This is a genomic window from Paenibacillus etheri (assembly GCF_001012825.1).
GTDB classification, from domain to species: domain Bacteria; phylum Bacillota; class Bacilli; order Paenibacillales; family Paenibacillaceae; genus Paenibacillus_AQ; species Paenibacillus_AQ etheri.
The window spans coordinates 567,427-625,097 of record NZ_LCZJ02000019.1 but is presented as its reverse complement, the minus strand read 5'-3'; the positions used below and the strand labels follow the sequence as shown (position 1 = coordinate 625,097).

34 protein-coding genes and 1 pseudogene (1 of these 35 running past the window's edge) are annotated in these 57,671 nt (G+C 42.2%); 28 read left to right on the top strand and 7 right to left on the bottom strand.

Annotated elements, in window-relative coordinates:
• The 3 genes from nhaC to UQ64_RS12210 all read left to right on the top strand — a co-directional run.
• A protein-coding gene (gene nhaC, locus UQ64_RS12220; RefSeq protein ID WP_060623720.1) for a Na+/H+ antiporter NhaC crosses the window boundary here: on the top strand, window positions 1-448 show its 3' end. It extends 926 nt beyond the left edge of the window; 448 of the gene's 1,374 nt are visible here — the last part of the coding sequence; its start codon lies beyond the left edge, outside the window; its stop codon occupies window positions 446-448.
• Window positions 449-576: 128 nt separating this feature from the next.
• Window positions 577-1,797 (top strand): GNAT family N-acetyltransferase, encoded by a 1,221-nt coding sequence (locus UQ64_RS12215; protein WP_060623719.1) that lies wholly within the window; start codon window positions 577-579, stop codon window positions 1,795-1,797.
• Between the two features lie 100 nt (window positions 1,798-1,897).
• The gene (locus UQ64_RS12210) at window positions 1,898-2,221 is read left to right on the top strand and encodes a coiled-coil domain-containing protein (protein ID WP_060623718.1); all 324 of its coding nucleotides are present in this window, start codon (window positions 1,898-1,900) and stop codon (window positions 2,219-2,221) included.
• A 113-nt stretch (window positions 2,222-2,334) separates the two neighbouring features.
• On the opposite strand, the gene UQ64_RS12205 is transcribed toward UQ64_RS12210, so the two are convergent.
• Window positions 2,335-3,252, bottom strand: coding sequence for a M23 family metallopeptidase (locus UQ64_RS12205; protein WP_156417525.1), 918 nt, complete (start codon window positions 3,250-3,252; stop codon window positions 2,335-2,337).
• A 308-nt stretch (window positions 3,253-3,560) separates the two neighbouring features.
• Between UQ64_RS12205 and UQ64_RS12200 the strand changes: the two genes are divergently transcribed.
• The 7 genes from UQ64_RS12200 to UQ64_RS31265 all read left to right on the top strand — a co-directional run bounded on the left by UQ64_RS12200 (window position 3,561) and on the right by UQ64_RS31265 (window position 10,873).
• Entirely contained in the window at window positions 3,561-4,316 is a 756-nt protein-coding gene (locus UQ64_RS12200; protein ID WP_060623717.1) for a response regulator transcription factor, read from the top strand.
• Window positions 4,313-6,064 (top strand): sensor histidine kinase, encoded by a 1,752-nt coding sequence (locus UQ64_RS12195; RefSeq protein WP_060623716.1) that lies wholly within the window; start codon window positions 4,313-4,315, stop codon window positions 6,062-6,064. The genes UQ64_RS12200 and UQ64_RS12195 overlap by 4 nt, the downstream gene beginning before the upstream one ends.
• A 178-nt stretch (window positions 6,065-6,242) precedes the next feature.
• Window positions 6,243-7,109, top strand: a complete 867-nt coding sequence (locus UQ64_RS12190; protein ID WP_060623715.1) for an SDR family oxidoreductase — start codon at window positions 6,243-6,245, stop codon at window positions 7,107-7,109.
• Window positions 7,110-7,367: 258 nt separating this feature from the next.
• Window positions 7,368-7,916 (top strand): CueP family metal-binding protein, encoded by a 549-nt coding sequence (locus UQ64_RS12185; RefSeq protein ID WP_060623714.1) that lies wholly within the window; start codon window positions 7,368-7,370, stop codon window positions 7,914-7,916.
• A 434-nt stretch (window positions 7,917-8,350) separates the two neighbouring features.
• On the top strand, window positions 8,351-9,829 hold the full coding sequence (locus UQ64_RS12180) for an Lsa family ABC-F type ribosomal protection protein (RefSeq protein WP_060623713.1): 1,479 nt from the start codon (window positions 8,351-8,353) through the stop codon (window positions 9,827-9,829).
• Window positions 9,830-10,067: 238 nt separating this feature from the next.
• Window positions 10,068-10,616 carry a family 43 glycosylhydrolase gene (locus tag UQ64_RS12175; protein WP_209445771.1) on the top strand — a complete coding sequence of 183 codons (549 nt, stop codon included), beginning with the start codon at window positions 10,068-10,070 and terminating at the stop codon, window positions 10,614-10,616.
• Between the two features lie 65 nt (window positions 10,617-10,681).
• On the top strand, window positions 10,682-10,873 hold the full coding sequence (locus UQ64_RS31265) for a hypothetical protein (RefSeq protein WP_060623711.1): 192 nt from the start codon (window positions 10,682-10,684) through the stop codon (window positions 10,871-10,873).
• Between the two features lie 83 nt (window positions 10,874-10,956).
• On the opposite strand, the gene UQ64_RS12165 is transcribed toward UQ64_RS31265, so the two are convergent.
• Entirely contained in the window at window positions 10,957-12,249 is a 1,293-nt protein-coding gene (locus UQ64_RS12165; RefSeq protein WP_060623710.1) for an MFS transporter, read from the bottom strand.
• A 138-nt stretch (window positions 12,250-12,387) separates the two neighbouring features.
• A complete protein-coding gene (locus UQ64_RS12160) occupies window positions 12,388-12,603 on the bottom strand; it encodes a hypothetical protein (protein ID WP_060623709.1) in 216 nt (71 codons plus the stop codon).
• A gap of 198 nt (window positions 12,604-12,801) precedes the next feature.
• Here UQ64_RS12160 and UQ64_RS12155 point away from each other — a divergent pair, with 198 nt between their 5' ends.
• Together UQ64_RS12155 and spoVB are read left to right on the top strand one after the other, a co-directional pair.
• Window positions 12,802-15,591, top strand: a complete 2,790-nt coding sequence (locus tag UQ64_RS12155; RefSeq protein WP_060623708.1) for a glycoside hydrolase family 3 C-terminal domain-containing protein — start codon at window positions 12,802-12,804, stop codon at window positions 15,589-15,591.
• 219 nt (window positions 15,592-15,810) lie between these two features.
• Window positions 15,811-17,367 carry a stage V sporulation protein B gene (gene spoVB, locus UQ64_RS12150; RefSeq protein ID WP_060623707.1) on the top strand — a complete coding sequence of 519 codons (1,557 nt, stop codon included), beginning with the start codon at window positions 15,811-15,813 and terminating at the stop codon, window positions 17,365-17,367.
• A gap of 280 nt (window positions 17,368-17,647) precedes the next feature.
• On the opposite strand, the gene shc is transcribed toward spoVB, so the two are convergent.
• Both shc and UQ64_RS12140 read right to left on the bottom strand, forming a co-directional pair.
• On the bottom strand, window positions 17,648-19,540 hold the full coding sequence (gene shc, locus UQ64_RS12145) for a squalene--hopene cyclase (protein WP_060623706.1): 1,893 nt from the start codon (window positions 19,538-19,540) through the stop codon (window positions 17,648-17,650).
• 126 nt (window positions 19,541-19,666) lie between these two features.
• On the bottom strand, window positions 19,667-20,113 hold the full coding sequence (locus tag UQ64_RS12140) for an OsmC family protein (RefSeq protein WP_060623705.1): 447 nt from the start codon (window positions 20,111-20,113) through the stop codon (window positions 19,667-19,669).
• 257 nt (window positions 20,114-20,370) lie between these two features.
• On the opposite strand from UQ64_RS12140, the gene yfmT reads away from it, so the two are divergent.
• The 7 genes from yfmT to UQ64_RS30045 all read left to right on the top strand — a co-directional run bounded on the left by yfmT (window position 20,371) and on the right by UQ64_RS30045 (window position 25,400).
• Window positions 20,371-21,828, top strand: a complete 1,458-nt coding sequence (gene yfmT, locus UQ64_RS12135; RefSeq protein WP_209445784.1) for a benzaldehyde dehydrogenase — start codon at window positions 20,371-20,373, stop codon at window positions 21,826-21,828.
• Window positions 21,829-21,846: 18 nt separating this feature from the next.
• A complete protein-coding gene (locus UQ64_RS12130) occupies window positions 21,847-22,716 on the top strand; it encodes a methyl-accepting chemotaxis protein (protein ID WP_060623703.1) in 870 nt (289 codons plus the stop codon).
• A gap of 321 nt (window positions 22,717-23,037) precedes the next feature.
• Entirely contained in the window at window positions 23,038-23,421 is a 384-nt protein-coding gene (locus UQ64_RS12125) for a hypothetical protein (RefSeq protein ID WP_060623702.1), read from the top strand.
• On the top strand, window positions 23,408-23,893 hold the full coding sequence (locus tag UQ64_RS12120) for a nitroreductase family protein (protein ID WP_060623701.1): 486 nt from the start codon (window positions 23,408-23,410) through the stop codon (window positions 23,891-23,893). The genes UQ64_RS12125 and UQ64_RS12120 overlap by 14 nt, the downstream gene beginning before the upstream one ends.
• Before the next feature lie 11 nt (window positions 23,894-23,904).
• The gene (locus UQ64_RS30815; protein ID WP_156417524.1) at window positions 23,905-24,060 is read left to right on the top strand and encodes a hypothetical protein; all 156 of its coding nucleotides are present in this window, start codon (window positions 23,905-23,907) and stop codon (window positions 24,058-24,060) included.
• Window positions 24,061-24,254: 194 nt separating this feature from the next.
• Window positions 24,255-25,235 (top strand): aldo/keto reductase, encoded by a 981-nt coding sequence (locus UQ64_RS12115; protein ID WP_060623700.1) that lies wholly within the window; start codon window positions 24,255-24,257, stop codon window positions 25,233-25,235.
• 27 nt (window positions 25,236-25,262) lie between these two features.
• Entirely contained in the window at window positions 25,263-25,400 is a 138-nt protein-coding gene (locus UQ64_RS30045; RefSeq protein ID WP_082651098.1) for a MerR family DNA-binding transcriptional regulator, read from the top strand.
• Window positions 25,401-25,651: 251 nt separating this feature from the next.
• Here the strand turns inward: UQ64_RS30045 and UQ64_RS32870 are convergent.
• Window positions 25,652-26,059 (bottom strand): annotated as a pseudogene (locus tag UQ64_RS32870) (RICIN domain-containing protein).
• 243 nt (window positions 26,060-26,302) lie between these two features.
• Here UQ64_RS32870 and UQ64_RS12110 point away from each other — a divergent pair.
• The gene (locus UQ64_RS12110; protein WP_060623699.1) at window positions 26,303-27,193 is read left to right on the top strand and encodes a hypothetical protein; all 891 of its coding nucleotides are present in this window, start codon (window positions 26,303-26,305) and stop codon (window positions 27,191-27,193) included.
• Window positions 27,194-27,296: 103 nt separating this feature from the next.
• Here UQ64_RS12110 and UQ64_RS12105 read toward each other — a convergent pair whose 3' ends face one another.
• Window positions 27,297-27,518: a DUF3955 domain-containing protein gene (locus UQ64_RS12105; RefSeq protein ID WP_060623698.1), complete on the bottom strand. Its 222-nt coding sequence runs from the start codon at window positions 27,516-27,518 to the stop codon at window positions 27,297-27,299.
• Window positions 27,519-27,943: 425 nt separating this feature from the next.
• On the opposite strand from UQ64_RS12105, the gene UQ64_RS12100 reads away from it, so the two are divergent.
• The 8 genes from UQ64_RS12100 to UQ64_RS12065 all read left to right on the top strand — a co-directional run.
• On the top strand, window positions 27,944-29,503 hold the full coding sequence (locus UQ64_RS12100; RefSeq protein ID WP_060623697.1) for a response regulator transcription factor: 1,560 nt from the start codon (window positions 27,944-27,946) through the stop codon (window positions 29,501-29,503).
• On the top strand, window positions 29,500-31,278 hold the full coding sequence (locus tag UQ64_RS12095; protein WP_060623696.1) for a sensor histidine kinase: 1,779 nt from the start codon (window positions 29,500-29,502) through the stop codon (window positions 31,276-31,278). The genes UQ64_RS12100 and UQ64_RS12095 overlap by 4 nt, the downstream gene beginning before the upstream one ends.
• Window positions 31,279-31,463: 185 nt before the next feature.
• The gene (locus UQ64_RS12090) at window positions 31,464-32,774 is read left to right on the top strand and encodes an ABC transporter substrate-binding protein (protein WP_060623811.1); all 1,311 of its coding nucleotides are present in this window, start codon (window positions 31,464-31,466) and stop codon (window positions 32,772-32,774) included.
• 228 nt (window positions 32,775-33,002) lie between these two features.
• Window positions 33,003-33,815 carry a carbohydrate ABC transporter permease gene (locus UQ64_RS12085; protein WP_245237945.1) on the top strand — a complete coding sequence of 271 codons (813 nt, stop codon included), beginning with the start codon at window positions 33,003-33,005 and terminating at the stop codon, window positions 33,813-33,815.
• Entirely contained in the window at window positions 33,815-34,636 is an 822-nt protein-coding gene (locus UQ64_RS12080) for a carbohydrate ABC transporter permease (protein WP_060623695.1), read from the top strand. The genes UQ64_RS12085 and UQ64_RS12080 overlap by 1 nt, the downstream gene beginning before the upstream one ends.
• 38 nt (window positions 34,637-34,674) lie before the next feature.
• Window positions 34,675-37,746, top strand: coding sequence for a beta-galactosidase, LacZ type (gene lacZ / locus UQ64_RS12075; protein WP_060623694.1), 3,072 nt, complete (start codon window positions 34,675-34,677; stop codon window positions 37,744-37,746).
• 216 nt (window positions 37,747-37,962) lie between these two features.
• Window positions 37,963-44,991 (top strand): discoidin domain-containing protein, encoded by a 7,029-nt coding sequence (locus UQ64_RS12070; RefSeq protein ID WP_060623693.1) that lies wholly within the window; start codon window positions 37,963-37,965, stop codon window positions 44,989-44,991.
• 90 nt (window positions 44,992-45,081) lie between these two features.
• On the top strand, window positions 45,082-57,671 hold a 12,590-nt coding region (locus tag UQ64_RS12065), incomplete at its 3' end, for a glycosyl hydrolase family 95 catalytic domain-containing protein (RefSeq protein WP_209445770.1).

Below are 57,671 nucleotides of genomic sequence, written 5' to 3'. Positions count from 1 at the left end.
GTGGTCTGTATCTCTAATCTTAATAGCATTATCCTTAGGTGGTTTGATTCAGCATTGTGGTGTCATTGAGGCCTTTTTCCGTAAACTCATTCAACCACTCAAGTGTAAAAGCAGCATTGTTCTTATGAGCGGAGCGTCATCCATTGCGGTAAATGGCATGACTGGTGAACAGTATCTTTCGATTCTTTTACCAGGTCAAATGTTCAAAGATGAGTATAATCGCCGAGGCATTCCAGCGAAGACACTATCCCGTACACTAGAAGATTGCGGAACGCTAGTTAATCCATTGATTCCATGGGGCGTCAGTGGGGCCTTCTTCGCGGTGACTCTTGGTGTACCCGTTATAGAATATGCACCTTATGCAACCTTCTTATGGTTAAGTCCATTTATTACATTTGCTTATGCGTTGATCCCTAGATTGCAAAGGAATTCACTAGGGAAGGATTAAGAAATCTCAAGATAATGGACACCTTATGCATTGATTCAACGTATATAAAGAATACTATGCGTTGAGTCAATGTGAACAAGCTAGTATTCTAAGCTGAAAAAGTGGACAATTTATCGGAGGTAATATCAGTGAGTCGCAGTAAGTTACAGGATCGAATCAGATTAGCCAATGTCGAAACCAAGCACGCAGAGCAATTTAATAATCTACTACGTTATGTATTTCAAGTGACCAATCGTGATCTGCAAATCTTTGGCTGGGAAAATCGTGAAATCACTCAGGCTAAGTTGCCAGTCCTGAAGTACGCTGATGTTGTAGGTTGGTTTGATGGAGACAAGCTCATCTCTCAGTTAGCTGTATACCCATTTCAGGTTAATATTTTTGGACATATCTATGAGATGGGTGGACTAACGGGTGTTGGAACCTATCCCGAATATGCCAATTTGGGCCTAATGAATAAGCTGATGCTTCATGCTTTAACTAAAATGCGGGATCGTAAACAATCGATATCTTATCTTTATCCGTATTCAATCCCTTATTATAGAAGAAAAGGCTGGGAAATCATCACCGATAAAATATCATTTGAAGTACCGGATACCCAGTTGCCAAAAATGAGAAATGTACCGGGAAATGTAGAACGCGTATCCATTGAACATCCAGACATCAAGGTGATTTATGATCAGTTTGCCGTACAGCATCACGGGGCGATGATTCGTAATGAGCTAGCTTGGGAAGAATATTTGCGGTGGGATTTGGATGATATGACGGTCGGTATTTACTACAATAACAACGATGAACCCATGGGGTACTTGTTATATTGGGTCGCCGAAGAAATATTTTATATCAAAGAGATGGTTTACATTGTTGAAGAGGCTCGAACGGGTTTATGGAATTTTATTAGTGCGCACTTTTCAATGATTAAGCTGGTTAAAGGGGATATTTATAAAGGGGAACCATTGTCGTTCATATTAGATGATGGGGATATCAAGGAAACGATCGCTCCATATTTTATGGCAAGGATTGTAGATGTCCGTTTATTTATCGAACAGTATCCTTTTAAGCGACAGGATAAGGACTGTGAGCTTATTTTTAACTTGAGCGATCCAATGCTGGAATGGAACCGTGGGACATTTACGTTAACCGTAGATAAAGAAGGAAAGGGGACCCTACAAGAAGGGGGCGTAAATCCTACACTTACGATTGATATTCCTACCCTAACAACCATGTTAATGGGCTATAAGCGGCCAACTTACTTGGCTCGAATTGGCCGTATTCAGACGGATGAAGCCACAATTCATTTGCTTGAAGGACTGATAAGACCAGAGCATCCTTATTTCTCTGATTATTTTTAAAATGTGTGAACCTTTGAAGCACACTCTAATGAGTGTGCTTTTTTGCTCTTTTTATAGTAGAATAATCTCTCAGCAATACAATATGATATGAGGTGTAAGAATGGCCATTAATTTTACTAAACCAATGATCACAAAATTACAACAAGAAATTACGGAGCTCGAAAACAAAATCAAGAGCACGCAGAACAAAAAAGAAAAATCTAAATTCAAAATTAATCAATTAGAACAGGATATGAAATTTAGCAAGTCTCACACGGATTTGAGTAGTAAGATGTCGCGAATCAAAAAGCTAAACGATGAAATAAAGACCTTAAATCGTATGCAGGCTGATCTTTCAAAAGAGTTAACCGCAAAGAAAAACTCGCTAAAGAAACTCCAAGTGAACGAAACCGCATCTGTTAAGAATGATCCTGCAAAAGGATAACTTGAGTATAGCTTACACAGATAGAAGCCGCATGGTTTGCGGTTTTTATTTTTATCAGCTCATCAGTTTCTCCTCGTAACAAGAAATCTCATGCTTATAGGGTGCGTTAATCGCTATTCAGTAGCGGTAATCGTCTCGCCTTGGATCGGCTTCAATCCATTCTCCCACCTAACAGGGATCGAACGAGAGTTGAACAAATCCACTCCATCAGAGATCTGGAAATGTAAATGGGGCTCACTAGTGTTGCCTGAATTACCTGTCAGTCCAATGATATCGCCCTTTTTGACTTTATCACCGGGCTTAACGGTAATGGAACCTTTTTTGAGATGTGCTAGATGGCTATATTCACCACCGTGATCAATAACAACGTTATTACCGGTTGCCTGGTTTGGATTCATAACACCGACAGGTTCATTATCTTTAATATCGTTCACAACCGATACGATTGTACCATCTGCAGGTGCGAGAATATTTTTCCCAAAGGCATAATAGCTTTTGTTTTTCAGCTGATCGCCTTTATAAGAATAGTTCTCCTTGGCTTGGATGAAATCATAAGCGTAACGCTGGATCTCTACTTCATAATGATAATTTACGAGAACATTCTCTCCGCCCCAAAATACAAACCAGTCACCTTCGAAAGGCAATGCGTATTCATGCTTGCTAAGTTTCGTGTCAGTTTCAGGGGAAGATGTCAGTTCTTGAATCTGGATTAATGAAATGGTTCCATCCGGATCAAACATTCCGATAAGCCCTTTATTACCTGCATCACTCACCCAAGTACGTCGATCAAATCCATTAAGCTGCATATCAGAAGCTTTGTTCAGTGTCCGGATATCCTTAGTGAATTCCTTAGCGGTCTCAGCTAATTCAGTTTCACTAACCTCATCTTTCAAAGGCTGACTAAAGTGGGCGTACATTTCTTTATAGTTCCCTTTAAGCAGGAAATTTGGCAGATCATCAGGCAAGAACATTGTTTCGTTTGATTCTACGGCTGAACTGGAAGTTTGTTCCACTTTCTCATTATTTTTCATATCCGCTTTTCCTCCTCCACAAGCAGTTAATAGCAAGGTAAGTGATCCTATTGCCAAAACTGTTTTTGCTGACATCTCCGATTTGTTGATAATTTTTGTAGAGCTTTTTTTCAAGAATATCGCCTCCCAATAGTCAAATTATAGCAAACAAGTCTTAGCTCTTCTGAAACACAGTATTAATACGATCTTAACTTTTTGAGTAGAAGATGAATACGAATTAAGCTTCTGTTAAGGTAACTGCGATTGATAGCGTCAAGAATCATGCTATGATGATAAAAACAAGGGCTATTTGGAAAGGGAATTTCATAATGGATGAAGCATCGATTTTACTTGTAGATGATGAACAATCGCTTTTGGATATTATGGAGACTGTACTACGCAAGGAAGGTTATTTAAATATTGATACTGCGGTGACGGGTGAAGAAGCGATAAGCGCCTGCGAAGCCAATAAATATGATTTGATTGTATTGGATGTAATGTTGCCAGGGCGCAGTGGAATTGAAATTTGTCCTTTTATCCGGCAGACGACGGACGCACCTATCCTGTTTCTTACGGCTCGAACCTCTGATTTTGATAAGCTGACCGGATTTGCTATCGGTGGAGATGATTATATCACCAAGCCCTTTAATCCACTTGAAGTTGTCGCTCGTATAAGAGCGCAGTTGCGGCGATACTTAAGTTCATCCGCCCAATTAGGTGTAGGAAAGAACGAAGAAACAGTAATTAATAAATCTGCGAACGTGTTCGATTATGGGAGGTTTAAACTTGATGAGACAGCAGGGGAGCTCTTGGTTGAAGGTCGTTCCGTCTCTTGTCCGGCACTCGTATTCCAATTGCTGCTGTTCCTGTGCAAACATCCCAATCAAATATTCAGCAAGAGTGAACTATATGAAAGGGTTTGGGGTGAAGAAGCTTTAAGTGATGATAATACGGTCATGGTGCATATTCACCGCATAAGAGAACGTATAGAAGCAGACCCGTCCGATCCGAAATTTATCGTTAACGTTAGAGGTCTTGGCTACAAGCTGGTCAATGCAGATCGCCATGGGTTGTCTATGCCATGAATATCAAGCGCCGGCTAACGTTAAAGTTTGTCCTACAGCTCGCAATTACAGGTGTGATAGTTCTCGCCATTTCTGCTGTAACGCTAACATGGATACTGCTACGATTTCTTGATATCAGTCTCACGCGTGATTTCGCCAATGTTGGCCTTGAGCAATTGATGGAATCATCTAAGATTGATGAGAACGGTATTCAATTTTCCCCAAGTTTACTGGAACAAGTGAAGAAAAATAAAGGCTGGCTACAAAGTCTTAATGAAGATGGACTAGTTGAAAGTGCCTATAATACACCTAAAGATGTACCTAATCAATATGGTCCTGGCGAATTAGTTTCCTACTGGACGGGTGCTCAGCCTTTTCCATATCATCTGGCGTTATGGATTCAAGAAAAGAATGGAAAACTGTTCACACTCGTATATGGTGCACCGAATGTATTAGATCCTCTATTAAAGAAAGTGAAGGAAGCTTCATTCACAGATGCGAAAGGGGAGACGGTTCTTCCTGAGGATCTTGAAAAGGAAATTAAATCGGCGCAGGCTTTTGTTCAACTTATAGATTCGTCAGGCAAGGCAATGCTCTCGTATAACAGACCTAATATGATCCCCACTGAGTATTCCGTTCAAGAGCTAGCACTTCGCACCATGTACAGTGATAGATATGGGTACCATGTGTTATCTTCTTTTGATAAGGAGTCAGGCCATACCTGGATCATTGGAGAACCTAATGTTAAAGGAACCGATCCTGGAAAAACAGTGCGGGTACCCGAAGAGGTTAAGGTAGTGATCATAGGCTCATCTGCCATGCTTATTGCTTTATTGATCGCGTTTGTGTTGCTCTCCTTATGGCAAGCGCATCGTTTTGGTGCACCTATGCTACATATGCTCGTATGGCTCGATTCCATCGGAAATACCATTTATACAGAGCCAACGGATCGTAAAGGACTTCGTCGTAGTCGAACAGCCGCCGGTAAATGGAGGAGAAGATATCGTGTTTTTGCTGATGTGATGGTTTCAATTGAGAAATTATCTGCAATCTTGAAGAGAGATCAAGTTATGCGGGAGGAGACGGAGAACTTACGCGAGGAATGGATCGCCGGTGTTACTCATGATTTGAAAACCCCATTATCCTCTATCACAGGATATGCTCATTTACTGGCAGAACCCAAATATGATTGGACGAAAGAGGAAGTTCGTAAGTTTACAACGACTATGCTAGATAAATCGGCCCATATGGACATGCTGATCAGTGATCTTGCGATGACCTATCGTCTAAAGTCAGGAATTAAACCACCAGAGACGATGGAAGTTGATTTAAACGCTTGGCTGAAACAGGCTCTCGATCAGGCTGCCGCCAATCCTGCTTATGGGAAGCAGCGAATTATATTTCAACCTGCACAAACCGTAGTTAGAGCTCAACTGTATACGCCTTGGCTAGAAAGGGTTGTTAACAATTTAACGGCGAATGCGTTGCTCCATAATCCATCGGATACAAAGTTAACCGTCTCGCTTATTCAAAAAGATAGGGACAGCGGATTTATCGTTCAATTTGCTGATGACGGTGATGGAATGGATGAAGAAACAATGATCCGGCTATTTGAGCGATATTATCGTGGAACGGATACGGCAACTACCTCCAACGGTTCTGGTCTCGGCATGGCGATCTCCAAAGGATTGATCGAATGCATGGGTGGTCAGATTGCTGTCGAGAGCCACGCAGGTAAAGGGACCGTTATTAAGTTAATATGGAGCTGATATCCTCAAGCCCTCGCTGTATTCCAAACGGAAGCAGCGAGGGTTATTTGTATTTATTACGTTGAATCAAGATTAGGAATATAAAGGAGTTGACAACCTTTTCAATTGTAACTACAATGGTTACAGGTTAACAATTATTAGAGGATGAATTTAATCCTAATTTGAGGAGGAAATTAAAATGAAAATAGCTATAACAGGAGCAACAGGTCAATTCGGATCATTGGTAATAGAATCTCTGCTTAATACTGTACCTGCAGGGGATCTTGTAGTTAGTGTTCGGAATCCAGATAAAGCAAATGATCTTAAAGCACGTGGTGTGGAAGTCCGTCATGGTGACTTTGATAAGCCGGAGACACTGGATGTAGCGTTTGCCGGTGTGGACCGGCTGCTAATTGTATCGGCTGATGGAGATAATGAGACTCGGATTCGCCAACATAAAGCAGCAGTTGATGCAGCCGCTAAAGCAGGTGTAAGATTCATTGCCTATACAAGCGTAGGACATGCAGAAAAGAGTGAACTGTTTCTTGCTGAAGTACACCGAGTAACAGAAGAGGCCATTCGAGCAACCGGAATTCCTTATAGCTTCCTTCGCAACAATTGGTATATGGAGAACGAGGTTGGATCTATTCAAGGAGCAGTAGCAGGTGCTCCATGGGTAACTTCTGCAGGTAGTGGTAAAGTTGGCTGGGCAGCACGAGGAGATTATGCAGAAGCTGCTGCTAATGTTCTAATAGGGATGGGACATGAGAATACTGTCTATGAACTGTCTGGCAAACCTTTGACACAAGAAGAATTGACTGGAATCATAAGTGACATAATCGGTAAAGAAATTAAATTGTTGCAAGTAGACGACGAAGCATATGCGAAAATCATGGCTGAAGTTGGTGTACCAGAAGCTGTTCTGCCGATCGTTGTAGCGATTCAACGTGGTATTCGTGAAGGATGGCTGGATATTGAAAGTGGTGATCTGGAGAAAGTACTGAATCGCCCAGTCACTCCGTTAGCGGATGTTATCAGTGATCTTGTAAATAGTCTGCAAGCTTAAATAATATGTCAAGATTCAAGGCTTCTTCTCGGTGAGTAACCAGAGGAAGCCTTTTTTTATTGGTCCGTTAACATAAATGATAAAGATTTCGTGAATATTCACTTTTTTGATAAGGCCATTGTCCGAACATATGATAATGTATTAATAATGATATAATAGAAAACATATGTGAACTGTTGGTGTAATGAGAATAATTGAATCAAGAGTACGATATGAAAGCCTTGGGATCAACCGACAAAGTAAAGGGGATGAATATCAATGAGAAAAAAAATCTGGATGGCTTCTGGAGCAGTTGTAGTTGTTGCATTAGGGACATTTTTGTTAGTGGGGGGGAACGATAAAGAGACACCTACAGCAAGCGAAACGTCTAATATTAAGCAATTAGTACAGGAATATAGTTCAAGCGGTATGAAAGACCTGTCTGCTTCTATTACTTCAGAGCAGCTCATTGTGACCGACAACAACAATAAATCGACAAAATATAACTTACCTAAAGATGAGTTTTTTGTTTCCATCGCGCCATATGTTAAGAATACACACCCCTGTGCAACTCACAGCTTGACTGGATGCCAAGGGGAATTAACGGAACAAGAGTTTAGTGTATATATCGAAGATAATGAGGGCAACGTTATTGTAGATCAAGCCATGAAGTCCCAATCTAACGGTTTCATTGATCTTTGGTTACCTCGCGATAAGAAATATAGCGTAACGATAGAACAGGATGGCGTAAAAGCGAAAGCTGAACTTTCCACTTTTAAGAGTGATAACACATGTGTTACGACTATGCAGTTAGTGGAGAGTATCTAAATAGTTCTAACTGAGATACACCAATAACCCTCTTGTTGTCCACTGCAACGATTATTGAATTCCCTGACTGTCCTTCGATTTCAGAGAAAGCATCTAAGTACGCCTGGGGTAATGGTAATGCAAATTGCTGGTACTTATTATTTGATCCTAGGTTGAAATTAATAAATCAGCATGATACGATAAGTCTAAATTAATGATCGGAGTTGAAAAGTATAGTGTAGTAATTACTCTTGCGACCTATGATGAATAAAACAACAAAAACGGTTTATTTCGTTTGTTTTATTTTTTGTATGCAAGAAAGTTACTACTTCTTTTCACTCGAACAATATATCCTTATCTAACTCCATTTGGGGCTAGATTTGCTGTATTTATTTGAGTCACAAGAAGGTAACTTTCTTGTGGCTTTTATTTTTTTCATACAGGAGGATAATTTTATGTCATTAATAAATGTTACAAATCTAACCTTTGCCTATGAAGGCAGCTACGATAACATCTTTGAGAATGTAAACTTTCAAATCGATACCGATTGGAAATTAGGTTTTACTGGAAGAAACGGAAGAGGGAAGACCACCTTTCTGAGTTTATTGCTTGGAAAATATGAATACAGCGGTAATATTTCTGCTCATGTCACTTTTGAATATTTTCCTTTCCAAGTGGGTAACAAGGAGCTTAATACTATTGATGTGATCAGCGAGATTTTTCCGGATTATATTCATTGGAAATTAATGCGTGAACTTTCATTATTAAAGGTTTCAGAAGATGTGCTGTATCGGCCCTTTGATTCATTGTCTAACGGAGAGCAGACGAAAGTGCTGTTAGCCACCTTATTCATTAAGGAAAATAGTTTTCTATTGATCGACGAACCCACCAATCATCTGGACATGACGGCAAGAAAGCTAGTCAGTGATTATCTCAATACAAAAAGCGGGTATATTCTGGTATCTCACGATAGATCCTTTCTTGATAATTGTGTAGACCATATTTTGTCCATTAATAAGACCAATATTGAGATTCAAAAAGGTAATTTCTCAAGTTGGTGGGAGAACAAAGTCAGACAAGATAACTTTGAGCTAGCAGAGGACGAGAAACTCAGAAGAGATATTAAACGCTTATCTGCATCTTCTAAAAGGACAGGCAACTGGTCACACGAAGTGGAAAAAACAAAAAACGGTACAAGAAATTCCGGCTCTAAAGTTGATAAAGGCTATATTGGCCACAAGGCTGCTAAAATGATGAAACGTTCTAAAGCCATTGAGCAAAGACAAAATTCTGCCATCAACGAAAAGTCAAAGCTTCTAAAAAATATCGAGAATTCTGAGAACTTAGAGATTACACAGCTTGAATATCATAAACGTCAACTTGCTGATCTGGACAATATCTCTATTTTTTACGGTGAAAAAAAGGTGTGTTCAGACGTAAGCTTCGCTATCGAGCAGGGTGAGCGGATTGCGCTTTCGGGTAAAAACGGCTCAGGAAAATCAAGTATCATCAAATTGATCTGTGGTGAGGATATAGATTATAAAGGCACTCTCACAAAGGATAGCCAGCTTATCATTTCTTACGTTTCCCAAGACACTTCTAATCTTCAGGGGAATTTAACGGATTATGCCAGAGATAACGGAATCGATGAAAGTCTGTTTAAATCTATTCTACGAAAGCTTGATTTCTCTAGAATCCAATTTGATAAAGACATATCCACTTACAGTGGCGGTCAAAAGAAAAAAGTGCTGATTGCCAAAAGTCTTAGTGAGAAAGCTCATTTGTATATATGGGATGAACCGCTTAATTTTATTGATGTCATTTCACGGATGCAAATTGAAGAGCTGTTGCTTGAATACACGCCAACTCTTGTTTTTGTGGAGCATGATCGGGAATTTTGCAACAATGTTGCTACGAAGATCGTTGAACTTTAATAAAATGAAGAAATCAAAGGGAAGTCGACAGAGCTAATCTGTCGGCTTTTTTATGGATTACCTCCGTGCAATCCTAACCCGTGTCACAAAGGCAAAGAGGCGAACCTGCCAGTCTATCAGCTTCTAGGAGGCGCATGTCGTTCGGCGGTCCCTTGTTATGGCCATGCTGGTGGCGCTGATATCACAGAGCTTAAGGAAGATGTCTATAAATTCATAGAGGAAGGATACACAGTGATCCGTGTCCAGATGGGAGGATATGGTGTCTCTGAAGAATGGGATGACAGAAATGGAAGGCCTAGAAGATTTTCATGAAGCTGCCTGGGTATTCAAAAGAAACGGACTGTACTACCTTACCTATGCGGATAACTTAGAAAGCAATAACCGAATGAGATATGCAACCAGTGAGAATCCGCTTGGTCCATGGACGTACAGAGGGATCTTTCTGGAGCCGACCAGCTGTTCGTCAACTCATGGATCTGTGGCGGCGTTTAAGGATCAATGGTATTTGTTCTATCATAATCAGACCATTTCTGGAGAAGGCCATCTGCGTAGTGTGTGTATCGATTACCTTGATTTCAACGAAGACGGTACGATCAAGACGGTTATTCAGACAAAAGAGGGCGTCTCGTCGATTGGACCTGCACCGGAAATAAATCCTCATCTTAAAGCGTATCCAGTAGGGGATTGTCTAGTTTTTAGAGGAGCAGAAATACAGACGCTAGAATCGGGTCAGCAGGTGGTGAGCCACTTACAACAGAGGGTTCCTACGTTCTTTTCAATAATGTAGATGGAGGAGAGGGCGGTAGAGCTTCCATTGAACTTCATTATGCTACGAGTGAACAACTGGCAAAAGTGAATTTATACGTCAATGATAAGGATTACTCGCTCCTTAATGCCCTCTCCACCGGTGGAGCTGAAGAATTTAGTGGCCGTACGAATATTACGGTCAATTTATTGCCGGGTGCTATCAATACGCTGAAAATCACGGGCGATCATGGTGAAGTTAGTATTACACAAATGACGGTTATCCTACTTTTGGACTGAAATGTTCGTAATTTTAAAAATACAGTACTATTAAACAATAAGGTTGATCTCACAGCTTTCTTGAGGTCAACCTTAGTTGTTATTCAATTTCGGGATGAAAGAACGACGGGAATAAGCAATAATGCGAGTATGCCACCACCAAGTGATAAAATGGTGTAGCTGGAACCTGCTAAGATCATACCAGATAAAGCTCCACCTGATGCTCCTGCCAACGCGATCAAGACATCTACAGAACCTTGTGTCTTGGCACGAGTAGATAGTGTAGTGGAATCCAAGATTAGTGCAGTGCCGCTAATTAACCCGAAATTCCATCCTAGTCCGAGCAAAGACAATGCAATGATGAGCACAAATAAAGAATCAGCAGGGGCTATAGCTGCTGTTAGACCCGCAAGAAGTAGAGTGACTGCTGAAGCTATGGCCATTGCTCTTCGTCCGATTTTATCTACGAGAATCCCTGTTAAAAGAGAAGGGAGGTACATCGCACCTATATGAAATCCGATAACTAGTCCCACTGATTTCAGTCCATGTCCATGATGTCCCATATGTACTGGTGTCATTGTCATGATTGCGATCATTATAACTTGTGTTAAGACCATAACATTGGCTCCAATAATAACGCCTTTTTTGTTGATAGAGGCTGTATTTCCTATCGAATGTTCAGAATAACTTTGATTTGAACTTTGTACCTCTGCAATGGCTTTTGCAACAACCAGTGGATCTGGTCTAAGCCAGACGATAAGGATTAATCCAGCGATCATGTAAGCTGCTGCAGCTAAAATGAACGGTCCGGCAAGAGCAGGGACACCAATAGATTCAGCGAACTTCCCCATTACATTAACTAAGTTTGGCCCGGCAACTGCACCAAATGTAGTTGAAACCATCGCGATACTAATTGCTGTTGCCCGTTGAGTGGGAACCGCCAGATCTGTACCTGCATAACGTGTTTGCAAATTAGTTGCAGTGCCCGCTCCATAGATTAGCAATGAGAACATTAAAAGTAGAATATTATTAGTTAAAGCAGAAATGACAACTCCGATTGCTCCCAATCCACCTATTAAGAAGCCAGTTGCGAGACCAGAACGTCTTCCGAATCTTTGAGATAGCTGTCCCACAAATAGAGCTGCCCCTGCAGATCCAAGTGTAAATAGTGCAGCAGGAACACCTGAGAAGCTATCCGTGCCTAACATATTTTGAGCGAGAAGGGCTCCAACAGTGATACCTGCCGCAAGGCCTGCTCCACCAAAAATTTGCGAAATGATGACGATCATTAGTGTTTTCCGATATAATTGATGTTGCTTTTCTGGTGAATCGATGTAGCTTTGTAACCATTCAGGTTCCTTGCGTATACTTGCAGAATCACTGGCTTTCGTCGACATTAGATTTTCCGCCTTTCTAGCAACACTTCTTAATCTTCTTGTTTTTGTTTTACAAATTCATTCCAGTCTTGAACGCTTTGTTCCAACCGAAAAGCATTAACCCCTTTTGTTTTAATAATTCGACTGCCTCGACGGACATTAAACAGTAAGGTCTTCTACAATAAGCAATGACAATCCTTCCATCTGAAAATGCTCGTTCTGAAATTCTTTCTGAATTTGTTGTACTTGAACTAATTGCTTCTCGGATAAACTATGCAACGTGCGCATGAAATCAGTTATTGCTGAGTCAGCTAATTTTTTCCAATCCGAGCTGATTCGTGGTACAACTGTAGATGCAATAATATATATAGTCAACTAATTTTCACTTCGTACTACTTGTTATTAAATTAGTGAATGGTCTAAACTAAAATTATTATATTAATAAAGTTAATTATTATATATATTCCAGTTTTCCAATGTACTATAATAATATAGATGCATTGTTAGGATGTTATTAAAGAAATGAAGATTTCAAGAAACAACCTATAGAATTGAATAACAGGAGGAAATAAGTTGAGCACACAGAATGTGGGAATTCCATTAGAAGGTTTTGCAGAATTTAGCCGGACAGTAGCCGCTGAAGGTGCAGTGCTGGTGAAGAATGATAATCAGGTACTTCCGCTTGGCGAAGGCGATAATGTTGCGATTTTTGGCAGATCCCAAGTGAATTATTATCGCAGTGGTACAGGTTCCGGCGGTAGTGTCCATGTTACTTATACGACTAATTTATTGGATGGTCTTCGCAGTAAAAAGAACCTTACAGTTAACGAAGAACTGGCAGCTGTCTATGAAAAGTGGATTGAACAGAATCCATTTGATAATGGTGGAGGCGCATGGGCTGCAGAACCTTGGCATCAGAAGGAAATGTCTTTGAGCGATGAATTGGTTTCTGAAGCTAGAAACAAATCGAATAAAGCCATCCTTGTAATCGGTCGCACGGCTGGAGAAGATCAGGATAATGCTGATGCACCAGGCAGCTACCAATTAACGAATGATGAACAGGCTATGCTGAAGCAGGTAACTACATATTTTGAGCAAACAATCGTTGTTCTGAATGTCTCGAACATTATCGATATGAACTGGATGAATGATGAAAGCTACAAATATCCGATTTCAGCTGTGATTTATTCTTGGCAGGGTGGTATGGAAGGCGGAAATGCGATTGCAGATGTGCTGTCAGGAGAGGTAACTCCAAGCGGTAAACTGACGGATACAATCGCTTATTCCATTAATGATTACCCATCAACACAGAATTACGGCAATGAATTTACGAACTTGTATCAGGAAGATATCTATGTAGGATATCGTTATTTCGAAACATTTTGCCCAGATAAGGTTCAATTTGAATTTGGTTACGGGTTATCTTATACAACCTTCAGTATCAAGCCAGAAGAAGCTAAAGTGATTACCAAAGAAGGCGAGTCTTTTATTGAAGTCGGCGTAACCGTTACCAATACAGGAACTACCTATGCTGGTAAAGAGGTTGTTCAGGTCTATTATGAAGCACCGCAAGGTAAGCTCGGTAAACCCGCTAAAGCTCTGGTATCATTCGGTAAGACAAAAGTTCTTGAACCGGGTGAAGCGCAGCGCCTTACCGTGAGTTTCTCTGTTCATTCGATGGCTTCTTATGATGACGCAGGCGTGACAGGACATGCTTCTGCCTATGTTCTCGAAGAAGGTACGTACCGTTTGTATGTGGGAACTAGTGTTAAACAAGTGGTAGCAGTCGGCGTTGAGGGTAAAGACGGCTACGTCGTAGAAGCTCTTCAAGTTGTGGAGCAGTTGCAAGAAGCTCTTGCACCAACGGAAAGTTTTACAAGAATGATGCCAGGTACTCGGAAAGCTGACGGTTCGTATGAAATCGTCTATGTAGAGGTTCCTCAACGTAAGATTTCGTTAGCTGAGCGAATTGAAACTAATCTTCCAGAGACGATCTCACAAACAGGAAATAAAGGATATAAATTAAGAGACGTGTATGAACAGAAAGTTAGTATGGAAGCCTTTATTGCGCAGCTCAGTGATGAGGATTTGGCTGCAATTGTACGTGGTGAAGGCATGAGCAGTCCTTTAGTTACACCGGGCACAGCATCTGCATTTGGTGGCGTAAGTGACAGTTTGTTTAATCTCGGAATTCCAGTGGCTTGTACGGCAGATGGTCCTTCAGGAATTCGTATGGACAGCGGAGCTAAGGCGACTCAAGTTGCTATCGGAACACTTCTTGCAGCTACTTGGAATGCGGAATTGGTAGAAGAGCTTTATGTTATGGAAGGTCAAGAGTTGTTAAGAAATAACGTGGATTCCTTGCTTGGACCTGGCCTTAATATCCGCCGCAGTCCGCTTAATGGACGTAACTTTGAGTATTTTTCAGAAGATCCTTTGATCTCTGGAGTGTTTGCTGCTGCATGTACTCGCGGTATTTTGAAAGGCGGATCTACCGCCACGATGAAGCATTTTGCTTGTAACAATCAGGAGAAACATCGTAGTAAAGTAAACGCCGTGGTGTCTGAACGTGCACTTCGTGAGATTTATTTGAAAGGCTTTGAAATCGCGGTGAAACAGGGTGGCTCGAATTCTATAATGACCTCCTACAATCCAGTTAACGGACATTGGGCGGCTTCTAATTATGATTTGAACACCACGATTCTTCGTGGGGAGTGGGGCTTTAAAGGCATTGTAATGACTGACTGGTGGGCGATTATGAATGATGTCGTTAATGGCGGACCAGCAGACCGTAAATTTACAAACTGGATGGTTCGTGCACAAAATGACCTCTATATGGTTGTAGCTAACTATGGTGCAGAAATTAACGGATGGAATGACAATACCATTGAGTCCTTGGGAAATGGTACATTAACCCGTGGAGAACTCCAACGTTCTGCCATAAACATTTGTGAGTTTATCATGAATGCACCTGTATTCTCGAGAAAACAGGAAATTGTTGAAACAGTAGAGTCCTTCAAAGCTAATCCTTCTCTTACTGTAGAGCATGCTCAATCCTTATCACAGAATCCACAGGTCAAACCTGTCGTTGAAGGATCGACTAGCTTTAAAGTGGAACAGGCTGGTCAATACCGTATTCTGGTGCATATCATGTCAACGGAACCTGAGCTTGCTCAAAGTGCGTGCAATGTGACAGTGAATGATCAGTTGATGACCACCATTCAAACGAATGGTACTGAAGGTCAATGGATTAGACAAAAGCTTGTAAAAGTTGAACTCGAAGCAGGTTTGTATGATATGAAATTAGAATTCATCAAACCAGGTTTGCAGATCGACTGGATCGAGTTTAATAAAATCGACTAAATGTTATGCGTTAAAGTTCGATAGAGCGTTAACATTCTAGGTTTATAGAGAGTCAACTCAGATACTAAATTATGAGAAAATTGCCCGATACACCGACTATGGTGTGTCGGGCTTTTTGCAGATTAAATACTTTATAACTACTTCTCTGCATGTGCTTGAGTTTGTTTGAATAAGTTAGAAAGTAGAACCAGGACAAACCATAGGTGGAGATGCTTAGAAATGGGGATGCGTAAACAAAGCTTTATTCGTGGCACGTTCATTTTAACCGTGTCGTCATTTTTTACAAAAGGGCTCGGATTTTTGAACGGAGTTTTGCTGGCACGTTTTTTGGGAGCCGAGGGAGTAGGTCTGCTTATGATTGCTCATCCCCTACTTCCTTTGTTTATTACACTGACAGAACTGGGGCTTCCTGTTGCGATTTCAAAGCTTGTCTCAGAAGCCGAGGTTAAGCAGGATGAAGCGCGGGTAAAGCGAATTCTCAAAGTATCCTTAAGCATTACGGGTACATTGAGTATTATTCTAACTTTAGTGGCTCTATTTGGTTCCAAATGGATCGCATCGGTTTTTTTAGCCGATCAGCGGGCGTATTATGCTATGGTCGCGATTACACCGATCATTCCAATTATTGCGATGTCAGCTGTATTGAAAGGTTATTTTCGTGGAAAACAGAACATGAACCCGCTGGCCTTTTCCGATATTATTGAGAATTTGGCACAAATCATTGTCATTATCGGTGTTGTCAACGTTTTGCTGCCCTATGGTATTGCCTATGCAGCTGCGGGCGCTATGGCGGCATCCGTTATCGGCGAAGGTTTTGGTTTGCTCTATTTGTTTGCTGTCTTCAAATGGGCAAATCGGGGGAAGATCAAAACCTCCCCACCGCCTACATCAAGTATTTCGCCCAAAGGAGACAGTACGTTGAGAGATCTGCTGCGCATTGGCTTACCGATGACTGGCAGCGGTTTTATTCATTCAATCTATCATGCGTTTCTCCCACTGCTTATAACGAAAAGTCTGGTACTGTTTGGTGTGGGTGTTGAGATGGCGACTAAGCAATTCGGACTTCTGGCGGGATATGCTCTCCCAATGTTGTTTCTCCCCAGCTTCTTCACACAATCGTTGTCTACTGCATTAATACCGGCGATCAGCGAAGCAAGTGTGAGCAACAATAGCAAGCTTATGCATAGTCGTATGGATATGGCTATGCGATCCGCACTTATTGTAGGTCTCCCATGTACAATCATCCTGTACATATGGGCTGTACCATTAACGACAATGATCTATCATTCGGCAGAAGCGGGCGAGCTGTTAAGGTTGATTGCCCCCTTATTTTTTCTTTATTATTTTGGAGCACCACTGCAAGCGATTCTACTTGGTTTGGGGAAAGCATCAACCGTCATGTGGAACCATATTCTTACGAATATTTTTGAAGTGATTGCGATCTTTGTTCTCGGTTCAAATATTGGAATCGAAGGGGTTGCTATGGGATTCGGATTGGGGCTCTTGCTGCTGACACTGCTGAATTTTTTATCTGTGGCAGGAACGATCGGATTTTATTTTGACTTTCGCATTGTATTCAAGGTGGGCGCGGGAGGAATTGTCATGACGATTTGCGGGATGACGGCTCACGGTATTCTGGAACGAATGGATCTGGGACAGATCATTGAACTGTCCGGAGCGCTATTCGTTTCGTTGATCACCTATGCAGCAACATTGCAGGTAACCCATGCATGGGAACGGTCACCTAAACCGCCAACGATCACGCCTGTTTCTTGAATGGGGATATTTTCGGTTTCGCGCTCTAAAGAGTAAATCGAGCAATGATGCTGATGAATGAATATGGTATATGCCGCATTCGCTGCAGGCGATAAAAGAATGTAGTGATCGGCATAGCGCTGGCTGATGCCATCGTTTAGCTAATGTCTGAAAAGTCAAAGTTTACTGCTCAATAACCCCAGAAAGTGAGATAAAGTAAGTGAGATAAGTGAGATAAGTGGGACGTTTAACTGTATTTTGTAGAACTATAAAATAAGTAAATCCGCACCTAAATTTCATTCTACAGTTCTCCGTATTTCTTTCTATAATGACTCAGCGTGATCAGTGGCCAGATATAACGATAGCTATGATAATTGGAATAGAAATTGCCGGGAAGACCAGCACCTGTCGGATATGAACTCTTCCAATCGTCTTCGTGCATTGATGCGATAAGTCTATGAATTCCGCGATCAACCGCAGGTGTAGGTTCCGGTTTAACCGCTATAAGGGCATCAAGCGCCCATGCGGTCTGCGAAGGTGTACTCTCACCCAAAGGCACATATCGCAATAACCGATCACTGTGACAAGATTCTCCCCAACTCCCGTCCGAGTTTTGAATGCTTAGGAGCCACTCCGCTCCTTTTTTCAGCGCATCATGTTCTGGAGGCAGGCCAACAGCCTGCAAACCTGTTAATGCAGCCCAGGTTCCATAGATGTAACAAACGCCCCATCTTCCGTACCATGAACCATCCTTCTCCTGATGTTGAATCAGCCATTTTGTTCCTCGTTTGATGAATTCGTGCCGCATATCAAGTCCAGCGAAGTTTCCAAGATACTCCAAGGTACGTCCGGTAAGATCGGCCTCTGAGGGATCAATGGCAGCAGATTTAGCCCCATCGATTGCGAGCCATGTGAGCATTTCCTTATTGGTATTTTTTTCGAATGCTGGCCAGCCACCGTCTTTATTTTGCATGGTTAGGGCCCAATTCAGTCCACGATTCCATGGTTCCTGATAAGACGGGTGAGTCATCGATAAGCTTCGGATGGCCCGTAATGCTGCTGTCGTGTCATCTACATCTGGATTAATCGTATTTGACTCGGAAAATCCCCAACCCCCAGGAATCGTATCCGGATTATGGATGCTCCAATCAGCGGTTTTATGCTGCTGTCTGGATAGCAGATACGAAGCGGCTTGTTTAATAGCGAAATGGTCATCGGGTATTTGAGCCTCCTGCAAAGCATAGGTGATTAGAGCTGTATCCCATACTGTGGATGGAGAGTTTTGTATCGTCGTTTTAGCGTTAGAACGGCACTGTATTGAGGTAAGTCCATGAATAGCATTCACAATCAGAGGATGCTGCTGATCATAGTCTAAAGCCAGCAATGCAAACACCATAAGAATTGTACTGGTTGCATAACTGTACAAGGTCCCATCGGATTCAATTCGCTGGAGCATGAACTGTTCTGCTTTGGCACGGGCAACTTCGTGAATATAATGAGGACTTCCAAGAATTCTGTTTAGGCCAGATTGAATAACGTCCTGCAACTCTTGATATCCGCGGGAAGCAGGTTCATCTGATTCAATACGCGTCTCTATGAGATCAGACAGATTAGGGGCATTAGCTGTTGAGATCGAGAAACGCCGATCGGCCATTATAAGCATTGGTGTGAGATGCACTCTTGAGTAGCCAGAGAACTCAAAATAGTTAATAGGAAAATAAGCTGGAAATAGCAAAACTTCTAGAGGAATCGAAGAGATCGATAAAGGCCACTTGCTTTGTCCTGTAGCTGCGAGAATGACTCTAGTTAAGGTGCTAGTAACTTTTCCAATCCCTCCTTTGGATTGAATATAATCTTTAGCGCGCAACATCGGCTCATCTGTCACCTTACTGTATCCAGAGTATAGAAGGGAGTAGTAGGCTTCAACCGAGGTAGATAAGTTTCCATCTTCTTCATCTCTATACAATTGCCAGAATCCAGCAGACTGCTGCTCAGCAAGAATACGATCATGTAGCTGTCGAATCAGGTCTTCATTTTGTATGTTCAATATCCGAAAGAGGATGATGACATAGGCATCGATAACGATCCCATTCTCAAAACAAAAATGCCAAGAACCATCTCGCTGCTGTTGATCAATCAGGAATGCTGTTAAACGATCGATCTCATTATCTACTGTGCTCAGTATAGGATTCATTCCTTAAGTACCTCCGAAGTCTTTCATTTTTAGCATTATATGATGGAGGAGAAGGGGAAATGAAAAAGGACTGTAAAGTTGCTTTATGCAACTTTACAGCCCTAGATACTATAGATATACAAAAGTTTAATTCTCAATAATAATACGATTCAGCTTAAGATTCACCGGGGCAGCAATCGTGTCACCTACAGGGCATTTGCTTTCTAGAAATTGCACGAATGCTTCGACCTTCTCGGCAGGCGATGAGGTTTTTATGTAGAATGTATATCGAATATCGGAATAACCAGGACGGACTTCGGAACGGTTAAAAAATCCGTCGAGATCCAGATCGCCTTCTACGTCTACTTTGAAATCTTCAAGTTCCACCTCAAATTTTGAGGCATAAACTCGGGCAACAATAGATTGGCAGGCCCCTAAAGAAGCAAGCAAAGCTTCAACAGGATTCATTCCAGTATCTGTGCCCCCAAGACTTTGAGGTTCGTCGATGACAAGCTCGAATTGTCTTGCTTTTGTAATAACCTTAACCCCATCTTGTAAATGAGCAGTTGCTTTGAAAGTTTGAACATTTGGCATGTGTTTACACTCCTTCTTCTGGACAACCCAATTAAGAGTAGATACTTCGAATATCATTTAATTCATAGTGTTTTTCTAGGAATTGTTTAGATTATAGTTCTATTCTTTGTACCTTGTCAATACTTGATTAGTTTATTGGAGGTAGATAATGTGTCGGCTGAAATGGCGTTTACGTGAAAATTAAATTTGTCTTCACAACTATCTCTATTATGTCGATAATATATAGATTGTTTGGTATTTATATACACTGGAGGGAAATTATGAACTACTCAGAGCTAGGAAAACAATTTATAGGTGGGGAATGGAGAGAAGGGAAGAGTTGTAAAACACTGACAGACATCAATCCATATAATGATGATGTAATCAATACTTTTCAAATAGCCAGCGTTGCTGACATTGACGATGCTTATCAGGCAGCTTATAAAGCAAAGCTGGAATGGGATAAGATTAACCCATATATTAAACGTGACATCCTTGAGAACGCTGTTAAATATATTGAAGCGAATGAGGAAGAAATTGCTTCCATTATTGTTCAGGAACTGGGTGGAACGCAGCTGAAGGCAGCATTTGAGATTGGTCTTGTGAAAAATATGGTAAAAGAAGCGGCTACGTTCCCACTTAGAATGGAGGGTAAGATTTTGCCTTCTACAGAGGATGGTAAGGAGAATCGGTTGTACCGCATCCCAGCAGGTGTGGTTGGGGTTATTAGTCCTTTTAACTTTCCTTTCTTCTTGTCTATGAAGTCGGTTGCTCCTGCGCTCGGTGCTGGAAATGGTGTGGTGCTTAAACCGCACGAAGATTCACCCATAACGGGTGGAACTCTGATTGGCAAAATTTTCGAAGAAGCAGGTATACCGAAGGGTCTATTAAATGTTGTAGTGACGGATATAGAGGAGATTGGCGACGCATTCGTCGAGCATCCGATTCCGAGAATCATTTCCTTCACGGGTTCGACTAAGGTTGGAAGCTATATAGGCCAACTGGCAATCAAGAATTTCAAAAAGCCGTTACTAGAGCTCGGCGGGAATAGCGCGTTCATTATCATGGAAGATGCGGATCTCGACTACGCAGTACAAGCTGCGACATTCAGTAGATTCACACATCAAGGTCAGATTTGTATGTCTGCCAACAGAATCATTGTACATAAGGCGATCTATCAGGATTTTGTAAATAAATTCAAAGAGAAGGTATCTACACTTACAACTGGTGATCCGAGTGATCCACAGACCATCATTGGACCAGTCATCAACCACCGCCAAGCAGAGGCACTGGAGAAGCTAATTGCAAAGGGCATTGAACAAGGCGCTGTTCCTCTGTTGCATGGTAAGATTACCGGCCGAATGGTAGAGCCTACTATCCTTATTAATGTTAAAACGGATATGGCTGTTGCACAAGAGGAGCTGTTCGGACCAGTTGTATGTATCATTCCGTTCGAAACGGATGAGGAAGCTATTGAAATTGCCAACGATACACGTTTTGGGCTAAGCGGAGCAATTCATACTTCCAATCTTGAGCGTGGTGTAGAAATGGCTAAGAAGGTCCACACTGGAATGGTTCATGTGAATGATGTCACGATTAACGATGAGCCGATTGTAGCTTTCGGAGGAGAGAAACAGTCTGGTATAGGCCGTTTAAATGGGGAATGGAGCTTGGATGAATTTACAACGATGAAATGGATTTCAGTTAATTATGGACAAAGAAAACTCCCTTATTAAGGGTTTGGAGGATAAACTATGAATGATATAACTGTAGAAAAAACACATCATGAACTGATTAATGCTTTCGTAAAAGTGGCTCCACTACTGAATAGTCTTTATAACGATGACATTACAATTGGCATTTATGACACGAAAAAACTGATCATCAACATTCCGGGGAAAACATTCTCGCTGAATGTCAATCCTGGGGACCCACTGATGGAAGGGGATATTGTAACAAATGCGATTAGGAATGATACAGCATTATCGGCTGTCGTTCCGAAAGAGCTGTTTGGTTTTCCGCTTGCTGCACGTGCGATACCGCTTCATGACGAGCAGGGCAAGGTAATCGGTGGTATCGGTATGGGTACAAGCCTCGAGAAAGCGAATAAGCTTTTTGAGATGGCAGAGAGTTTTTCCGCTATTGTCGAACAGACAACGGCATCTATTGATGACATAAGCCAATCGGTTTCTCATCTTACCGATCGTGTGACGGACGTAACAAACCAAATGAAGGATGTTAGCTCCAGTGCTCAGCAGATCGGAAAGATTTCGACTGTGGTTAAAGAGATATCGGATCAGAGCAACATGTTAGGACTTAACGCTTCTATTGAGGCGGCAAGAGCCGGAGAATTTGGGAGAGGATTTTCGGTCGTTGCCGATGAAATTCGGAAGCTGGCGACGAGCTCCAAGGAAAATGTGGATCAGATTAATGGCATTTCTAAGAATATTCAGGAACTTTTGCAACGGTTAAATCATACGTTTTCTGATATTCACGCGCTTACCGGTAGTCAATCAGGAGCAATTAAGGAATTTTCTGCAACGATTCAAGAGATAAGCTTAAAAGCGGAGGAACTAGCGCAGGTTGCTGAAGAAACGCTTTTTAGAAAAGATAAAAGTCAATAAGCAATCAGTTTTAATTACAGATTAATAAGAATTAATAAGAAGAAATACAGTTATCTTGTGTCAAATAAGGGCTGTTTGGGCAAGCACTGCCACTCGGTACTAGTAAAATTGTAAAGATCAAAGACCATATCTATCGGAACATATCTCTCTTTAAGCCTGCGCTTTACGCAGGTTTTTTTATTGATTTTTCGGATTCAGAAATGAATAATGCTGATGTTACAAAAAGGAAAAATAAACTTGACAGGATCAGATCATCTCGTATACATTTGTATACATAACCGAAACGTATACATATGTATACAAAGTTAAGGGGGAATAACTATGCGTGATGGACATTTTGGAAAACGCGGTCATAGAGAACATGGGGAACACAAAGACCATGGAGAGCATAGAGATCGTGAGCATATGAGCAGACATGGGATGTATTCTGTGGATGGTCCCCCAAAAAGTGCTCAAACTTTTCGTCGCGGCAGAGCTCTAGCATTTTTGGAAAAGCTTAATGTGAATCGAGCAACTTTGCAGCGGCAGCTGCAAACACCGGAGCTGGATTCGATCAAGCAAGTGATTAGCGGTGAATTAAAGGCAACGGAAGCGATCATAGAAGAGTTTATCCATATTTTTCAGATTCATGAAGTAACGCCGGAAGATAAGACTGTTGGCGAAATTAAAAAAGAGGAGAATGATCAAAAAAATGAAAACCATTGATATAATTAAAACCCGTAGAAGTATTAAGCAATTTAAGGCGGATTCTATTCATGAGGATGAATTATTGAATTGGCTGGAAGCAGCAAGTTATGCTCCAAACCATCGTATGAACGAACCTTGGGAACTTCTATTTGTCGGTCCTGATACTAGAGCTAAATTAAAGCATAAGACGAATTTCGGAAATGCTCCTGTCGTAATTGCTGTCTTATCCAAACCTGGTGCAACCGCATTTGAACGCGACGAGAATGTTATGGCTGCTGCTTGTTTCGCACAGAATTTCTTATTAGCTGCACATGAAGCAGGGGTTGGAGCATATTGGGCTTCTTTAGGTGCTCTGCCTCATAATCGTGAGATTCTGGGTGTCCCGCAAGATTACGATGTAATTGGAGTATTTGGCATTGGATATCCGGAGGAAGTTCCAAATGCTAAGCCAAGAACACCGATGAAGTCAAAAATCACATATTTATCTTAAAAGGTGATGGAATGTGGAAACTTAAGAGTTACTTAAGGCCATATTGGGTGTGGTCTGTGTTAGCACCACTTATGATGATGCTCGAAGTGTTTATGGATTTGCTTCAGCCTACACTAATGGCGAGCATTGTGGATCATGGGATTGCTTCACCTCTTTTGCCCAAGTAGAACTCCAGAAACATCATTAAGTTATTCTATGGAACAAAAAACTTAAGGACACAATTCCTTCTGAAAAGGGCGAGTGAACAGGCTTAAAGCAGTTAGATTCATAAATGACTTGACTTGGAGTGAACTCCAAATGAAATAATAACAGATATCAGGAAATGAACATTTAAATCCATTGAAAGAGAGGAATTATGTAAATGGACTATGTGAAACTTGGCAATACCGGCTTAGATGTATCCAGGCTGTGTCTAGGCTGCATGAGCTTCGGGGTAGCAGACCGTTGGATCCATCAGTGGGTGCTTGATGAGGAGCAGAGTCGGCTGATCATAAAAAAAGCCCTTGAGCTCGGAATTGTTTTTTTTGATACGGCTAATGTGTATTCGGATGGAACAAGTGAGGAGATTCTCGGACGAGCTCTTAGGGATTATGCTAATCGAGATGAAATTGTCATCGCGACTAAGGTTTACAATCGTATGCATGAAGGTCCGAATGGTGCGGGTCTCTCCAGAAAAGCAATTATGAGTGAGATCGACAAGAGTCTTAAAAGATTGGGAACAGATTATGTGGATTTGTACCAGATCCATCGGTGGGATTATCACACACCTATCGAAGAAACGATGGAAGCTCTTCATGATGTTGTTAAGGCGGGCAAAGCAAGATACATTGGTGCTTCAGCTATGTATGCTTGGCAATTTCAGAAAGCTTTATATGTAGCGGAGAAGAATGGTTGGACTCGTTTTGTATCGATGCAGAATCACCTCAACCTAATCTACCGTGAAGAAGAACGCGAGATGTTGCCACTTTGTAAGGAAGAGAAAATCGGTGTTATCCCTTATAGTCCGCTGGCCTCCGGAAGATTAACTCGTGACTGGGCAGTATCGACACATCGTTCAGAGACCGATCAAATACAAAAATCCAAATATGATGGAACTGCAGATGCAGATCGATTAGTTGTGGAGCGGGTGACTGCTATCGCCGAAAAACATGGTGTTCCGCGGATTCATATCGCCCTTGCATGGTTGCTTCAGAAAGAACCAGTTACCGCTCCTATCATTGGTGCTACGGAAATATCACATCTCGAAGATGCTGTAGGAGCACTATCCATTACGTTAACACCTCAAGAAATTGCATTCTTAGAAGAGCCTTATACGCCGCACCCAATCATTGGTTTTAATTAATATCAAGTACCGGAGGATATCAAAAGTATGACTATTACAGAAGTAAGTGAACAATTCAATCTGACGCCGGATACGCTCCGCTATTATGAACGCATCGGTATTATCCCACATGGTAATCGCAATAAAAGCGGGAATAGAGACTTTACAGAAGCAAGTAACTCATAATTAGAATGGAAGAGATGAATAGAATACTAGAACGTATGGATGAAAAAATTGAACGATTGAGTAAAAAATAACCGAACTATCGTTATTATGATTGGTTCCGCTAATAAAAGGAATAGAGAAACGGGCCTACCCAGCCTTCATTCGCTCACTTTAAGGGTACTTCGTCCGTTCTAAAAGCATGAAAATGGCGGTGCTCAGAATGTTATCTCTGCATCGCCATTTCTTGAATTCGATTATAGCTTAATAATTCATTAGGTTAAGAAATACCAGTGCTGATTGTGGCCGTCATTATCACTCCATTGAATGGCCTGTCCTCCGTCGGATGTCGATTGTTCCGATATATCCAATAACTTGCCACTTGATCTGTTTATAATTATCTATGAGTCTTTTTCACCAGTTGGGATAAGTTTCCATTCTTGGTTCCACCCGTTATTGCTCGGCCATTGAATAATATTGGCTCGATCGGACGAAGAAGAACCTTCAACATCCAATAGATCTCCACTAATTACGTTTCTGATATTACAATATCCGTTCCCTAAATCCTCGAGATACCATTCTTGATAATCTGCATATACATTCTTTGATTGTTGGATAAGCGCACCGTCAGCCTGTTTATCCCATCCACTGGCTGACAGCGCCTTTAGGCTGTGTTCATTAATAAGTTTCTATAATCGGGATTCAAAAAAGATAAGATATAAAATAAATATTGGTTATATTTTCTATAAAAAACTTTATTAACAAATTATGAGTCAATATAAATTTTCTCTTCAAATATATAAAAATAATACTATTGCAGTGTGGAAAATTGTATTTTGCACTATAGGAAATATCTTCTTGTCTACTTTTTAAGATATTCTTGGTAAGGTAAGGGGATATCAATTAATAAGAGGTGATGAGTTGTAATGATTAAGAAATACTGCTTGTTCTGTGATGAGATGGTATCCATTACATCGGAAGGCGATTACGATAAATATTTAGGTTGTAATTGTTCTCCTGACGGCTTCTATAACTTATTGAGAGACAGCTATGAGCCTATAAATTCTCTCGCGCATCAAAAGAAACGCGATATGTTTCATGTCGTATCGGCTTATATACGGGAGCTGACAGATCGTGGAGAGAAGTTCAGTCTATCGGCCGACGATTTAGAATCCATTGTAAATTCCCCGAAAATTCCAGTGACGATTGAAGATAAAGGAAACCGTTTACTGCAATACTTATACAGACATTCTGAAGCCCCCGGGGAATCCGTTGTTATTCAACCACTCTCCAGTAGCTATAACCTGACGTATTCGCCTAATCTGCAAGAACTGGTATATATCATAGATAAGCTGATTAACGATCAGTATATGATTAGGGAAGGCATGACCTTTAAGTTGACGGATGCGGGATGGAATGAAGCTGCGGCAATCGCAGGAGGCAAAAAATTAAAACCCTGTATCGTTCTAATGTCCGATGCGGAGGATTTACACACGGTGTGGGTAGAAAAACTGCTCCCTAAAATCGAGCAGTTTGGTTATATACCACGTTTGCTAAGGCATACGACAACGCAAAACCGTGAACCGTATTCCTTGGAGTTTATAGAGGAGAGTAAACTGATTATCGCTGATTTAACCGGTCAATCCCCTGAGGTGTATTTTACTGCAGGATATGCGCTCGGTTTGAATATACCAGTGATTTGGACTGTGAACAGCAGCGATGCCAATAACCTTTTCGTACAGGTGAAAAATATCCGTCCGATCGTTTGGGATACGGCTGAAGAGCTGGCAGTTTTACTCCAACAGAAGTTGAGTTAATAGGGTCTATCTCATATTTATATGAACACCACACAGAAGAAGCCGCGAATTTCGCGGCTTCTTTCTTATCACAATAAAATGTTATGGTTCCAACTTAACGTTATTACGATATTTTTTTTTTCTTATTAAGGGCTGAACCTAAACCCACAAACAGCAAAGCAATAATACCACTGAAAAGAAACAGGAAGCCCAGCGGAATTAAGAAAAAGAGCGGCTCATGCAACATACCATCTGATCCCACACTTGAATCAACTATTCTCGAGATCATTAAACTAATGATTCCTAACGATAGGGGGGCAGAGGCTATTAGATATTTTTTTTTCATATGATATTCTCCTTTTCCACACCATGATGTGTAATCAGTCTCATGGATGGTTCTTCTTTATTTGATAAGCATATAATACATTAATTTAATTCGTTAATCAATATTTGTTTATTGCAAAACGATATATGATTACTGTTATTCAAATAATTTGAATTTGACCTTTGCCTAGATGAAAAATTGAGGGCTTGACCATAATTACTTGTGAGGACTATTATTTGGGTTAAACAAATTTAAGAAAGTCTTATGCTTTATTTGTATAGAAGGTCCTCCATGTCGAATGTGTTGAACACTGCCAGATAAAAAGAAAACGGTTACAACACAGCCTTCGATAGAATGAAAGGACGGCTTTTTGATCAAGGCTTTTAAAATTTGTTCAGTCTGTGAATGATTACAATAATAGGTTGAAAAACTGCAAGGGGGCAGAAATGAAACCGATATTCAAGATTATGATTGTGGATGACGAGATGCTGGTTAGACAAGGAATCAAGCACCTGTTGAATTGGGAACAAGAAGGGTACCGAATTGTTGGCGAGGCTTCTAACGGTCTTGAAGCACTAAATATGATGGAGGAGGTCAGCCCTCATATTATTATTACAGATATCGTAATGCCTATAATGGGCGGGGAGAAGCTAGTTCAGATCGTGAAGGAGAAGTACCCTCACATTGAAGTAATCGTCTTAAGCAGTTTCAGTGAATATGATTACGTTCGATCCACATTTCAAAGTGGTGTGGCGGACTATATCCTGAAGCCGAAGCTAGAAGCCGATTATTTGTTATCTATCCTAAATAAAAGTACGGCTAAAATGGCAGGAATGAAGTTGACTGATCCAGATACGGATCCTGAGGAAAAGCAGCTTTTGCATGTCATCGAGAAGCTAATGACAGGATATGAGTCAGTGCTGGAACCCAAATTGCTACATTCGAAGTTTCCTCACAGACAATTCTTGTTTTTCGGAGCGGAAATGAAACATATTAAAGATTCTGGTGATAAGTTAACGTTCGCAAATGAAATAGAAAGAGGAATTCGTAAGTTCGCTTTGGATGATGCAGTGTTTTTTCGACTAAAGTTTGTTAACGACTCGGTTATTTATTTACTCAACGCTAATCCTGAACAATGGGAAGAATTTGTGATAGAGCTTCGATATCTCATCTCGGAAATAGCACATCGTGTACGTGATACGCATTTTATTATTAGTCAGAGCTTCGCGGACTTTGAGAGGCTTGGTGAGATTTATCGTGACAATTACTTGAAGCTTACCCGATACAGTTTCTACTTGCCGGAACGAAGTCTGATTGAGAATGATCATTTACCGGCCCTTCCAAGAGCATATCAGGAAATTGACATGGGAGAATTAATGGATCAGTTGAGACGTAAGCAATTCCAGAAAGCATTTACAGAGTTTCTGGAATATGTCCATCTTCGTTCAATGGATTATCGCCTTGATATTTTCGAATTCAAATCATTATTGGGGAACTTTATATTTAACGTAGCGACTACGCTTGGAAAAATGAAGTGTGAGATCGGAGGACTGGAGGAGACCAAATACGACTACTTCCGAAAAATAGATGAAGCGTTGTATGCAAGTGATGCTATTGCTGTTACTGAAGCATTCATTCGTGAAGTTGAGCGCACCATTGGTGAGACGAATCCATCGGTTAACCCAAATATGACAAAGCTGCTCGAATATATTCAGAATCATTATGCAGATCCGATCACACTGACAGAGGTAGCTAGACAGTTCCATTTCAATGCTTCTTATTTATCGAGTTATTTCACGGCACATAATGGCGAAGGGTTTAGTGAGTACCTGAACAAAGTCCGGGTGGAAAAAGCTATGGAGTTGCTCGAGACAACGGAGAAATCAATTTCCGATATTAGCGCAAGCGTAGGTTACTCAGATCAGAGTTATTTCACCAAGGTATTTAAAAAGCAGACTGGCATTTCTCCGAGCCAGCACCGGAGACGGGATGTAGCTCAGCCATGATTGGAAATATCATGAACAAGATTAGAAAGCAGGGCTTATTTCTCAAGCTGTTTCTCGTGACTCTCATTAGCATCGTAACCGTATCACTCCTAACGCTGGCTATTACAATCAGCATGTCAGAGAAATTATTTTTACAGACCTTTAGCATAACAAACGGCAAACTGTTGAACCAGATGAAGATAAACCTAGAATCTTACAATAACATTATTGCTACTGGCGCTACTATGATGGCTCAGAATGAAGCGATCCGAAACTATTTATCTAGCGGAGAGACGGATGCAGTAAATCTCGCCATCAGAACATATCATATGACAGAAGGTATGCGTGCAATTCGCTCTAACCTCAGTGCCGTTGATGTTGGTATTATGATCGTCGGCGTGAATGGCAGGAGTTATTCAACAGATCCTTGGTATTGGGCCATTTCTGCAGATGAACTTATGGCTCACCCGATTACGAAGGAGACCGTAGCCCATCCTGATCAAATCCTGTATCAACTTGATTTAAGAGATAATAAAGTAAACGAGAAAGAGCCTATGTTGGTGGCTTCTAAAGCTTTATTTGATCATTCGACTGGTAGAATCTATGGGACCATGTACGTGGCCATTCGTGATCGAGATTTCAAGCCCTTTTACGCAAACTTTACGAGTGAAGGTAATGACGTAGTGTTGCTGAACAAGAAGGGATTGATTGTATCCAGCAACAAGACAGAAATGATTGGGCTCCTAGATAAGCAACTGCTTCAAGAAGTAGAGGGTGGAGGTAAAGATGGCGAGTCAACCTATGTTATGGGGAATGAACGAATTGTGTTCTCGGAATACTTATCTGAATTTGATTTTTATTTGGTGAACCTAATTGATAAGAACGCCGTGACCGGACAGATGGTGAATGCCAAAGCGGTGACATTGACGATCATGGCTATTGTCGCTATTTCGCTCATTATCGTATTATTAATTACCCGAAAAATGACGAAGTCCCTGCGTGTTCTCGTTAAACAGATGTCTAGTATTCCTACGGGAGGGTTTGATAATCATGTAAATGTCGAGACAAGCAGCTATGAAGTCAGGGAGCTTGGGAACGCATTTAATTATATGCTAGATTCGCTACATGATTATGTTGTCCGGTTGATGGAGACTCAGAAGCAGCAGCGTAATGCGGAGCTTGCAGCACTCCAAATGCAGATCAATCCACATTTTCTATATAATACGCTGGCTTCTATCAAATTTCTGGTGCAGCAGGGCAATAAGGAAAAAGCAGCAGGAACGATAAATTCGCTAATCTCACTTCTGCAAAATACGGTTAGTGATGTTCATTCTACCATTCCAGTTAGTCAAGAATTGGAGTCACTGAAGCATTATGTGTATATTAATCACGTGAGGTACGGTGAGAAGATTCGTGTGAATTACTTTGTTGAGCCTGAGAGCTTGGATTATCATATGCCGAAGCTAATTCTTCAACCTTTTATCGAAAATGCTTTTTTCCATGCATTCAACCTGAAAGATGAGGGAAGAATTCTGATTATGATTGCTGTGCAGGAAGATCAACTTGTATGTGAAGTTGTAGATAATGGTGATGGAATGGATCTTGACCCGAATTTGATGGAAGAGGAGCAACTACCAGCGTCGAAGCACAAACGCCAACTGTTCTCCGGGATCGGTATAAGAAATGTAGATGATAGAATCAAATTGTTATACGGGGAAAGATACGGGATTAACATTACAAGCAAACGAAATGAAGGTACGAAAATCATTATTACGCTTCCATTGTTAAAAAACTAAAAATTTTACATGAATCTAAAAATAGTACCAGAGTCGAAATGAGAATCAAAACAGGATCCAATAATAACACCAAAGCTAACAAAGATACTGCCAAAGAATACGAATACAAAATGATAAGATGGATGCGTAGCAGGGAAAACGCTTCCATCTTTATTATTTTTCAGATTAACAAGGGGGTTTACGTAGTGAAAAAATTATTATCCATTATGCTGGCTAGTGTGGTTCTATTGTCGGCATGTTCCACAGGTGGAACGAAAAATGAAACGAGCAACTCTGGTAACTCCGGAGCCGAGGGTAGTACCCAAGCAAAAGAGATTACAGTTTGGGCTTGGGACCCGGCGTTTAACATTGCCGCCATGAATGTTGCCAAAGAAGCTTATGAGAAAGTCAATTCAGACGTAAAGATTAACGTCGTAGAGAACGCACAGGCTGATATCGTTCAAAAGTTGAACACGGGGTTAAACTCTGGTTCTACGAAGGGTCTGCCTAACATTGTGCTCATAGAGGATTACCGTGCACAGAGCTTCTTGCAAGCGTATCCGGAGTCCTTTTATGAATTAACGGACCTCGTAAAAGCTGATAGTTTTGCAGATTATAAGATTGGTCCGACCAGTGTTGACGGCAAGCAATATGGTGTTCCGTTTGATTCTGGTGTGACAGGAATGTACGTACGGACAGACTATCTCGAACAAGCCGGTTATAGCCTTGATGCACTACAGGATATCGATTGGAAGCAATATATCGAGATCGGTAAAGCTGTAAAAGCGAAAACTGGTAAAAGTATGCTCACGCTTGATCCTAATGATCTTGGACAAATCCGAGTAATGATCCAATCGGCAGGAGCGTGGTATACAGGAAAAGATGGTCAGACTCCGACGATAACAGACAACGCTGCACTGAAAGAGGCATTTGTAATTTACAAAGAAATGATGGATTCCGGCATAGTGAAAGTAATTTCGGACTGGAGCCAATTTGTAGGTGCGTTCAATAGTGGTGAAGTGGCTTCCGTTCCAACAGGTAACTGGATAACTGCTTCGATTAAAGCCGAAGCCTCTCAATCCGGTAAGTGGGCTGTAGCTCCACTTCCTAAGCTAGCAACAACAGAAGGATCCGTTCACGCATCCAACCTTGGTGGTAGCTCTTGGTATGTAATGAATGTAGATGGTAAAGAAGCCGCTGCGGAGTTCCTTGCTAAGACATTTGCTTCTGACGCTGAATTGTATCAGACACTGAATACAAAAGTGGGAGTCATCGGTACCTTGAAAGCAGCCGCAAGCGGAGAAGCTTACTCAGCTACGGATGAATTCTTCAAAGGCCAAAAGGTTGTATCGGACTTTGCAGCATGGACCGAGCAAATTCCAAACGTCAACTACGGCATGAACACTTACGCAATAGAGGACATAATGGTTGTAGCGATGCAATCTTATCTAGGCGGTAAAGATGTGGATACTGTGCTGAAGGATGCGCAGAAGCAAGCGGATACTCAAATTCGCTAATCGCACTTAGGCTGTACAAACTATGCCCTTGCTCCTTCTTCTCCTGTAAATTGGATTTCTACAGAAGGATGAATAGCAGGGGCTTTCATCTCTAATATATAAGACAGAAGGGTGCGGAGTGGAGTGGGAAATATAAAGACGGGGCTAAGCCCGCAAAAACTAAAGAGCTCTAAAGGGTCACGGCAGATTCATCTGACGGGTTGGTTATTCGTCCTTGTGCCGGTTATCATGATCAGTGTTTTCTATTTTTATCCAATGATCCAAGCTTTAATTCTATCTTTTAAGACGGGGAGAGGAAGCAGTCTTCATTTTACGGGATTTGATAACTATATTCGACTGTTTAGTGATACCACGTTCCTTACAGCCGTCAAAAACACATTTATTTATTTAATTATTCAGGTCCCAGTCATGCTGGTGCTGGCGCTCTTTATCGCTGTGCTGCTTAATGACGAAAGGCTGAAATTCAAAGGTTTTTTCAGAACGGCCATATTTCTGCCGACGGTAACGTCACTTGTAGCCTACTCCGTTGTTTTCAAGTACATGTTTGGAGCCGAAGGTATCATCAATAAATTTCTAGTGAATCTGCATTTAATCAGCGAACCGATTCAGTGGATTACTGACCCCTTCTGGGCCAAAGTTACGATCATCATTGCCATCACTTGGCGCTTTACTGGCTATAATATGATTTTCTATTTGTCATCCCTGCAAAATGTCGACAAATCTATTTATGAAGCTGCTCACATCGATGGTGCCAGTGCATTTACGCAATTTTTAAAAATTACAATTCCCCTATTAAAACCGATTATCTTGTTTACGACGATAACATCGACCATTGGAACACTTCAGTTGTTTGACGAGGTGGTTAACATCACGAAAGGTGGACCCGGCAATGCAACCATGTCGATTTCCCAATATATTTATAACCTTTCCTTTGAATACACACCTGACTTTGGATACGCTGCAACCGTCTCCTATTCAATTGTTGTAATGGTGCTCATTCTGACGCTAATTCAGAACAAAGTAGGAGGAGACAAGAGATAATGAAAACGAAACGCATGTTTACTTACCTGTTTTTAATCATCGCTGCGCTGATCTCTATCTTTCCATTTATCTGGATGGTAATAAGCGCCACGAACCAATCAGTTGATGTAACGAAAGGGACATTGCTGCCAGGTACGCATCTTTTTAAGAATATAAACAATTTATTTAGTTCCGTAGATATGTGGCAAGCCCTATGGAATTCTGCAAAAATCTCTGTGGTGACTACTGTGCTTTCACTGCTGGTAGCTTCGGCGGCTGGATATGGTTTTGAAATGTACCGTAGCCGGAGTAAAGATATTGTATTTAATATTTTGCTCGCTTCAATGATGATTCCATTTGCGGCGATCATGGTACCTCTATTTCAAATGTTCGCTAAAGTATCAAGTGTGGTACCGTTTCTTGGTATCGATACAGCAGCGGCAGTCATTTTACCTACATTCACAACAGCATTCCTAATTTTCTTCTTTCGTCAAAGCACAAAAATGTTTCCTAAGGATATGATGGAAGCCGGCCGCATCGATGGTCTTTCAGAATTTGGTTTATTCTTCCGCATCTATATGCCAACGATGAAATCAACATACGCTGCTGCCGCGATTATCACATTCCTAAACAGCTGGAACAACTACTTATGGCCATTGATCGTATTGCAATCCCAAGAAAATATGACCGTGCCACTTCTAATCTCGAATCTTGGATCGGGTTATGCGCCTGACTATGGTCTGATTATGTCCGCGATTGTCATTACGACTCTGCCGACGGCACTTGTATTTTTCATGATGCAAAAGCAATTTGTGGCTGGAATGACGGGTTCAGTTAAATAAGTAAGCAATCATTTTAAGAAAAGAAGGAGGAAAAATAGTTGAAGCAGCAGGTTGACAGAGGTCTCGCACCAAGTCTGGAATGGTTGTCAGACCCTACCATTTATGCAGTAGGCAGATTGCACGCGCACTCCGATCATCGTTATTATGAAACGACACTTGAAGCCGAAAGGTTTGGAGAAATGCCCTGGCGCCACAGCCTTAACGGAAGCTGGAAATTTAGTTACGCCCATAATGCAATGGAACGGCAGGCGCATTTTTATAAAGAGAACGTGTCTTGTAGAGGATGGGATGATATTGAGGTTCCCGGACATATACAACTTCAAGGTTTTGGGCAGCCACAATACGTGAATACGATGTACCCATGGGACGGTCATGAGCATCTTAGACCTCCGATGATATCTGAGGACCACAATCCTGTAGGTAGCTATGTGAAGTATTTTGTAGTTCCTGCGGGGTGGGAGCAACGTCCATTGTATATATCTTTTCAAGGCGTTGAAACCGCTTTTTATGTTTGGCTAAATGGGGAGTTTGTTGGTTATAGCGAAGATAGCTTTACTCCTAGTGAATTCGATCTGACGCCGTATTTGACGGATGGTGATAATAAGCTGGCGGTCGAGGTCTATCAACGCAGTACCGGGAGTTGGCTGGAGGATCAGGACTTTTGGCGCTTTTCCGGAATCTTTCGCGACGTGTATTTATACACTGTGCCGGAAGTTCATGTGCGGGATCTCCACGTTCAGACTGATTTGGATGGACAATTTGAGCAGGGAACGCTAAAAGCTGATTTGCAGCTGATGGGTAAGTCAGCTTCGAAAGTGGTCCTAGAGCTTAAGGATAAGGCAGGAAATCTTGTAGTTCGTAGTGAGACTAGAGTTTCAGGAGATTCCGTTTCTCTAGTGCTTGAGGCATCAAAGGTTCATCTGTGGAGCGCAGAAGATCCTAGTTTGTATACCCTTTACGTATCTGTCTACAACGCAGCCGGAGATCTTGTGGAAGTTGTGCCACAAAAGGTTGGTTTTCGAAAATTCGAAATGATAGATAAGGTTATGCATTTAAATGGTAAACGTATTGTATTCAAAGGTGTTAACCGGCACGAGTTTAATTCCCGCTTCGGTCGCAGCATTACGAAAGAAGATATGTTATGGGATATAAAGACTTTGAAACAGGCGAATATCAACGCTGTACGGACGTCGCACTATCCGAATGAAACACTCTGGTACGAGCTGTGTGATGAATACGGTGTGTATGTTATTGACGAGATGAATTTAGAGTCCCATGGATCATGGCAGAAAATGGGGGTCGTAGAACCGTCTTGGAACATACCAGGTAGTAAACCTGAATGGCAAGATATCGTAATGGACCGTGCGATTTCTATGGTAGAGAGAGACAAGAACCATCCTTCGATTCTGATTTGGTCCTGTGGCAATGAGTCTTTTGCAGGTGAAGTCATTCTGAATGTAGCGAATTATTTTCGTAAGAAGGACTCTACCCGTTTGGTTCACTATGAAGGAGTATTCCATAACCGCGAATATGATGATTCGAGTGATATGGAGAGCCGGATGTATGCGAAAGCAGCAGATATCGAAATGTATTTAAAAGAGGATCCATTAAAGCCATATATTAGCTGTGAATATATGCATGCGATGGGTAATTCCGTCGGAGGATTGCATAAATACACAGAACTCGAGCAGAAGTATCCAATGTATCAAGGTGGATTCATCTGGGACTTCATGGATCAGGTCATCGTAAAAAATGATCGATATGGAAAACCTTACATGGCTTATGGTGGTGACTTCGATGACCGGTCAACCGATTACAACTTCTCCGGAAATGGAATAGTGTATGCGGATCGGAGATGGTCGCCGAAAATGCAGGAAGTGAAATTTCTATATCAGAACATCAAACTGTCTCCGGATTGTCATGGCGTAACCATTAGAAATGAGAATTTATTTGTTAGCTTAGATGCATATAAGTTGAAATATTATCTGAATTATGAGGGCAGGGAAATCTATCGTGGGGTTGTATTCGCCCAGGTTAAACCAGGAGAAGAAAGATATGTAGAGCTTGATTTACCGGATATTAGGAATCAGTCCGGTGAGTATAGTTTGGATGTTTCACTTGTGCTCAAGGAAGATTCGTTATGGGCAAGAGCTGGCTATGAAATCGCCTTTGGACAGCATGTTTTTCAAGTGGGGAACAAGTCAGAAGATGAGGGTCCAACACAAACTAAAGAAGCTCCTGGCGTGAACGATTTTCGCGTTGTTGAAGGGGATGTAAATATCGGCGTGCATGGTCGTGACTTCTCCGTAATATTTTCGAAGCAGGCTGGAACCCTAATATCCGTTAAATATTCGGGGCGGGAAATGATCTCCTCACCGCCAGCGCCGCTCTTCTGGAGAGCAATGACAGATAATGACAAAGGTGCGGGAATGCATTTCGATTCTTCCTCTTGGTATGCAGCAAGTTTGACCCGGAGAGCGTTAAGCTTTGAGCTCATGGAAGAGGCAGACCGAGCGACCGTAACTTATGTGTATAAACTGAGCGTGTCGGAGGGAGTACGAGTAAGTGTAACTTACACGGTGTTCTCCGATGGAAGCATAAAAGTAAAATCAAGCTACCATGGAGAACCAGATTTACCGAAGTTTCCCATCTTCGCTCTAACCTTCAAGGTACCAGCGGATTACTACCAGCTGAATTGGTATGCGAATGGGCCGGAAGAGAATTATATCGACCGTGCGTTTGGTGCAAGATTATGTCGCTTCAGCAACCAAGCAGCAGATAATGTGTCTGCATATCTGGTACCACAGGAATCGGGCAACCGTACAGGTGTGCGTGAGGTATCTATAACCAACGATCATGGCCAAGGTATTATACTATCGGCACCAATCGCATCACCAGTTGAAGCCAATATATCGCCTTATTCGGCTATGGAGTTGGAGAATGCGACGCATCATTATGAGCTACCGAACATTCACAATACCGTTGTTACGATTGCCGGGCGTCAAATGGGTGTTGGTGGTGATGACAGCTGGGGAGCGCCAGTCCTTGATGAATATCAAATTGATCCTACGGTAGATATGGATTTTGAGTTTACGATTCGTAGAGCATGATTTGAAACAGATTAGAGTTGCCCCAATGGTGAGATTGGGGCAACCAAATCTTATAAAAGAATGAATTAATAATTTTATAATACATAATTGTAATCGGTTACATTCCATAGAGGAGGTGATAAAAATCTAGAAAACAGTGCAATGACAATGGTGAATGGAAAATTGCTTAAAGTGTCATCGATTCAAAGATCAATTATGTGATAGGGGGTAATCTAGATGATTACTAGAGTAAGACGAAGGTTGTCCATGTCTTTTCTTTCTGTTTCGTTGATTGTACCTATGTTTATGGGTCTGACAGGTGAGAAAGTAAGTGCCGCGAATGCTTCAATTAAGCTAGATCCTAACCAAATGCAAAAGCCTTGGGAAGGATGGGGAACATCGCTTGCCTGGTTCGGGAATATCACGGGTGGTTGGAACGATAAAGTCAAAAAAGCTTTGGCGGATTCACTCTACTCACCGGAAGGTCTAAACTTTAATATTGCCAGATATAATATTGGCGGCGGTGAGAATCCTGCTTACAATACGATGCGTCAAGGAGGAGAAATACCTGGATTCTCGCCATCTCCTGGAGTATTCGATTGGACGCAAGATGCTAATCAGCGTTGGTGGCTGCAAGCAGCTAAAGAACGAGGTGCCAACATTCTGGAAGCGTTCTCAAATTCTGCTCCGTATTATATGACGGAAAGCGGAAGTACCACTGGTCATTGGGATTCAGGGAAAGACAACTTAAAGTGGGATGAGTACGATAATTTTGCTAACTATTTAACAGAAGTTGTGAAGCATTTCAAAAATGACTGGGATATTGATTTCAATTATCTATCACCTGTAAATGAACCTAGTACGAATTACTGGGGATTTGGAGGGGGACAAGAGGGTTCCCACTGGGATGTTGGTTCTCAGATGAAGATCATTAATACAACACGCGCTAAACTGGATGAAGCCAATCTACAGTCTGTAGAAATTGCTGCTATGGATGAATCGATTCTGGATACCTTTGTTAGCAACTGGAATTCTTATGATGAGACAACCAAAGCTAATGTTGGTAAAATGAATACTCACTCCTACGGTGGGTCAAAGCGAGCTGAGATCAGAGATGCCGCCAAAGCTGCAGACAAAACGTTGTGGATGTCTGAAGTGGATCTAGGTCCTTCCGGAATTGCTCACGATCACGATGATTTCGAGCCGGCACTAGCATTGGCAGAAAGAATCATGACGGACATTACTTGGTTAGAACCTACAGCGTGGATCACTTGGCAAGCGATTGAAAGTGAGAAGAACATGCAGAAGGATAAGGAGAACATGAACTGGGGTCTCCTTCATGCAGATTTCGACACGCAAGAATGGTGGTACACAAAGAAGTATTACGCCATGCAGCAATTCAGTAAGTTTATTCCGCAGGGTGCAAGCTTCATAGGGGATAACGACGATAACACGTTGGCTGCTTATGATCCAAATACTAACAAAATTCATGTTGTATATAGAAATCCAAACATAACTAGTCAAAATATTTCTTTAGACTTATCACAGTTTGATACAGTCACTGGAGATGCAACGCCTTATGTCTCTTCCACGACTGAAAACGTTGTTCAGAAAGCGAAAGTTCCTGTTCTGGATAAAATGTTGCAAACTTCTGTTGGAGCAAAGTCCATTACAACCTTCGTAATAGATGGTGCTTCCTTTAAAGGAAACTCACTTATTCCTCAGAGCGATATGACCGTAACTGCAAGTAGTGCTCAATCTGGTGAAGCAGCAGAGAGATCATTGGATGGTGATCAATGGACGAACTGGCATACTTCATGGGACCCTTATGATGGAGGGCCGCATTCGATCACCTATGATCTTGGAGCCCACTACGATGATGTCAACAAGCTGAGTTATTTACCAAGGCAAGATAAAGATTGGAACGGAATCATTACGAAATTTACGATTGAAGTCAGCTCGGATGGCAACGTGTTCACACCGGTTGCGAAAGGAACCTGGAAGAACGATAAATCTGAAAAAACTGCAACGTTCAATTCGCAGAAAGCAAAATTTGTAAAGCTAAAGGTCGATGAAAGTAATGGGTCTGGAGCACAGTACGCATCGGCTGCAGAGATAAATATTATGAGAAAGTCCAATTTCACAGTTGATACGACTTTACTCGTTAATGCAATTTCTAGAGCAGAAAACTATATTTCAGCTAATAACGCAAATGTATCTGATTTGCAAGATTTGGTGAATGAAGCCAGAGTGGTTCAAGCGAACACTTTAGCAACACAGGAAGAGATCACACAAATCCTTTACAAGCTGAATGTCGAATATAGCGTTCTAGGCCAAGGACTTATCCCACAAATCCAGATGAAGGCAACGTCTGACAATTCTGCATCTGAAGATGGTCCGGAGAAAACAATTGATGGCGATGCCGGAACTAAATGGCATAGTGCATATAACAACGAGTATTCGCCACTTCCGCACAACATTACGTACGATCTCGGCAAGTCATATGACGGTATCTATAAACTTCAATATTTGCCGCGGCAGGATTCAGACTGGAATGGTGTAATCACCAAGTTCGAAGTTTCAGTAAGTGAAGACGGTACAGATTTCACCAAAGTAGTCGCAGAAGGAACTTGGAATGCCGATAAGACAGAGAAAACAGCAACCTTTAATGCACAGGGTGCTAAATATGTTAGATTTACCGCACTAGAATCGAGAAGCGATGCAGGCAAACAATATGCATCGGCTGCAGAAATCAATATTTTTAACAAGCAGGGATATGAAGTAGATTTCTCCAGCTTAGACAGCGCGATTCAAGCTGCAGAGAAATTCAAAACAGATTCTGGGAAAGATGAGTCTTACTTTAAGAATCTGAACGCGATCCTTATTCAAGCTGATACTCTGCTAAAAAGCGCAACAGCGACACAAGAAGAGATCGTAAAATTTGCCAGCCGTATAGTAACTGAAATATCTAATATTCAAAATAGTGATCCAAATATTAAGGGAATGAGCCTTTTCTATACACCAGAAGCCTATCACGGAAATCCAGCTAATCTAATGGTGGATAATGACATTTATACCTACTTCGAATCGAACTGGGACAAGAATGGAGTGAAGTATAAATCTGGCGATTATATCGTTGTAGATCTGGGTGAGAGCATGCGTGACGTTGGTAAGGTGCTTGTTACACCAAGACAAGACAAGGCAAACGGCCGCATCAAACAATTCAAAATCTATTACAGCGATGCGAACCTGGAGAATTCACCTGCTGACGGTACGCAAGCTTATTTGGACGAGAATTTCAAATTTGCAGCAAATGGCTCTTTTGATGACTATGACACGAGTGTTCAATCCGCAACGTTCAAATCCGTTGATGCTCGTTATATCGCGATTCAGGCTATAACTACTGGCGGTGACGGTAACACACTTAGCGCAGCAGAAATTGCAGTTAGTCAGAAACAAACAGCGACTTTTGATACTAGTAAACTACAAGCAGCGATCGATCAATTGCTTACACTGTCAGACATTAGTCCCAAAGTGAAAGATGCGATTGAAAAGCAAATTACAACGATTGGTAATCTCAGCGATTTAACCGAAGAAAGCATTACGTATTACACCAAGCATATAAAGGATTTATACAACCTCTATTTGACTGTAAATAACAGAAGCTCCATTAAGAGCGGTGAGGTATGGCTGGATACGGAAGGCGTGCCGATTCAAGCACATGGCGGAGGCATTCTGTTTAACGAGAAGAACAAGACATATTACTGGTACGGTGAAGACAAGACGGAAGGTTATCTTCCTACTGGCGTTCACGCATATTCGTCCAAAGATTTGTACACATGGCAAAATGAAGGCATCGTATTGCCTGTCTTCAATAACCCTCAACTTGGCGTAAAGGAAGTACTGGCTGGAGAGGGCATGCCATTATATCTGGATGAAAATTCTGAAACGTACAAGAATAGCGGGGTACCATACGATCCGAATAGGAAAGTAGAAATAAAAAGTAAAGATGAAGATTACACAGGTAACATGAAAGCGCCGAACAATACGCTCAGCAAACATAATTCACCGGAACGAATCGCTGAGTTAAATGCGCTGTATGCGAATTATTCGAACAAAGATAAGCAAAAGATGTATAAAGATTTCAACTGGGATAAAGTTGTCGAGCGTCCAAAAGTGGTCTACAACAAGAAAACCGACAAATATGTGATGTGGTGGCATCAGGACGGACCGATTGCTGGCGAATATTGGACAGCAGAAGGCGGTGTTGCCGTCAGCGATTCGCCAACTGGACCGTTTAAATATCTCAGCACATCCCGTTTGCCAAATGTAGGTGACGAACATGGCAATGAAGGAATGCTTCGAGATATGACAGTGTATGTTGATGATGATGGTAATGAAGCGACGCATGATAAAGCCTACTTGGTTTATTCTTCCGAAGAAAATGCTACGACGATAATCATGATGTTGAACGATGATTATACAGGTCCAGCCCAGAATGAGAAGGGTGAATCCTTAGAAGGGACTCACTATGTGAGAGCGTTTAAAGATTGGAGAGAAGCACCAACGATCTTTAAGCAAGACGGAGTCTATTATATGATTACGTCCGGTTTGTCCGGTTGGGATCCTAACGAAGCCCAATACCGCGTCTCCACTGAGGGAATGTTTGGACCGTGGGAAAATAAAGGCAATCCTATGGTTAATGACAGTAGAGATACCTTCAGAAGTCAAAGCACATTTGTACTACCATATCGGGATGGTAATGGCACTCTCGTACCGAACAAATTTATCTTTATGGCCGATCGTTGGTACCCGAATAATTTGAGTGATTCCAGATATGTTTGGCTTCCGCTTGAACTCGATAACGAGAATCGCAGAGTTGCGATAAGTTGGCATGATGAGTGGAAAACTTCCCAACTGAATATCGGTACAACTATTAACTTCAACAGTAATGGAGGAAGTTCGATTTCTTCCTTATATGGGGCTGAAGTCGGAACGAAAATTACTGCACCTGCAGAACCGACTCTAAAAGGATTTAAGTTTGTAAATTGGTATAAAGACGAAGCACTAAGTACCGTATGGGATTTCACTGTTGATACGGTCCCAACAAATGATATTACACTGTATGCGAAATGGGTGCCTGTAGCTGCACCAGTGATTACAAATATCATGCCAGTCAATGTAGCTACGGTGACCGGAACTCCACCAGTACTGCCAACAGTCGTAACGGCTGTTTACAATGATGGAACAACCCAAGACAAATCAGTTGTATGGGATATTATTGATCCTTCACTGTATGCTGAAGAGGGTAGCTTTAGCGTGAGTGGAGCGGTAGATGGCAGCTTAATACCAGCTGTAGCGAATGTAATCGTAAGCGATGATGTTTATAGAGCACAGCTTGCAGCACGTGTTGCAGATGCTAAATCTATTTATGGTTTAGCTGTGGAAGGAACGGCTGTTGGGCAGTATCCAATTGGCTCGAAACAGGAATTGTTGGCTTCGATCTTGGAGGCACAGCAAGTAGTTGATAATAATTCCACTACCCAGCAGGAGTTAGAGCAAGCAACAACTAACTTGAATTCAGCAATTGAAGTATTCGAGGCTTCAAAGAATCAACATGTTAAAGTAGAGTCCATCTCAATCACTAGCGTTTCGTCATCCATTGACGTGAAGAAAGGAACTCTTCAGTTACAGGCGGAGGTCCTACCAGTTGATGCTACGAACAAATCCGTTACGTGGGCGGTCTATGGTGCGGATGGAATAACTCCAACAGATATAGCAATCATCAATACAAATGGGTTGTTAACGGCTGCGAAGAACGGCATTGTGAAAGTCATTGCTACATCCGTTGATAACGCCACAGTTTACGGGATAAAAGAGATTACAATAAGCGGTCAAACTGACAGTCCAGAGCCTACTCCAGAGCCTACTCCAGACCCAGGAACAAATAATCCAGGCACAAATCCAGGCAACCCAACGACACCAACGAACCCTACACCTACACCAACGACCTCTCCTACACAAGAAGATCCACATCGTTATGTGCCAACTGGTAAAGAACTGCAAAGTGAAACTGCACAGAACGGAACAACAAGCCTGACCATTAATATTGATAAGGAAGCTTTAGCGAAGAAATTAGAAGCACTTAACAAAACTACAGGAAACCCTAATCTCAATATCGAGATTCCAGGAGCGAATTCATGGAATGAAGTCAATCTTCCACTGGATGTCTTGTACAACAGCTTGAAAGCGAATAAGGACACAATCATAACATTAAGTAGCCATTTAGGCAGTTATGAACTTCCGCTTTCCAATCTGAATCGTGAAGAACTTGAGAAAGCGGCTAAAGTTGCGGGTGCAACCTTAATCATTCGAATGGATAATATGACTTCACAGCATGAACAGAAGTTTGAACAATCCATAGTAGAAAAAGGAATGAAGCGAGTAAGCGACATCATAGCGTACAAAGTCATTCTTAAATCGCATGATAAAAAAGAAGAGCTTCAACGTTTCGGCAATATGTTTATGACACGTGTAGTAAATATGGATGGTGTTATTCAAGATCCATCGTCTGCGACCGCTGTTATATTCGATCCGATCACAGGTCAAATACGCTTCGTGCCATCAGTGTTTAATGTGAAGAACGGCAAAACTGAAGTTTCGATATTCGGTCAAGCAAATAGCTTATACGCAATCGTTCAGAACAAGAAAACCTTTGACGATATGATTGGACATTGGGCGCAAAAGGATGTGGAGATCTTAGCCTCTAAACTGATCATAAACGGAATGACAGATCGGACGTTTGCACCAGCAGGCCAAGTTACACGTGCTCAATTTGCGGCACTACTGGTAAGAGGACTGGGGTTATCGACGGAGTCGGTAACAAATATGTTTGCAGATGTTAGTACAACTGCGTGGTATGCACAGGATGTGAATACGGCAGCGAAACTTGGTTTGATTAAAGGCGTTGGTGAGGGTAAATTCAGTCCGGATGCACGGATTACACGAGAGCAAATGGTTGTGATGATCATGAACGCTGTTGGGCTTGTTCAAGGAGATCATAAAGCAGAACCTCAAACCCATACTCCATTTGCTGATCAGAACCGGATCTCTGATTATGCTGCGCAAGCAGTAACAGAAGCGGTTAGCAAAGGATTAATTAAAGGTAAAACAGACACAACCTTTGCTCCACAAGATGCAGCTACACGTGCTGAAGCTGCTGTAATGATTAAACAAATTTTGCAGTTTTTAAAATTCATTAACTAAATGAATGATTAACAATTGTGCTCGGCTCACACTAAACAGTGAACCGAGCACAATGATTATCACTAGTTATATTAGGAGGAATGAATACTCTTGTTTAAAATCAGATCGTTAGCTAAACGTTTGACAGTGAGCGCTTTATCATTGAGCTTAATTATTCAGCATCCTATATCTGTTCCCATAGCTAAAGCAGAATCTGTAAGCGCTATCGCGGGATTATCCGCCGCCCCTGAAAATAAATTATCACTATGGTACCGGCAACCGGCGATAGATTGGGAATCAGAAGCGCTTCCCATTGGCAATGGACATATGGGAGGAATGGTTTTTGGTGGCATCGAACAGGAACGTATTCAATTAAATGAGAAAACGTTATGGTCCGGTGGGCCAGGTTCTTCTTTCATATATAATTGGCCTTCCACGGATGAAGCAGAGTCCTCAACACCTTATACTTTCGGTAATCGTGATGGTGCTGCAGATCATTTGGAGAGTGTCCGGGCTAAACTTCGCGCGGGGGATATTAATGGTGCACAAAAAGAAGCGAATGAAAATCTTACAGGTTTGAATGTAGGCTTAGGAAGTTATCAAACTTTTGGAGACTTGTACCTAGATTTTGAGAAATCATCAAGTAAAGCAGAGAATTACCGCCGAGAACTCGATATTGAAGATGCGATATCTCGAGTGAAGTACACGCAAGATGGAGTAGAGTATACACGAGAATATTTTGTCAGCTATCCTGATAAAGTGATGGTTACGCGTTTGACAGCCAATCAGCCAGGTAAGCTGTCCTTGGATGTACGCCCGACAAGTGCTCAGGGAGGCGTAGTTACAGCGAGCGGGAACAACATTAATATTAGGGGTAATGTTCTTGACAACAATTTGCTATATGAAGCGAACTTCCGTGTGCTCCATCAAGGCGGAAATATAACCCCGGGGGATGGGAAGATCCATGCAGCGAATGTTGATTCGTTAACCATTCTTACTACAATGGGCACTAACTATTCCAATACCTATCCTACTTATAGAGGAAATGACCCGCATAATGAGGAAGTGGCGATATTGGATGCTGCTGAGAGTAAAACTTATGAAACGCTACTTGAGAATCATAAGCAAGATTATAAGGCTTTGTTTGATCGTGTGAAACTAGATTTGGGCGATTCCAAGCCTACGATTCCAACAGACGAGCTCTTAGCCACATATGAAGGAACGAAAAGTAAAGCGTTAGAGGTATTATTTTATCAATATGGCCGATATCTGCTAATTTCTTCTTCACGTTCCGGTTCACTACCGGCCAACTTACAAGGCGTATGGAATAATTCCAACAGAGCGCCATGGAGCAGTGATTATCACTTTAATGTCAACATTCAAATGAATTATTGGCCAGCGATGGTATCGAACCTCTCGGAGACGATGTCACCATTGATCGATTACATTAATTCATTGCGTACTCCAGGTCGAATTTCATCTGAGAAATATTATGGCATTAAAGATGCATGGTCGATTGGAGTGGCAAACAATCCATTCGGATATACTTCGCCGGGATGGGATTTTAATTGGGGCTGGTCACCGGCATCCAATGCTTTTATTTCGAATAACATTTGGGAGAGTTATAAATTTTCAGGAGATATCGATCTACTGAAGTCACGTGTATATCCAATTTTGAAAGAAACGACACAATTTTGGACCCAGTATTTAGTTGAAGATACGGATGGAACATTGGTATCCACGCCTTGTTATTCACCGGAACAAGGAACGATCAGTACAGGATGTGCTTATGACCAGCAGCTCGTACAAGATCTTTTTACCAACTATTTGGAAGCGAGTATAACCTTAAAAGTCGATTCTGATTTTCGTGAGGAAGTCCAGACTAAATTAAATCAGCTATCTCCAATTAAAATCGGAAAGTACGGACAAATTCAAGAATGGAAAGAGGACATCGACGATCCGAACAACAAACATCGCCACTTGTCTCAATTAATCGCTCTGTTTCCAGGAAAGCAAATTAACAAAAATACGCCAGAACTCCTGAAAGCAGCTAAAGTATCATTGGAGCACCGTGGAGATGAGGGTACAGGTTGGAGTAAAGCTAACAAAATTAACATGTGGGCTCGTGCCCAAGACGGTACACATGCACATACGATTCTGGAAGGGCAGCTTACCGGAAGTACATTAAATAACTTGTTCGATACACATCCGCCATTCCAAATCGATGGCAACTTCGGTGCTACGTCCGGTATGTCTGAAATGCTACTACAAAGTCATTTGGATAACATCGATATTTTGCCGGCGCTCCCTGCTTCATGGCCAGAAGGAAGTTATTCAGGCTTGGTTGCACGTGGGGGATTTGAGGTTAGTGTGAACTGGAACCATTCAAGAGCTACAAACATTAGCGTCAAATCGAATAAAGGCAATCGTGCGGTTGTTACTTATCCAAACATTGCTGGTGCTAGCGTCATGAATCAAGCCGGTCAGAATGTAAAGCACTCCATAGATAATAACAATCAGATTTCTTTTGACACACAAATTGGAGACGTTTACACGATCGGTTCGATTCCTTTACAAGATGGACATTTATACAATATGAAAATGAAAAACAGCGGCCATTTGCTAGATATTGAAGGGGCATCGGTGCAAGAGCAAGCAGCGGTTGTGCAAATGCCAGCAGTATCGTTAGCAAGCAGTCAGCAGTGGTATGTAGAAAGTGTAAGTGATGGATACTACAAAGTTACCAACAACACGAGTAAAAAAGTGATTGCAGTGCTAGATTCATCCATGACCGATGGTGCGAAACTCGTACAGCAAACCTATACTTCAGACACCTCTTATAATGATGAATGGCGTCTTGTTGATAAAGGGAGCGGTTATTATCAGTTGGTTAATCGCGGAAGTGGTAAAGCCCTTACGGCTTCAACCACCAGCACAGAGACTGGGACACAGTTGATCCAATCTTCAATAACAGATTCAGATGAGCAATTATTGAAAATTGATCCTGCAAGTGATCCATTTGATCAACAAAAGTTCAACCTTACGGTTCAACACAGCAATCTTCGTATGGACGTGAACGAGGATTCCAAATCAGATGGCGCTGCTATCATCCAGTGGTCCGAAAGTGCGGGGCAGAATCAACAATGGATGTTTATGAAGACAAACCCGGGTTATTACAAAATTACCTCAATGAGCAGTTCAAAAGCACTTACTGTAGAGAATGCGTCAACATCAGACGGTGCAGGAATCATTCAAGCCACGTACACCGATGATGCTACCCACAATGATGAATGGTCAGTCGTAGATGCAGGTGATGGCTATTATCAATTGAAAAATCGGGCTAGCGGAAAAGTGATTGAAATACCTGACAACAGTGTTTCAAGCGGTGAACAATTCGTACAAAACAAAGCTGATACGGGCAGTAACCAGAAGTTTGCATTCTCGTTAGATAGAACCGTGAATGACAATGCAACTGGATCAGGAAGTGATCAGTTTGTATACGGTGCGGGTTGGGATTATAGCTCTTCTGAAGCTGGGGCATTCAGTCGTGACAACCATTATTCGAACAAAGCGGGTTCATACGCGCTCCTGCGTTTTACTGGCTCAAAGGTGCAAATATATGGAGCTAAAAACGATAATCAGGGGATTGTTGCGTTCTCCATCGACGATGGTCCTGAGCAACTGGTCGATACTTACGCCTCTTCGCGTTTAGATCAACAACTGCTTTTTGAAAGCTCGGAGATGTTGAATCAGGAGCATGTGCTCAAAATCCGGGTGACAGATCAGAAGAATGCCAATGCGAATAACACTTATATTTCAGTTGACCGTGCGGATATTCAGTCCCGTGTAGTTAAAGGCGTGGGCAATTCCAAGGATTATTTTAAACAAACTACTGAAGCAATTAATGGAGTAAATCACAGCGTAATTACCCTAAATTATAAAGGTGAAGACGCAGGGGACGCGGTGAGAGCGGCAATTGAGGCCGCCAAGACGGCGCAGAAGCCTGTAATTTTAGATTTTCCGACAGAAACTTACCATTTTAAAGCATCAACTGCGAAACAGGTGCAATATTTTATTTCAAATACGACCACAAAAGAGCAGACACCTAACAGTACTCGAAAGGTAGGCCTTCTATTCAAGGACATTGATGATCTTACCATTCGGGGGAATGATTCGACCTTGTTATTCCATGGTGTGATGACACCTATCGTATTTGACCATGCGACAAATATCAAGGTGAACGGAATAAACATCGATTTTAACCGACCTGTCGTATCGGAGATGACCGTTACTGAAGTAGGCAACAACTACATGAAAGCGAGTATACATCCGGATTCATGGTACTCAATTTTGAACAATCAATTAGTATGGTTCGGTGAAGAGAATTGGACAGAGAACGGAACTCAAAATGTAAAGGCTGTGCAAGAGTATAACCCAGTTACGAAACAGACCTGGAGAGTTGATAATCCTCTTGATGGTACAACAAGCGCACAGGATCTCGGTAAACGAGAGGTACAATTCAACTTCAACAATAGTCCGAAAATGACAGTAGGACACACATATCAGCTTCGGGATACAGCAAGAAGAGAACAAGGTGCGTTGATTTATCGAAGCAAGAATATTGCGTGGTCAGATGTTAACTTCTATGCTGCACCCGGGCTTGGAATTGTCAGCCAATACAGTGAAGATGTTGCGTTTGATAATTTGAATTTCGCACCTAAGACAGGCAGTGGACGGACGAATGCATCGATGGCGGACTTCCTGCAAGTTTCGGGAAGCAAGGGTGACATTCAGGTATCGAACTCCTATTTTGCTGGAGCACATGATGATGCGATTAACATTCACGGCACTCATCTGCAAATTGTACAAGTAACGTCATCCAATCAGGTGAAAGTACAATTTATGCATCCTGAGAGCTGGGGGTTTGATGCATTTGCCATCGGAGATACGATCGAATATATCAACAAGTCGACTTTACTCTCAAAGGAAAGTGCAGTGGTCACCGATGTGACACGCGTAAATGATACTCAAATTGTTCTTACACTAGATAAGACAGTACCTTCTTCGGTAACTGCGAATGAGTATGTGGTTGAAAATGCCACATGGACCCCGAATGTTACTATTAAGAATTCAACGTTTGAAACGATTCCGACCAGAGGCATCCTTGTGACAACGCGTGGTCCTGTTCGCATCGAGAATAACACATTTAATGGCATGCAGATGAGCGCGATCTTGATCGCAGATGATGCTAATAGCTGGTACGAATCGGGAATGGTGAAGGATGTCTTGATTCGTAACAATACGTTTAATAATAACGGGAACGCGGTGATTAGTGTTGAACCGAGCACTTCTCTGACGAATCCAGATAAGACCGTGCATAGTCATATTGTGATTGACGGCAATCAGTTTAATAAGGAGGGCGGCAATTCCGCAATTTATGCAAAGAGTGCAGATGGGTTAACGTTTACGAACAATACTGCGAATCAAGGTGGTTTTGAGCTTGCATTTGATGCATCTAAAGCCGTCACCATTACGGGAAATACGTTCGCAGAAAGCAATGTTGACAAAAAAATAAACTTTAATCGCATGATCGCTGGTACGGAATCTATTGATGAAAGTCAAGGATTTGTCGTCACGCGAACGAATGATTATACACCTGCTGAATCGGATCCTAGTGAGATTCCTCAAAATGAAATGACAGCAAAATCAACCAGTCATCACAGCGGAGACGAAGCGGGTAATGCCATTGACGGAGATCCTTCGACCATCTGGCATACAGAATGGGATCCTATGGCGGAATTGCCGCAGTCGATTACTCTAGATCTTGGGAAACCGAGAATGATATCAAAACTTAAATATTTGCCAAGGCAAAATGGGTCACAAAACGGCAATATTACTTCTTATGAATTATCGACAAGTTTGGACGGAACTTCTTTTACACAGTTTGCAAACGGATCCTGGGGTGATGACAGCAATGAAAAAACCGCACAATTTACTCCGGTAACAAGTAGATACCTGAAGCTTACTACTACTGCAGGTCATGGCGATTTAGCTTCAGCTGCGGAACTCAATGTAAGCAAAGATGCTAGTGATGGCCAGTATCAGGAGATTGCTGAACTTATAACAAATGCGCAAGGCAAGCATGATAGCGCTGTTGAAGGCATCGGCAAGGGGCAATACCCGGCTGGTTCAAAACAAACGTTACAGACAGCCATAACTGAAGCGAAAAAGGCAGTCAACAGCAGTTCGATTACACCGCAGCAGTTACAGAAGACTTTAAATTCTTTGAATGCTGCGCTACAAACCTTCGAATCGCTTATAATCACTGATCCGAATGGCAAATCGATCAAGATCACAACCGAATCTAATCGTATCAACGTAAAGGGTGGAAGTCTTTCGTTAGAAGCAGTCGTGCTTCCGGTTGATCAGCCAATAACATGGGCTGTCTATGAAGTTGATGGTACTGCAACAGAAAAAGCACTTATCGATCAATCTGGCAAGCTAACAGCTGTGAAGGATGGAAGCGTGAAAGTCGTTGCTACAGTAACGGACGATTCTTCGCTCTCCGATGAAAAAGTTATTATCATCACTGGACAAAATGATGATCAGAATCCGTCAACTGATCCAACAAACCGAGAGGAATTAAATTTCAACACGGGTTGGTTATTCAAACGTGAGGATGTAAGCGGAGCCCAAGAATTAACATTCGATGATAGCGGCTGGGAGGGCGTTAATTTACCTCATAGCGTACGTCTAGAACCGAAAATCAACGGGGGCATCAATCAAAGCTATCAAGGCTTGGCATCGTATCGAAGACATTTCTCGCTCGATAATTCTTACACTGGCAAGAAGCTGTTTATCGAATTCGAAGGGGCAATGACCAATGCAGAAGTGTGGATTAACGGCACGTATCTTGGCATTCATCACGGCGGATATACTCCTTTTACATTCGATATTACAAAGTATGTTCAATTAGGTGATGCAACGAATGTCATCACAGTAAAGCTTGATAATAGGGATGATCCGCAAACCCCGCCAGGAAAGCCGCAAAGCGGTTTGGACTTTGCATATTTTGGCGGACTTTATCGAGACGTTAAGCTGCATGTCATGGATAACTTGCACGTCACCGATGCTATATACGCAAATAAGGTGGCAGACGGCGGCATTTTTGTTACCTACCCACAGGTAAGTAAAGACGAAGCGACGGTACAGGTGAAGACAAATATCATCAATGAAAACGCGAGCGCTAAGAACACTAGCGTTAAAACCACGATCGTCGACAGCAACAATCAAGTGGTCGCCACTATGATGAGCGATGCTCAAAATATAGGGGCGGGTAACGACCATACGTTTGTCCAATCGACGAAGATTAGTAATCCGAAGCTTTGGCATCCTGACCATCCTAATTTGTACACAGTATATACTTCAGTGAATGATGGGATCACTTTTGTGGATAGTTACAAGACCCGCATCGGGATCCGGCGGATTCAATTTACTCCTGATCAAGGATTTCTCATTAATGGAGAGAAACTAATGTTGTATGGCGCGAATCGGCACCAAGAGTATCTGTATGTCGGTAACGCGATGCCTAATTCAGGACAGTACCGAGACGCTAAGCAGCTTCGAGAAGGTGGTTTCAATACCGTACGCACGGGTCATTATCCGCAGGATCCATCTTTCTTAGATGCGGCGGATGAACTTGGATTGACCGTTATCTCCCCGACGCCGGGGTGGCAATTCTTCGGAGATTCTGTCTTTGAGGAGCGTTCCTATCAAGCCATCCGAGATATGGTACGAAGAGACCGAAATCATCCGAGCATCATTATGTGGGAATCCAGCTTGAATGAAACGGACTACTCGCTGGAGTATGCGCAAAACGCGCATAAGGCTACTCATGAAGAATATCCGGGAGATCAGACGTATACGTCTGCGGAATACGGATTTAAAGGAAAAGAAGTTTATGATGTGAACTACAAAGAATTGGATTCGGCCTTAAAGCCACTCTTTACGAGGGAATGGGGAGACGATTGGTCGGAAAGCGCGACAAGCCTTACCGGGTATCGGTCGGTCCGCAAAGTGGGCGAAACCGACATGATAAACTCCACCCTCTTACGTCAAAAGGCTCTAAACGGAGAGGGATACTTCGACTGGGCGGGCCTTAATGCAAATCCGCGCATAGCCGGACATACGGTCTGGAGCTTTAGCGACAACAACCGTGGCATGGATACCGACCCGGCCTATGCAGGTCTAGTGGATCTAGACCGGTATCCGAAATTCAATTACCATTTCTTCCAAAGTCAGCGTGATCCTGGCTTGAAGCTAAGCGGCGTCGACTCTGGTCCGATGGTCTTTATAGCCAATTATTGGACACCATCTTCATCAAGAAACGTCACAGTGGCGAGCAATACGGAGCAAATTAAGCTTTATTTGAACAATAAACTCATTGATACCCAAAATCCCGATAGCGGATTTAAGCATGTAGCCCACCCGACATTTACATTTAATAATGTACCTTGGGCGGCTGGATCGTTACGTGCAGATGGTCTAATAGGCGGCGTGGTTGTGGCATCACACACCGTGAATACGCCGGGACAGCCTCATCATCTGAATGTAGAGTACGATACGAAAGGGAAGGGGCTCGTTGCGGATGGTTCGGACCTGGTAATGGCTTACATTACAGTACGTGACGCTGACAATAACATTGTTCCGACGAATTCCGTTTCTGTTTCCTTAAACTTGAGCGGCCCGGGCGGGCTAGTTGGCAATGGCGTAACGCGAACTTTTGCAAACCCAGTTGCTGTAGAAGGAGGCATAGCCGCCGCATTCGTGCAATCTTCTCGTACGCCTGGCACCTTAAAGCTGACAGCGAGAGCGAACGGTTTAGTCGCGGGAATTGCCGAAATCACTAGCGAGGCAAGTCAAAGCGTGTTCGTGCCCGGTGGAAGTGACGGAGGAGAACATTGGTTTGAAGGTGAGAATGTCGCTTTGAACAAAAGCATAACAACAAGCAGTGAGCAAAGTGAAAATCCAGGCTCGAATGGTAATGACGGGAACGAGACGACCGGCTGGACAGCTGCAAGCAGCGATCCTGGACAATGGTGGGAGGTCGATTTGGGCAGCGTCTTTAATATCACGGGCTCGGAAATTGTCTGGGCAAGTGGAAATTCCTATAATCAGTACAAAATCGAGGTATCTGAAGATCAAGGAAATTGGACGACGATTTTGGACAACACCCAAAATAAGACAGCAACGTCGCGTCAAAGGGATAAGCTATCTGCTAATGCACGGTATGTTCGCATTATAGTAACGGGAGTACAAACGGGTCAAGCCAGTTTCAACGAGTTGAAAGTGTTTGGAGTAGCGCCGTTTCAAAACCAGGCAACGCAACATCCGGAATTGGTAAATGTCGCGTTAAATAAGTCCGTCAGCGCAAGCAGCTCGGCAAACGGTAATGAACCGTCCATGGCGAATGATGGCATCAACGCCTCGTGGTGGGAGGCCAACAGTAGTGCACCTGCATGGTGGCAGGTGGACTTGGGTGCTTCTTACAATTTGGTAGGCAGCAAAATCCTTTGGGGAAGAGATAACATGCATTATACCTACAGAATCGAAGTTTCCTCTAACGGTACAGAATGGTCGCAAGTAGCGGGCCGTACGGCTTCGGGTCAAGATATGAATCCAGATAACTACACGGCAGCCGGGGTCAGGTACGTCAGAGTAACCGTGGATTCACTTGCTGGAGGTAGTGGTACGGAGAAGCCAGCGTTCAAAGAAATTCAAGTGTACAGCGCCCCTCACAACATAGCGCTTAATAAGCCCGTAACCGCAGATAGTTCCCAGTGGAACAACCCTGCTGAAGCCGGTAACGATGGAAATGAATCGAGCCGTTGGAGCGCAGACGACGGAAACACGGGACATTGGTACAAGGTTGACCTTGGGGCGATTTACGATTTATCGGGTACCCGGGTGAAGTGGGAAATGGACAATAGGAATTACGGATATCAAATCGAGGTTTCAGACGATGATGTGAAGTGGACGACAATAACGAAAAAGTCAAGCTCATCCCAAGTGCAGTTCGACTATTTCAATACACGTGCAAGGTATGTACGAATCCAAGTGACAGATATGTCCGATGGATGGGCAAGTTTCTGGGAATTTGACGTATATGGCGCGGTTCCGGTTGACACGTCGTTGATCCCACAATCACAAATGACTGCTACGGCAACGAGTGAAGAGACAAGTGGAGAAAATAATGATGCTTCGCAAGCCATTGATGGTAATCCGTCGACAATCTGGCATACGAAGTGGGATTTGTCTAATCCGCTGCCACAATCGATAACCCTTAATCTTGGTAATACGCATGTCATTTCGAAACTAAAATATTTGCCTAGGCAAAATGGGGCACAGAACGGAAATATTACTTCTTACGAGATATTAACAAGCTTGGACGGTGAGAACTTCACACCAGTTACAGGCGGAAGCTGGGATGATGACAGCACTGAGAAAATCGCAGAATTTGCTCCGGTCGCAAGCAGATACCTGAAACTTACTGCCATCGCAGGTCATGGTGGTTTAGCTTCAGCGGCAGAGATTAACATCATGAAGAATGAGATGGATGAGGACTATCAAGCCCTTCAAGCACTTATCACAAGTGTGCAAAGCAAGCACGACAGTGCAGTAGAAGGAAATGAAGAGGGTCAGTATCCAGAAGGTTCGAAACTAACTTTACAAAAAGCTATTGATCAGGCGAAGGATGTACGCGATAGCATCTCTGTTACGCAGCAGCAATTGCAGCAGGCGGTGAAGGATTTAAATGCTGCACTGCAAGTGATGGAGGATAGTATCCACAATCATGTTAAGGTTCAATCGATCACGATCACAAGTGAATCATCGGTGATTACGACGAAGAAAGGAACTCTTCAATTAGGCGCTGCCGTGCTACCTACCCATGCTAATAAGTCTGTAACATGGGCTGTGTATGAAGTAGATGGCATAACAGTAACGGACAAAGCGACCATTGAACTATCCGGTTTGCTGACGGCGGTGAAAGATGGAACCGTGAAGGTGGTAGCCACAGCAACGGATGGTTCTAATGTTCAAGGTGAGTTAGCTATTACCATAAGTGGTCAATCGGACATTATCGATCCGGGCACAGATCCTGTGAATGTTGAAAAGATTAACATTTCAAGTTCAGCAGATGTGTCAACGATTACCACTAAGAGCGGAAGCCTTCAACTTGGTGCTACCGTGCTGCCTGCTAATGCTACGAATAAGTCGGTAACATGGGCTGTATATGGAGCGGATAGCGTATCTGCAACGGATTTAGCAACCATTAATCTATCTGGACTGCTGACGGCGGTGAAAGATGGAACCGTGAAGGTGGTAGCCACAGCAACGGATGGTTCTAATGTTCAAGGTGAGTTGTCTATTACCATAAGTGGTCAATTGGACATTATCGATCCGGGCACTGATCCTGTGGATGTTGAAAAGATTAACATTACAAGTTCAGGAGATGTTTCAACGATTACCACTAAGAATGGAACCCTCCAATTTGGTGCTAATGTATTGCCTGAAAATGCTACGAACAAGTCTGTTATTTGGACAGTTTTTGGAGCGGATGGAGTAACACCAACGGATCAAGCGATCATTAATTCGAGTGGTTTATTGAAAGCTGTGAAGAACGGTGTTGTGAGAGTGGTAGCGACTTCCGTTGGAAATCCATCAGTTTATGGAATCAAAGAGATTACGATTAGTGGGCAAGACGACAGTACTGATCCAGGTACTGGTCCAGGAACAGGTGTAGATCCAGGCAGCCCAACGACACCAACGATTCCTACAATAACACCTACACCAACGACATCACCGACGAAAGAAGATCCACATCGTTATGTGCCAACAGAGAAAGAACTAGAAAGTAAAACTGCACAGAACGGATCACTGAGCCTAACGGTAAACATTGATCGGGAAACATTAGCGAAAAAGTTAGAAGCACTTTACAAAACAACCGAAAGTCCTAATCTTAACATCGAGATTCCAGGAGTGAATGCATGGAATACAGTGCATCTTCCACTGGATGTCTTGTACAACAGCTTGAAAGCGAATAAGGACACAATCATTACACTTAGTAGTCATTTAGGTAGTTATGAACTTCCGCTTTCCAATCTGAATCGTGAAGAACTAGAGAAAACAGGTAAAGTTTCGGGTTCAACCTTAATCATTCGAATGGATAATATGACTTCACAGCATGAACAGAAGTTTGAACAATCCATAGTAGAAAAAGGAATGAAGCGAGTAAGCAACATTATCGCATTCAAAGCCATTCTTAAATCAAATGATAAAGAAGAAGAGCTTCAACGTCTCGGAAATACGTTTATAACACGTGTCATAAATTTGGATGGCGTTATTCAAGATCCGTTGTCTGCGACCGCTGTTATATTCGATCCGGTAACGGGAGTAATGCGTTTCGTGCCATCGGTATTCACAGTGAAGAACGGCAAAACTGAAGTCTCCATATTCAGTCAAGCAAATGGCTTATACGCAATCGTTCAGAACAAAAAAACCTTCGATGATATGATTGGACATTGGGCGCAAAAGGATGTTGAGACCTTAGCCTCTAAACTGATCATTAACGGCATGACGGATCAGGCGTTTGCACCAGCAGGCCAAGTCACTCGTGCTCAATTTGCGGCACTGCTGGTAAG

What these genes read in the sequence shown, in the direction of transcription:
- UQ64_RS12210 (WP_060623718.1), top strand. Translation starts at nt 1,898, where the DNA reads ATGGCCATTAATTTTACTAAACCAATGATCACAAAATTACAACAAGAA.
- UQ64_RS12205 (WP_156417525.1), bottom strand. Translation starts at nt 3,252, where the DNA reads ATGAAAAATAATGAGAAAGTGGAACAAACTTCCAGTTCAGCCGTAGAA.
- UQ64_RS12200 (WP_060623717.1), top strand. Translation starts at nt 3,561, where the DNA reads ATGGATGAAGCATCGATTTTACTTGTAGATGATGAACAATCGCTTTTG.
- UQ64_RS12195 (WP_060623716.1), top strand. Translation starts at nt 4,313, where the DNA reads ATGAATATCAAGCGCCGGCTAACGTTAAAGTTTGTCCTACAGCTCGCA.
- UQ64_RS12190 (WP_060623715.1), top strand. Translation starts at nt 6,243, where the DNA reads ATGAAAATAGCTATAACAGGAGCAACAGGTCAATTCGGATCATTGGTA.
- UQ64_RS12185 (WP_060623714.1), top strand. Translation starts at nt 7,368, where the DNA reads ATGAGAAAAAAAATCTGGATGGCTTCTGGAGCAGTTGTAGTTGTTGCA.
- UQ64_RS12180 (WP_060623713.1), top strand. Translation starts at nt 8,351, where the DNA reads ATGTCATTAATAAATGTTACAAATCTAACCTTTGCCTATGAAGGCAGC.
- UQ64_RS12165 (WP_060623710.1), bottom strand. Translation starts at nt 12,249, where the DNA reads ATGTCGACGAAAGCCAGTGATTCTGCAAGTATACGCAAGGAACCTGAA.
- spoVB (WP_060623707.1), top strand. Translation starts at nt 15,811, where the DNA reads ATGGGGATGCGTAAACAAAGCTTTATTCGTGGCACGTTCATTTTAACC.
- shc (WP_060623706.1), bottom strand. Translation starts at nt 19,540, where the DNA reads ATGAATCCTATACTGAGCACAGTAGATAATGAGATCGATCGTTTAACA.
- UQ64_RS12140 (WP_060623705.1), bottom strand. Translation starts at nt 20,113, where the DNA reads ATGCCAAATGTTCAAACTTTCAAAGCAACTGCTCATTTACAAGATGGG.
- UQ64_RS12130 (WP_060623703.1), top strand. Translation starts at nt 21,847, where the DNA reads ATGAATGATATAACTGTAGAAAAAACACATCATGAACTGATTAATGCT.
- UQ64_RS12125 (WP_060623702.1), top strand. Translation starts at nt 23,038, where the DNA reads ATGCGTGATGGACATTTTGGAAAACGCGGTCATAGAGAACATGGGGAA.
- UQ64_RS12120 (WP_060623701.1), top strand. Translation starts at nt 23,408, where the DNA reads ATGAAAACCATTGATATAATTAAAACCCGTAGAAGTATTAAGCAATTT.
- UQ64_RS30815 (WP_156417524.1), top strand. Translation starts at nt 23,905, where the DNA reads ATGTGGAAACTTAAGAGTTACTTAAGGCCATATTGGGTGTGGTCTGTG.
- UQ64_RS12115 (WP_060623700.1), top strand. Translation starts at nt 24,255, where the DNA reads ATGGACTATGTGAAACTTGGCAATACCGGCTTAGATGTATCCAGGCTG.
- UQ64_RS30045 (WP_082651098.1), top strand. Translation starts at nt 25,263, where the DNA reads ATGACTATTACAGAAGTAAGTGAACAATTCAATCTGACGCCGGATACG.
- UQ64_RS12110 (WP_060623699.1), top strand. Translation starts at nt 26,303, where the DNA reads ATGATTAAGAAATACTGCTTGTTCTGTGATGAGATGGTATCCATTACA.
- UQ64_RS12105 (WP_060623698.1), bottom strand. Translation starts at nt 27,518, where the DNA reads ATGAAAAAAAAATATCTAATAGCCTCTGCCCCCCTATCGTTAGGAATC.
- UQ64_RS12100 (WP_060623697.1), top strand. Translation starts at nt 27,944, where the DNA reads ATGAAACCGATATTCAAGATTATGATTGTGGATGACGAGATGCTGGTT.
- UQ64_RS12095 (WP_060623696.1), top strand. Translation starts at nt 29,500, where the DNA reads ATGATTGGAAATATCATGAACAAGATTAGAAAGCAGGGCTTATTTCTC.
- UQ64_RS12085 (WP_245237945.1), top strand. Translation starts at nt 33,003, where the DNA reads ATGATCAGTGTTTTCTATTTTTATCCAATGATCCAAGCTTTAATTCTA.
- UQ64_RS12080 (WP_060623695.1), top strand. Translation starts at nt 33,815, where the DNA reads ATGAAAACGAAACGCATGTTTACTTACCTGTTTTTAATCATCGCTGCG.
- UQ64_RS12070 (WP_060623693.1), top strand. Translation starts at nt 37,963, where the DNA reads ATGATTACTAGAGTAAGACGAAGGTTGTCCATGTCTTTTCTTTCTGTT.